This is a genomic window from Streptomyces justiciae (genome assembly GCF_015163075.1).
Taxonomy (GTDB): Bacteria; Actinomycetota; Actinomycetes; order Streptomycetales; family Streptomycetaceae; genus Streptomyces; species Streptomyces justiciae.
This window is the reverse complement of record NZ_JADDXU010000016.1, coordinates 170017-227216: the sequence shown is the minus strand read 5'-3', so window position 1 is coordinate 227216 and position 57200 is coordinate 170017. Positions and strand designations below refer to the sequence as shown.

Below are 57200 nucleotides of genomic sequence, written 5' to 3'. Positions count from 1 at the left end.
CAACGCGGCGGAGGGGACGGCCGCGCGGGTGTGGCCGGTCGTGGCCGCGGCGCCCAGGAGCAGGTCGAGGCCGCGGGCCGCGGCCATGGCGACGGGGCCCGCGGGGGTGTGCTTCAGGGCGAGGTCGTAGGCCCACACCGTGGCGGCCAGGGGGGCGGCCACCGTGAGGGCGGGGCGGCCGGCGCGGGCGGCGAGGGTCAGGCCGGCCGCCGTGAGCGCGCAGGCCGCTGTCAGGGCCTCGGCCGGTCGGATGCGGCCGGAGGGGATCGGACGGTGGGGGCGCTCGGCGGCGTCCTCCGTCCGGTCCGCCCAGTCGTTGAGGGCCATGCCGGCCTCGTACAGACAGAGGGAGGAGCCGATGGCCAGCAGGGTCCGGGAGTTGGCGCGGGCGGAGGCGGCTGCCGCCCCGGCGAGGACGTCGCCGGGGACGGTGAACAGGGCGGGCAGCCGCAGGAGTTCGGCCCAGGCACGGGCACGCCCCGGCTTCACCGCTCCTCCCCGTCGAGCCCGGCTCGGCCCGGATCGCCTTGCTCGCACGCATCACCGGACCCGCCGAGGCGGCCCGCACCGCCCGGCTCACCCTGACGGCGAGAACCGTCCAGCCCGCTCTGTGCGCCGGCGCCGTCGGCCCGCCCCAACCGCCCCGCGAACCCCACCAACGCCTCGTACTGCTCCCCCAGCGCCGCGGGCCCCTCCCCCACCGGGTCCTTGAAGTAGAAGCCGAGGTCGGTCAAGGGGCCCGACAGTCCCGCTTCGTGGGCGCGGGTCGTCAGGCGGGCCAGGTCCAGGACGAGGGGGGCCGCGAGGGCGGAGTCGCAGCCCTGCCAGATGGTCTGGAGGATCATGCGGGCGCCCAGGAAGCCGTCGAAGGCGATGTGGTCCCAGGCCGTCTTCCAGTCGCCGAGCGCCGGGACGTCGTCGATGTGGACCTCGCCCTCGGGGGTCGTGCCCAGGGTGTCGGCGAGGACGCGTTCCTTGCCGGCGTTCTTCGCCGCCGCGGCGGCCGGGTCGGCGAGGGCGGCGCCGTCCCCGCCGCCGAGCAGGTTCGTCCCGGACCAGGCCCGCACGTCCAGCGCCCGCTGGGTGAACATCGGCCCGAGGACGGCGCGCAGCAGCGTCTGCCCGGTCTTGCCGTCGCGGCCCGCGTACGGCAGTCCGCTCGCCGCCGCCAGGGGGGCAAGTTCTGGGTGGTGCAGGCCCGTTGAGGGGGTGAAGTTGACGTACGGGCAGCCCGCGCGGAGGGCGGCGGCCGCGTAGAGGGAGCTGGGCGGCAGTGCGCGGCCCGCCGGGGCCGGTTCCGTGGACGCCACGTTCACCACCACGGCGCGCGTCAGCCCACACCGTCGTACGAAGTCCTGGATGTCGGCGGCGAAGGCGGCGATCAGCTCGTCCTCGGTGCGATGGTCGCCCGGGGCCGGTCCGCCCGGCCTGATCTCCGCGTCGGCGGCGGCGAGTTCGGCGGCCACGGCGGCGGGGAGACCCGGCGGGAGGACCCCTCCGGCCGCCAATGCCTCGGCCCGCTTCGGGAGCGGGCAGTCCACCGTGTCGTGGCCGCCGAAGACGAGGGAGGTCAGCGGCGGCAGGCCGCTGTCGGCGAAGGGGGGTGTCTCGGTGACCAGCCCGGTCGGCGGGTGCAGGCCCGCGGTCACGGCGGCGGCCCCGGCGACGACGGTGGTGGCGACGGAGCCGCGCGCACCGATCAGCCAGACGCCGACACGGGATGAGGAAACGGGCGCGGACATGGGCAGCCTCCTTGTCGTACGCGTCACCGATGAACTCCCCGACAGGGAAACCCTGTTGGGGGATGGGAAGACGGCGGGCGGGGGTCCGGCGTCCCCCGCCCGCCGCCGCTCAGTCGCCCTGTGAGGTCTTCACGGGCAGCTCCTTGATCCGGACGTTCCGGAAGGACACCTGGTCGTCGGCTCCGTGGTTCTGGATGCCGATGTGTCCGTCACGCAGGCTCCGGGCCGGATCGGTGTTGGTGAAATCGTTGATCTTCACGCCGTTGAGCCAGACGCGGAGCCGTTCGCCCTCCACGCGGATCTCGTACGTGTTCCACTCCCCCGGCGGGTTCAGCGCGCGGTCGCGCTTCTTGAGGTCGGCGGACCGGAAGCCGTAGACGGAGCCCGTCGTCTTCTCGGGTACGTCGGTGGCGTCGATCTGGATCTCGTAGCCGTTGTTCACCGCGGACCACGGGTCGTCCGAGGGCGGGAAGCCCACGAACACACCGGAGTTGTCGTCGCCGGCCATCTTCCAGTCGAGCTTCAGGGAGTACGAGGTGAAGCCCGACGCGGCGTACCAGAGCATCCCCATCCCGCCCGACGACGTGAGCGTGCCGTCGTCGGAGAGGGTGAAGGAGCCGGGGCCCGCCTGCTGCCAGCCGTCCAGCGACGTGCCGTCGAAGAGCGGTCGGTAGCCGTTCTCCGGGCGGCAGTCGGCCTGGGCGTCGCCGATCGCGTACCGGATTCCGCCTGCCAGGTGCTGGCGGAACAGCGGGTCGGCGTACGACTCCTTGGTGTGCCCGCCGCCGGTGTAGAAGGCGCGGCCGCCCTGGTAGTTCTGGCACCAGGCGATCGGATGGTCGCCGTTCATGGTGCCGCCGGTGTACGAGGACTCGTCGAGGGAGGCGAGGACGTGGGCCTTCTCCCGGGGGTTGGAGCGGTAGTTGTACCACTCGTCGGTCCGGTTCCAGGTCCGTGCCAGGCCCGCGGTCGCCGGGTGGGCGCGGTCCTCGACGGTGACCGTCGCGGGCTGGATCGCCGGGTGCGACTGGAAGTAGGCGCCGGCGAGCCCGCCGTAGAACGCCCAGTCGTACTCGGTGTCGGCGGCGGCGTGGATGCCGACGTAGCCGCCGCCGTGCCGGATGTAGCCCTCGAAGGCGGTCTGCTGGGCGGCGTCGAGGACGTCGCCGGTGGTGGACAGGAAGACGACCGCGTCGTAGCGGCGCAGGTTGCCCGAGGTGAAGGCGCCGGCGTCCTCGGTGGCGTCGACGGTGAAGCCGTTGGTCTCGCCGAGCTGCCGTACCGCCGCTATGCCTTCGGGGATGGAGTCGTGGCGGAAGCCGGCCGTCTTGGAGAAGACCAGGACCCGCTTGCCGTCGTCGCCGCCCTGTGAGGCGGCCGGTCCCGAGACACAGCCCAGGAGGATTGCCGCTCCGGCAACCGCCGTTGCCGTACGGGTGGTTGGGCGCATCACACGTACCTCCTCTCAGCTGGTGGTGAAGGTGAAGTCGTCCACGTCGAACAGGGCGCCGTTGCCGGTGCCGCCCTTGAAGACGAGGTAGAGCGAGGTCGTTCCGCGGGGTGCGCGGGACAGGTCGGCGGTGACGTCCTGGAAGTTCTCCCAGCCGCCGGTCACGGGCACGGTCGCCGTGCCGAGCAGGGTGCCGGTCGAGGACCCCGCACGGACCTCGAGGGTGCCGCCGGCGCCGCCGGAAGAGATGCGGGCGCTGATGGACTTGGCGTTGCTCAGCACGTACGGCGTGAACGCGATCCAGTCGCCGTTGTCGATGTCGCCGACGGTGTTGCCGCCGTGGGCGGCGGACTTGGCGATGACCGAGATGCCGCTGCTGGTGCCGAAGTGCTCGGCCTGGCGGTGCCGGGGCTGGAGCACGCTCTGGTCGTGGGTGGTGAGGGCGGCCTGGCCGCCGCCTCCGCCGTCGGTGTACTCGGCGTCCATCACGCCGAAGATGTCGGCGTCCTCGTCATGGCCGCCGTCGGCGCTGGTCTGGATGGTGCCGGAGCAGCCGTTGGCGGAGGTGACGGGGTGACCGTGGCTGTCGTGGCCGAGGACGAAGGTGACCGTGACCTTGGAGCAGTCGATGGTCGTGTCCTCCGGGTCGGTGACCCTCACCTTGAACGGGATCGCGTCGCCGAAGCTGAACAGCTGCCCGTCACGCGGGAGTTCGAGGGTGACCTTGGGGGCGGTGTTGCCGACGACGATCTGCACGCTCGCGCTGCCGGTGCGCCCGGAGGCGTCCTTGGCGGTGAGGGTCGCGGTGTAGGTGCCGTTCTTCGTGTACTTGTGGGTCGGGTTCGCCGCCGTGGACGTGCCGCCGTCGCCGAAGTCCCAGCTGTACGTGAGGGCGTCGCCGTCCTGGTCGGAGGTGCCCTCGGAGGAGAACTGCACCTTCAGCGGCGCCTGCCCCGAGGTGCGGTTCGCGGCGGCCTGGGCGACGGGCGAGTGGCCGTCGGTGGCGTTCTCGATGCGGTACAGGGCGGAGTTCTCGTCGCCGCCGAACCAGGAGACGCCGTAGTCGAGGACGTACAGCGCGCCGTCCGGTCCGAAGGCCATGTCCATCACCTGGGTGCCGGTCCACGGCACGTCGTTGATCGACTGGACGGTGCCGGAGGCGTCGCTGGTGATGCGCTTGATCCAGCGGCGGCCGAACTCCCCGGCGAAGAAGTCGCCGTCGTAGGCCTCGGGGAACTTCACGGGCGAGTCGAGGGAGGCGTCGTAGTGGTAGACCGGGCCGCCCATCGGGGACTCGGAGCCGGTGCCGAACTCCGGTACGGAGCCGCCGTCGTAGGGGATCCAGGCGGCCTGCGCCGGGGGAAGGTCGGTGAGGCCGGTGTTGTGCGGGGAGGTGTTCTTCGGGGCGCCGCAGTCGAAGGACGCGCCGGAGGTGCCGGTGGCGAAGTCGTGGTCGACGTAGGCATCGTTGTCGCCGGTGCAGTACGGCCAGCCGAAGTTGCCCGGGCCGGTGACGCGCGCGAACTCGACCTGTCCCGCCGGTCCGCGGGCCGGGTCGGCGGCGCCCGCGTCGGGACCGTAGTCGCCGACGTAGAGGATGCCGGTCGCCTTGTCGACGCTGAAGCGGAAGGGGTTGCGGAAGCCCATGGCGTAGATCTCGGGCCGGGTCCTGTCCGTGCCGGGGGCGAAGAGGTTGCCCTCGGGGACGGTGTAGGAGCCGTCGGCGGCGACCTTGATGCGCAGGATCTTGCCGCGCAGGTCGTTGGTGTTGCCGGCCGAACGCTGGGCGTCGAAGCCGGGGTTGCGGTTCGCGCGCTCGTCGATCGGGGTGAAGCCGTCCGACTGGAACGGGTTGGTGTCGTCGCCCGTCGACAGATACAGGTTGCCGGCCGCGTCGAAGTCGATGTCGCCGCCGACGTGGCAGCACAGGCCGCGGGTGGCGGGGACGTCGAGGACCTTCTTCTCGCTGGCCTTGTCGAGGGTGCCGTCGGCGTTCAACGTGAACCGGGAGAGCCGGTTGACACCGTCGAAGGGTGCGAAGTCGGCGGCGGTACCGGTCTCGGGGGCGTCGCCCGCGGGGGTGGTCAACGGCGGTGCGTAGTACAGGTAGATGGCCCGGTTGGTGGCGAAGTCCGGGTCCACGCCCACGCCTTGGAGGCCCTCCTCGTCGTGGGAGTAGACGTCGAGCTTGCCGATCAGCCGCGTGGTGCCCGCGGCGTCCGTCATCCGCAGCTCACCGTCGCGCGAGGTGTGCAGGACCGAGCGGTCCGGGAGGACGGCGAGCGACATGGGCTCGCCGACCTCCGGTTCCCCCTTGGCGAGGGTGACCTGCTGGAAGTCCTCGGCGGCCGCCGAGGACCGCGCAGGCTCGGCGACGGCTGCGCCGGCCTGGGGAGCGGTGAGGGTGAGCGAGGCGCCCATCAGCAGCGCGCCGCTCAAGAACGCCATCGTCTTGCGGAACGTACGGGGTCCTCTGTGGCTCTCGGATCTGTCGGGGCTGGAGTTGCGGGATTTCCCGTGCACGAATGCCTCCGGAGTGGGGCCGGTTGTACGGGCGGGTGCGGTGCGGTACGCCGGGATGCGCCGTCATCCCGGAGGGCTCACGGAAGAGTCAGTTGCCGAACGCCGCGTCGAAGGAGGTGGTCGGGGGCTCGAAGTCGTACGCCTTGAGACTGCGCAGCGCCTCGGGGGCGCCCTGGAGGCGGTCCATGCCGGCGTCCTCCCACTCCACCGAGACCGGCCCGTCGTAGCCGATCGAGCGCAGCATGCGGAAGACGTCCTCCCAGGGGACGTCGCCGTGTCCGGCGGAGACGAAGTCCCAGCCGCGGCGCGGGTCGCCCCACGGCAGATGGGAGCCCAGGCGTCCGTTGCGGCCGTCCAGGCGCTTGCGGGCCTCCTTGCAGTCGACGTGGTAGATCCGGTCGCGGAAGTCGTACAGGAAGCCGACTGGGTCCAGGTCCTGCCACACGAAATGCGAGGGGTCGAAGTTCAGGCCGAACGCCGGCCGGTGATCGACGGCTTCCAGGGCGCGTTGGGTGGTCCAGTAGTCGTAGGCGATCTCGCTGGGATGCACCTCGTGCGCGAAGCGCACGCCCTCGGCGTCGAAGACGTCCAGGATCGGGTTCCAGCGGGCCGCGAAGTCCTCGTAGCCACGCTCGATCATCGCCTCCGGCGCGGGCGGGAACATCGCGACGAGATGCCAGATCGCCGAGCCGGTGAACCCGATCACCGTGTCGACGCCGAACGCGGCCGCAGCCCGCGCGGTGTCCGCGATACGGGCCGCCGCCCGCTGCCGCACCCCCTCCGCATCACCGTCACCCCAGATCTCCCCTGGCAGGATCGCCTGATGGCGTTCGTCGATGATCGCGTCGCAGACCGCCTGCCCGACGAGGTGGTTGGAGATCGCCCAGCACTTCAGGCCGTACTTGTCGAGGAGTTGGTGCCGGAACTTCACATAGCCGGGGTCGGCGAGGGCCTTGTCGACCTCGAAGTGGTCGCCCCAGCAGGCGAGTTCGAGGCCGTCGTAGCCGAAGTCCCGGGCCAGGCGGCACACCTCCTCCAGGGGGAGGTCCGCCCACTGACCGGTGAAGAGCGTGAACTGGCGCGGCATAGGGGAAAACCCTCCTCAGACAGCGACGGGCGTGTAGACGGAGTTCTTCTCGGCGCTCTCCTCCACCGCGGCGAGCACCCGCTGTACCTGGAGCCCGTCCGCGAAGGACGGGTCGGGGCGGCGGCCCTCGGCGACGGCGTGGACGAGGTCGCGGGCCTGGTGGACGAAGGAGTGCTCGTAGCCGAGGCCGTGGCCGGGCGGCCACCAGCCCTCCAGGTAGGGGTGGTCGGGCTCGGTGACGAGGATGCGGCGGAAGCCGGCGTGCGCGCCGGGCTCGGTGCCGTCGTGGTACGAGAGTTCGTTGAGGCGTTCCAGGTCGAACGCCAACGAGCCTTTGTCACCGTTGAGTTCGATGCGCAGGGCGTTCTTGCGGCCAGTGGCGTAGCGGGTGGCCTCGAAGGAGGCGAGGGCGCCGGAGGCGAAGCGGCCGGTGAAGAGTGCGGCGTCGTCGACGGTGACCGGGGCGGTGCCGCCGGCCGACACGGCAGACAGGCCCTTCACCCCGCCGGCCGGCAGGGGCCGTTCGTGGACGAAGGTCTCCGTCATCGCGGACACCCCGGCCAGCCGCTCCCCCGCCAGATGCTGGGCGAGGTCGATGATGTGGGCGCCGAGGTCGCCGAGCGCGCCCGAGCCGGCGTACTCCTTGCGCAGCCGCCAGGTGAGCGGGAACTCCGGGTCCACGAGCCAGTCCTGGAGGTACGCCACCCGCACGTGCCGCAGTTTTCCGATGCGGCCCTCGGCGATCATGTTCCGGGCGAGCGCGGTGGCGGGCACCCGGCGGTAGTTGAACCCGACCATCGCCAACTGGCCGCGCGCGTGGGCCTCTTCGGCCGCCCGCGTCATGTTCTCGGCCTCCTCGACGGAGTTCGCCAGGGGCTTCTCGCACAGCACGTGCTTGCCCGCCGCGAGGGCCGCGACGGCGATGTCGGCGTGGCTGTCGCCGGGGGTGCAGATGTCGACGAGGTCGACGTCGTCGCGGGCGATCAGCGCACGCCAGTCGGTCTCGGCCGCCGCCCAGCCGTGCTTGTCGGCCGCCGCCCGCACGGCGTCCGGGTCGCGCCCGCAGATCGCGGACAGGACCGGCTGCCGGGGCAGGTCGAAGACGCGTCCCACGGTGCGCCAGCCCTGGGAATGGGCGGCGCCCATGAAGGCGTAACCGACCATGCCGACCCGAAGCGGCGGCTTCTCGGGCCCTTCTGACTGCTGCGGCTGTGCCATGCGCAATGTCCTCCTCGTCGTCGTGGCGCGGTGGGGGGTGCGGTCCGCCCGGCGGAGTCGTCCGGTCCGCCGGGCGGAGCGGCTCACTTGAAGCCGGTGGACATGTACTGGTCGACGTTGGTCTTGTCGACGACGGCCGAGTAGAGCGTGATCGACGCCGGGATCTCGAACTCGGCGAGGCCGCCGACGCCCTTGCTCTGGCCGAGGGCGCGGGCAAGGTCGATCGCGGACGCGGCCATGGTCGGCGGGTACAGGACGGTCGCCTTGAGGACGCCGTCGTCCTTCTTGATGGCCTGGAAGGCGGACAGGGCGCCCGCGCCGCCGACCATCAGGAAGTCGTCGCGGCCGGCCTGCTCGATGGCCCTCAGCGCGCCCACGCCCTGGTCGTCGTCGTGGTTCCACAGCGCGTCGAACTTCGACTGGGCCTGGAGGAGTTGGGCCATCTTGGCCTGCCCGGACTCCACCGTGAACTCGGCGGCCTGCCGGGCCACCTTCTTGACGTTGGGATAGTTCTTCAGGGCGTCGTCGAAGCCCTTGGTGCGCTGCTGGGTGAGCTCCAGGTTGTCAAGGCCGGCCAGCTCGATCACCCGGGCGTCCGACTTCCCCTTGAGCTTCTCACCGATGTAGTGCCCGGCGTTGAGGCCCATGCCGTAGTTGTCGCCGCCGATCCAGCAGCGGTACGCCTGCGGGGAGTTGAAGATGCGGTCGAGGTTGATGACGGGTATCCCGGCGCGCATCGCCTTCAGACCGACCTGGGTGAGGGCCTTGCCGTCGGCGGGCAGGATCACCAGGACGTCGACCTTCTTGTTGATGAGGGTCTCGATCTGGCCGATCTGCTGGGCGGTGTCGTTGGAGCCCTCGGTGATCTCCAGGGTGACGTCGGAGTACTTCTTCGCCCGCGACTTGGCGTTGTCGTTGATGGCGTTGAGCCAGCCGTGGTCGGCCTGCGGGCCGGCGAAGCCGATGGTGACGGCCTTGCCGGGCTTGTCGTCGGCGGCCGGCTGGTCGTTGGCGGCCGGTTCGTCGTCGGAGTCGTTACTCGTGCAACCTGCGAGGACGGCACCCGCGGAAACGGCGGCGGCCCCGAAGAGCAGTCCTCTGCGTGTGGGGAGCTGTGTCATGGCGGTGAACCCTTTCCTCAGGTCGTGCTTGCGGTACGGCGCTGGACCAGCACGGCGGCGACGATGATCGCGCCCTTGGCGATCTGCTGGACGTCGCTCTGCAGGTTGTTCAGGGCGAAGATGTTGGTGATCGTGGTGAAGATCAGGACCCCGAGCACGGAGCCGGTGATGGTGCCGCGGCCGCCGCTGAGCAGCGTGCCGCCGATGATCGCGGCGGCGATCGCGTCGAGCTCGTAGAGGTTGCCGTTGGTGTTCTGGCCGGAGCCGGACAGGATGATCAGCAGGAAGGCGGCGATGCCGCAGCACAGCCCGGACAGCAGGTAGAGGTAGAGGCGCTGGCGGCGGACGTCGATGCCGGCGAGGCGGGCGGCCTCCGCGTTGCCGCCGACGGCGACCGTGCGGCGGCCGAAGGTGGTGCGGTTGAGGACCAGCCAGCCGATGACGGTGACGACGGCGAAGACCATGACGAGCGGCGGGATGCCGAGCACGTACGCGTCGCGCAGACCGAGGTCGAGGACGGAGTCGACGGTGACGATCTGCGTCTTGCCGTCGGTGATCTGGAGGGCGAGGCCGCGCGCCGAGGCGAGCATGGCGAGGGTGGCGATGAACGGGACCATCCCGCCGTACGCGATGAGCAGTCCGTTGACCAGGCCGCAGCCGAGGCCGACGAGCACCGCGGTGAGGAGGATGCCGCCGAAGCCGTACTCCTGGGTGGCGACCGTGGTGGCCCACACGGAGGCGAGGGCGACGATCGCGCCGACGGACAGGTCGATGCCGCCCGACATGATCACGAAGGTCATGCCGACGGTGACGACACCGATCACGGAGGCCTGGGTGAGGACGAGTTGGAGGTTGCGGGTGTCGAGGAACTCGTCCGGCTTGGTGATGCCGCCGACCAGGATCAGCGCGGCGAGCACCCCGAGGAGGGACAGGGTACGGACGTCGGCGTGGGCGAACAGACCGCGCCAGACGGGGGGTTGACCGGCCGACGGCACCTTGCCGGTGTCGTCCCGGGGCGGGGAGGCATGCTGCGTCATGACGCCGGACTTCCTTCCATGACGAGGTCGAGTACGCGGTGTTCGTCGAGCTCGCGGGCGGGGGCGGTGTGGACGACGCGCCCCTCGCGCAGCACCAGGACGCGGTCGGCGAGGCCGAGCACCTCGGGGACCTCGCTGGAGACCAGCAGCACGGCCAGACCCTCGTCGGCGAGGCGGCGGATCACCGCGTACAGCTCGGCGCGGGCGCCGACGTCGACGCCTCGGGTCGGCTCGTCGAGCAGCAGGACCCGGCAGCCGCGCAGCAGCCAGCGGGCCAGGACGGCCTTCTGCTGGTTGCCGCCGGACAGGGTACGGACCGGCACGGAGGGATTGTCGGGCCGCAGCGACAGTTCCCGGGTGGCGGCCCGGGCCGCGCCCCGCTCGGCGCCCCGGTCGAGCCAACCGCCGCGCGAGAAGCGGGACATGGAGGAGACCGAGACGTTGCGGGTGACGGACTCCAGCATCAGCAGCGCCTGCGCCTTGCGTTCCTCGGGGGCGAGCCCGAGTCCGGCGCGGACGGCGGCACGCACGCTGCCCGTCTTCAACGGCCGTCCGTCGACGCTCACTTGACCGGCCGAGGGCTTCCGCGCCCCGTAGATCGTCTCCAGGATCTCGGACCGCCCCGAGCCGACCAGTCCGGCGAGGCCGACGATCTCCCCGGGGTGCACGGTGAGGTCGAGCGGCTCGAACTCGCCCTCCCGGGCGAGCCCGCGCACCTCCAGGACCGGGGTGCCCTCGGGGGCGGCGGTGGGCCGGTCGGGGAAGACGTACTCGACGTTGCGGCCCGTCATCAGTGCCACGACCTCGCTGGTCGGCGTCGTCTTCGCGGGCAGTCCGCCCGCGACGGCCCGGCCGTCCTTCAGCACGGTCACCCGGTCGCCGATGCGCCGGATCTCCTCCAGCCGGTGGGAGATGTAGACGACGGCGACACCGTCGGCGGTGAGGTCGCCGACGATGCGGAAGAGGTTGTCCACCTCGTCCGGGTCGAGGGCGGCGGACGGCTCGTCCATGACGATGAGCCGTACGTCGTGGGAGAGGGCCCGCGCCATGGAGACGATCTGCTGCTGGGCCGCCGACAACTCGCCGACCAGGCGCCCCGGTTCGATCTCCGCGTGCCCGAGCCGCTTCAGGAGCTGGGCCGTCGAGGCCCGCGCGCTCCGCCTTCGTACGACGAAACCGGCGGTCGTCGGTTCATGGCCGAGGTGGACGTTCTCGGCCACCGACAGATGCTCCACCAGGTCGAGTTCCTGGTAGATGGTGGCGATGCCGAGGCGCATGGCGGCGATGGGCGAGCGCAGGGTGACCGGTTCGCCGCGCCAGCTGATCACGCCGTCGTCGGGCTGGTGGGCACCGGCCAGCACCTTGATGAGGGTGGACTTCCCGGCCCCGTTCTGACCGAGGAGGCAGTGCACTTCACCCGCCTGGACGTCGAGGTCGACGCCGTCGAGGGCCCGGACTCCGGGGAAGGACTTGGTGATGCCGGACATGGTGAGCAGCGGAGGTTCTGGTGCCATGCGGATTCCCCTTGGCGGGCGTGCGGGCCGGTTTCAGGGCAGGGCGAAGCAGGGGTGCGGTACCGAAGCTGTACGGAGGTCGGGCCTACGCGGGTGAGAACAGGTGGTCGCTGATCAGTCGGGCCGCGCCGATGACTCCGGCGGTGGGGCCCAACTCCCCCAGAACGATGGGCAGGTTGCCGGTCGCGAGCGGCAGGGACTGGCGGTAGACCTGGGTGCGGATCGCGGCCAGCAGGGTGTGGCCGAGGCCGGTCACGCCACCGCCGATCACCACCAGGCCGGGGTTGAAGAAGCTGACCAGGCCGGCGATGACCTGGCCGGTGTGGTTGCCGCCCTCGCGGATCAGGTCGAGGGCGGTGGCGTCGCCGGCGGCGGCCGCGGCGGCCACGTCGACGGCGGTCAGGGTGCCGTTGGTCTCCAGCCGGCCGGCGAGTTCCGCCGACAGTCCCTGCTGGGCCGCCTCCACGGCGTCCCGGGCGAGGGCCGCCCCGCTGAAGTGGGCTTCCAGGCAGCCCCGGTTGCCGCAGGCGCAGGGCCGTCCGTCGGGCACCGCCTGGATGTGTCCGATGTCGCCCGCGCTGCCGGTGACACCCCGGTGGACGTCCCCGCCGACGACGATCCCGCAGCCGATACCGGTACCGATCTTGACGCAGAGGAAGTCGCCCACGGAACGGGCAACGCCCGCGTGCTGCTCCCCCATCGCCATCAGGTTCACGTCGTTGTCGACCATCACCGGGCAGCCGAGCTCCTGGCTGAGCGCCTCCCGCACCGGGAAGCCGTCCCAGCCCGGCATGATCGGCGGCGCCACCGGCACACCCTCGGGAAACCGGACCGGCCCCGGGACACCGATACCGGCGCCGTCGAAGCCCTCCGCGAGCCCGGTGGCCTTCAACTTGGCGGCCATGGACAGGACTTGCTCGAAGACCGCGACCGGCCCTTCGCGGACGTCCATGGGCTGGTTGAGATGGCCGAGGATCTCCAGTTCGGCGTTGGTGACGGCGACGTCGACCGAGGTCGCGCCGATGTCGACGCCGAGGAAGCGCAGTCCCGGGTTGAGCCGGATGTTGTGGGAGCGGCGGCCACCGCGCGAGGCGGCGAGTCCGTCGGCCACGACCAGGCCCGTCTCCAGCAGCCGGTCCACCTCCACGGCCAGCTTGGACCGCGACAGGTCGACCTGATCGCCCAGCTGCGCCCGGGAGTTGGGACCCCCGTCGCGCAGCAGCTTGAGCAGCCGGGCCTGATGCGTGTTGGCGGGACGTGCCGTCATACGTCTCACATGCCCCTCCCCGCCTCGACCGGCCGACTGCCGTCGTGCTTTCGAGGGGAACGTAGCAGCGGCTGCCGTACCTGGGAAGAAGCTGTGCACGAATTGGTGTCGACTTCTTCCACTCACAGGACAAAGGCGGGTGCGCCGCCCCACCCACGCGGCCCGGCGCGGTGCCCCCCCATACGATCTGATCAACGTCGACACAGGGGGACCACATGAACTCCGCAGCGGAGGAACCGAACCGGGAACCGGACCGCAGGGTCACGACGCTCGAGCTCTTCTTCGACCTCGTCTTCGTCTTCACCCTCACCCAGCTCACCGTGCTGCTCGCCGGTGACCTGTCCTTCGCCACGGCCGCACGCGTCGCGCTCATCTTCCTCGTGCTGTTCTGGATGTACGGCGCCTACGCGTACCTCACCAACCAGGTCCCGCCGGACCGCCCGTCACGGCGGCTGGGGCTCATACTCGGCATGGGCGGATTCATGGTCTGCGCGCTGGCGGTCCCGCGCGTCTTCGACGACACCGGCGTGGTCTTCGGACTCGGTTTCCTGCTGGTCGTCGTCGTGCACACCGCGCTCTACACCCGCAGCCACGGCCGGGACTCGATCTGGTACGGCGTCCCGAACGCGCTGGCCGCCGTCTCGGTGACGGTGGCGGGCCTCTTCGACGGCCTCGCCGCGGACGGGCTGTGGCTGCTGGCGCTGGCCCTGCAGTTCGTGACGCCGTACATCGCCGAGCGCGGCCCGGGCCGGTCGGACGGCCGCACACCGGAGGCGCTGCGCGCCCAGCTCGGCAGCCTCAACCCCGCGCACTTCGTGGAGCGGCACGGACTGCTGCTCATCGTCGCGTTCGGCGAGTCCGTCATCGCGATCGGCATCGGCATCGGCGATCTGCCGCTCACGGCGGGCCTGTTCGGCGGCGCGTTCCTGGCGCTCGCGCTGGCGACGGCCCTGTGGTGGACGTACTTCGTCCGGGACGAGGAACTGGCCGAGGAGGTCTTCCGTGCCACGCCCGCGCCGGCCCGGTTCCGGCTGGCGATGAACGCCTACTACTACGCCTTCCTGCCGATGCTGCTCGGCATCGCCTTCCTCGCCGCGGGCGTGAAGAAGACCCTCGGCCACCTCACCGAACACCTCCACACCGGCCCGGCGTTGGCCCTCGCGGGCGGCGTCGCCCTCTTCCTCGCCGGCGACGTGGCCTTCCGCGCGGCCCTGCGCCTGCACCCCGTCCGCTTCCGCGCGACGGCCGCGCCGGTGGCTCTGGCGACGGCGCTGCTGGGCGCGCACAGCTCGGCGGTGGTCGAACTGCTCGCCCTGGTGGCGGTGTTGGTGACGATGCTGGCGGTGGAGGCGCGGTGGTGCGAGAAGGGTGCCGAGAACGGCGAGGCTCAGGACTTGGCGCGGGCGTGATACGAGCGGCGCGTGTGCTCCGTGTGCTCGCGCATGAGGCGGGTCGCCAGTGCCTCGTCCCGTGCCTCGATCGCGGCGATCAGGTCGCGGTGCTCGATCCAGGACTGCCGGCCGCGCTGCCGGGCGACCGGCGTGTAGTACCAGCGGACCCGCCGGTCGACCTGGGCGGCCAGCTCCGCGAGGACCGCGTTGCCCGCCAGCCGCATGACCGTGGCGTGGAAACGGGCGTTGAGGACGACGGCCGCGTCCACGTCGTCCGCGGCGACGGCCGCCAGGCCCTCCGCCAGGATGTCCCGCAGGGCCGCGATACCGGCACTGTCCGCGTTGACCGCGGCGAGCCGGGCCGCCTCGGCCTCCAACAGCGTGCGTACGGTGAGGAGTTGGTCGGCTTCCTCCTCGGTGGGCTCGTGCACGAACGCGCCCTGAGCGGGCCGCAGGTCTACCCACCCCTCGGTGTTCAGCCGCTGCAACGCCTCGCGCACCGGCTGCCGTGAGACCCCGAGATGCCCGGCGAGCTCGCTCTCGACCAGATGCTGGCCGGGTTGCAGGGCACGGGTGGTGATGAGTTCGAGGAGCGCCTCGTAGACACGGTCCCGCAGCGGGCCGGGACGTTCGAGCTTGGGCACCGCACCCTGCGGCAGGCCAGTCGTCGACAACATCGGTCGTCCCCCTCCGGGCAGCGCGGGCAGTTGCAGCCGAAAGCCAGTATGAATTGGCTTTCGTCTACAGTCTACGGCGCCTCCCTGTCATGGGCGCCTCACGGGCACCGCACGACCTGCCCCGCGTACGACAGGTTCCCCCCGAACCCGAACAGCAGCACCGGGTCCCCGGAGGACAGCGCCCCCTGCTCGACCAGCTTGGAGAAGGCGAGCGGAATGCTGGCCGCCGACGTGTTGCCCGACTCGGCGACATCGCGGGCCACGACCGCATTGACGGCGCCGATCTTCTGGGCGAGGGGCTCGATGATCCGCAGATTGGCCTGGTGCAGCACGACCCCGGCGAGGTCCTCGGGCGCGAGCCCCGCCTTCTCGCAGGCGTTGCGGGCGATCGGCGGCAGCTGGGTGGTCGCCCACCGGTACACGCTCTGCCCCTCCTGGGCGAACCGCGCGGGCTGGCCCTCGATGCGCACCGCGTGCCCCATCTCGGGCACCGACCCCCACAGCACCGGCCCGATGCCGGCCTCCTCGCCCGGCGCGCACGCCTCGACGACCGCGGCCCCCGCGCCGTCCCCGACGAGCACACAGGTGGTGCGGTCGGTCCAGTCGGTGACCTCGGACATCTTGTCGGCGCCGATGACGAGCGCCCGCGCCGCCGCCCCGGCCCGCACGGCGTGGTCGGCGGTGGCCAGCGCATGCGTGAAGCCCGCGCACACCACGTTGACATCCATCGCGGCCGGCGAGGGGATGCCGAGCCGGGCGGCGACCCGGGCGGCCATGTTCGGGGACCGGTCGACGGCGGTCGACGTGGCCACCAGGACCAGGTCGATGTCACCGGGGGCGAGCCCGGCCGCGGCGAGCGCCTTGGCGGCGGCGTGCGCGGCCAGCTCGTCGACGGGCTCGTCGGGCCCGGCGATGTGCCGCGTACGGATGCCCACCCGGCTCCTGATCCACTCGTCACTGGTGTCCACCATGCCCGCCAGGTCCTCGTTGGTGAGTACCTTGGCGGGCTGGTAGTGGCCGACGGCGGCGATACGCGAGCCGTTCATTGGGTGGTCCCCCTCAGTGCCTTGGGTGCCGGGATCCACCAGTCTGATCAGTGACTCACGGGTACGACGTCAGGTAAGGCGACAGGAATCGGGCGCCGGGGTTGTCGGCTTCTGTCAGGCCCTCGGACGCCCGACCACCTGACGGTCGGACGCCCGAACACCTACCGAACAGTCACCCGGTGAACAGCTGCGTCGCCTTCTGTACGAGCTCGTACACCCCGTAGGCGAGCGGCACCCCCACCCACACCCAGGCGAAGGCGATCAGCGGCCGCCGGTCAGGCGGACTCTGCGGACTGCTGTCGTTCTGCGACATCGGCGGCCTCCCTCGGTGCGGGGATGTGGTGGCGGGAGTGGACGGGCCGGACGAACTCGTTCGCGACGAACCCGATCGCCAGCAGCCCGATCATGATGAACAGGGACAGGGTGTAGAGGGAGGAACCGCTCTTGCCGGCCTCCTCCTGCCGGTCGGCGATCCAGTTCACGATCAGCGGCCCGAGCACACCGGCCGTGGACCAGGCGGTGAGCAGCCGCCCGTGGATGGCACCGACCTGGTACGTCCCGAAGAGGTCCTTCAGATAGGCGGGGATCGTCGCGAAACCACCGCCGTAGAAGGACAGGATCACCAGCGCGCAGAGCACGAACAGCGGCTTGGACGAGTCGCCGACCAGCGCGATGAGCAGGTACATCAGCGCGCCCGCGCCCAGATAGAGGCGGTAGATGTTCTTCCGGCCGATCAGGTCCGAGGTGGACGACCAGCCGATCCGGCCCGCCATGTTGGCCGCGGACAGCAGCGCGACGAAACCGGCCGCGGCGGACGCTGACACCGTTGTCGAACTGTCCTTGAAGAAGTCCGTGATCATCGGAGCGGCCTTCTCCAGGATGCCAATGCCCGCGGTCACGTTCATGCAGAGCACGACCCACAGACACCAGAACTGCGGGGTGCGCACGGCACTGCGCGCCGAGACCTGCGGCCCGGAGGTGATGCTCGGCGCCCCCTCCACCGGCTTCTCGGTGCGCGGCACCCGTACGAGCAGCACGCCGAGCGTCATGAAGACGGCGTACGACAGCCCGTGCACGAGGAACGCCAGCGCGATCCCGGAGCTGTCGGAGCCGAACGACTCCAGCATCTGCGCCGACCACGGCGAGGCGATCAGCGCGCCGCCGCCGAAGCCCATGATGGCGATGCCGGTGGCCATGCCGGGCCGGTCCGGGAACCACTTGATCAGGGTGGAGACGGGCGAGATGTAGCCGATGCCGAGGCCGATGCCGCCGACGAAGCCGTAGCCGAGGACGATCAGCCAGTACTGCTCGGTGACCGCGCCCAGCGCGGAGAGCAGGAACCCGGACGAGAAGCAGATCAACGCGACGGTCATCGCCCAGCGCGGCCCGTTGCGCTCCACGAGCGTGCCGCCGAAGGCGGCGGACAGGCCGAGCATGACGATGCCGAGCTGGAAGGGCAGCGCGCTCTGGGTGCCGCTCAGACCGAGCGCGGACTCCAGAGGCGGCTTGAACACGGACCAGGCGTAGGCCTGACCGATAGAGAGGTGGACCGAGAGGGCGGCGGGGGGAACGAGCCAGCGGCTCCAGCCGGCCGGTGCGACAGGGGGACTCATGATCCCGGACAGTAGGGAGATACACGGGAGTTGAGAAGGCGGCACGTCGACCGTATGCGATGAGCGGTATGCGGGGCGCGCCGAACGGTCGGACCACCCGGTTTCCGGACGCGGTCGGCCGCGGTCAACTGCCGCGCGAACCCTTGCCGCCCCGAGTTACATACTGTAGACAATATGGCGTCGACTCAGTTCGACGGTTCCGCGGTACACCCTCGACCGAACGGAGCTCCCCCAGCATGAAAGTCGCAGTCCTCGGCGCCGGAGCCATCGGCGCCTACGTCGGCGCCGCCCTGCACCGCGCAGGCGCCGACGTCCACCTCATCGCCCGTGGACCGCACCTCGCGGCCATGAGGCAACACGGCGTCCAAATCCACTCCCCCCGCGGCGACTTCACCGCGAAGGCGCACGCCACCGACGACCCGACGGAGATCGGCCCGGTCGATTATGTGTTCCTGGGGCTGAAGGCCACCTCGTACGCGGCGTGCGGGCCGCTCATCGAACCCCTCCTCCACTCCGATACGGCCGTCATCGCCGCCCAGAACGGCATCCCCTGGTGGTACTTCCACGCCCACGGCGGACCCCACGACGGGCGCCGGCTCGAAAGTGTCGATCCGGGCGGGGCGGTCAGTAAGGTCCTCGCCCCCGAACGGGCCATCGGCTGCGTCGTCTACGCGGCCACCGAACTCGAAGCCCCGGGTGTGGTGCGGCACCTGGAAGGCACCCGCTTCTCCATCGGCGAACCCGACCGCAGCCTCTCCCCCCGCTGCCTCGACTTCAGCCAGGCCATGCAGGCCGGCGGACTCAAATGCCCCGTCGAAACCGACCTCCGCAACGACATCTGGCTCAAACTGCTGGGCAACATCTCCTTCAACCCCATCAGCGCCCTCGCCCGCGCCACCATGCGACAAATGTGCCACCACCACGGCACCCGCCACGTCATCCACACCATGATGGAAGAAACCCTCGCCGTCGCAGCCGCCCTCGACTGCCACCCCGACATCACCATCGAACGCCGCCTCGCCGGCGCCGAAAAAGTCGGCGACCACCGCACCAGCACCCTCCAAGACCTCGAAGCGGGCAAACCCCTCGAACTCGACGTCCTCCTCACCGCCGTCCTCGAACTCGCCACCCTCACCCACACCCCCACCCCCACCCTCACCACCATCCACGCCCTCAGCGACCTCCTCGCCCACCAGGCCGCCGCATGAACGAACGCCGGCAGAAGGCGTATCCGCGGCTCACGCATCCGCTCGTGCGGGACACGCGTGACGAGGAGTTCCGGCGGGCGAGTTGGGACGAGGCGCTGGACCGGGTGGCGCGAGGGCTGCGGCGGCATCGCGGGGCGTTCGGGATGCTGTCGTGTGCCCGGGCGACCAACGAGGCGAACTATCTGGCGCAGAAGTTCGCCCGGGTCGTGATGGGCACCAACAACGTCGACTCCAGCGACCGCAGATGTCACGCCCCGAGCGTCGAGGGGCTGGCGGCCGCGTTCGGCGCGGGGGGCGGGACGTCGTCGTACGAGGAGATCGAGCGGACCGATGTCGTGGTGCTGTGGGGCTCCAACGCCCGGGTGGCGCACCCGGTCTTCTTCCAGCATGTGCTGAAGGGCGTACAGGCCGGTGCCCGCCTGTACGTGGTCGACCCGCGGCGGACGTCGACCGCGGAGTGGGCGGAGGGCTGGCTCGGGCTCAACGTCGGTACGGACATCGCGCTGGCGCAGGCCGTCGGGCGGGAGATCATCCAGGCGGGCCTGGTCGACGAGACGTTCGTCGGGCGGGCCACGAGCGGCTTCGAGGAGTACCGGGCGCTCGTGGAGCCGTGGACGCTGTCGCTCGCGCAGAAGGTGACCGGCGTACCGGCCCCGGCCATCAGGGAGTTGGCGCACGCGTACGGCCGGGCCGAGCGCGCCCAGCTCTGCTGGACCCTCGGGGTCACCGAGCACCGCAACGGCACGGACAACGTGCGGGCCCTGATCGACCTCGCGCTGCTGACCGGTCAAGTGGGCCGTGCCGGCGCGGGACTTCAGCCGTTGTGCGGCCGGAACAACGTCCAGGGTGCCATCGACATGGGAGCCGTGCCGCACCGGCTGCCCGGCTTCCAGGACGTCCTCGACCTCGACGCGCGGCTGCGGTGCGAGTCGGCGTGGGGCACCGCCTTGCCGCCGCACCACGGGCTGGACCTGGCGGAGATGTTCGAGGAGATGGAGACGGGCGGTGTGCGCGCGGTGTACTGCGTCGGCGAGGACCCGGCGCGGTCGTCCGAGGGCGACGGCGGTCAGGCGGTGCGGCGTCTGAAGGCGCTGGACTTCCTGGTGGTGCAGGACGTGTTCCGCACGAGCACCGCGGAGTTGGCGGACGTCGTGCTGCCCGCGGCCTCGGGCTGGGCGGAGTCCGAGGGCACGACCACCAACAGTGAGCGGCGAGTTCAGCGCGTGCGCAAGGCCGTCGATCCGCCCGGGGAGGCCCGCGGGGACGTCGACATCATCCGCGATCTGGCCGGGCGTCTCGGGCATGTGTGGGCGTACGCCGACGCCGAGGCCGTCTGGAACGAGCTGCGGTCGGTGTCGCCGGACCACTACGGGATGACGTACCGGCGCCTGGAGGAGCACGACGGCCTCCAGTGGCCCTGCCCGAGCACCCGCGATCTCGAACCGCCGTACCTGCACGGCAGGTTGTGGGAGGCCGACCCGGCGCGGCGCGGCAGGCGCGCGCCCTTCGGGCTGGTGCCGCATGTCCCGCCGACCGACCTCACCGACGAGCGGTTCCCGATCCGCCTCACCACGGGCCGCCGCCTCGACTCCGACAACCTCCTTGTCCCGGGAGGGAGTTCACCGTCCCCGTCGCGCCGCGGGGAGTGCGTCGAGCTGTGTCCGGAGGACGCCGAGCGGTACGGAGTCGTGGTCGGGGAGAAGGTGCAGATCACCTCGCGGCGTGGCTCGGTCGTCGCCTCCGTGTGGATCGACACCGCGCTGCGCCCGGGGCTCGCCTTCACGACCCTGCGCGTCCCCGACGACGAGGCGGACGCCGATCAGCAGGCACCGGCGGCCCGTTGCCCGATCGCGGGGACCGCCGAGTACAAGGCGACGGCGATCCGCGTCGACAAGCTCCCGCTCGTCACCTACGTGGGGTGACGGACCATGGACCTGCACTTCAGGGACGTCGAGCCGACGGACGACGAACGCGCCACCGTCGACGCGCTGTTGGGCCCGCCGGAGTCCTCGTGGGAGGGCGCGGAGCGGACCGAGGCGGACCTGAGGTGGTCCAGCGGCGGGCACGCTGCCCGCAGCCGCCGTGACCTGCTGCTGCCGGGGCTGCACGCGCTCGCCGACCGGGTCGGCTGGATCAGCGAGGGCGCCCTCGCCTATCTGTGCCGACGACTCACCGTGGCACCGGCCGAGGCGTACGGGGTCGCCACCAGCTACCCCCTGTTCTCGGTCACCCCACGCCCCGCGACCGTCCTCCACGTGTGCACGGACCTGGTCTGCACGGCCGCCGGAGCATCCGCGCTGTGCGCCGGGATCGAGTCGCGCCTGGGGGGTCTGAAAGCTCTGGAGGGTCTAGAGGGCGGCGACCGTGTCGCGGTCCGCCGCGCCTCGTGCCTTGGCCTGTGCGAGCGCGCCCCGGCGGCACTGGCGGTGAAGGCCGGCGATCCGGTGCGTACGGCGGTGGCGGCGCCGGCGACGGTCGAGACCGCCGTCCTCGCGGCGACCGCCCCCGACTCGGCCCCGCAGGAGCCACCGGCCGAGGCGGCGGTTCCCCGGACGGGGCAGCCGGCACCCGTGCTGCTGGGGCGAGTCGGCGTGGTCGACCCGTCGTCCGTCGACGACTACCGCGCCCACGGCGGCTGCACCGCACTGCGCCGGGCCTTCGCGCTCGGCCCCGCCGGAGTCCTCCGCGAGATCGTCGACTCCGGCCTGGTCGGTCGCGGCGACGCCGCCTTCCCCACCGGCCATGACGGGCGGGCCGTCCCGGTCGGCCGCGTATGGCAGGCCGCGGCGTCCCGGCCCGACCAGCCGCGCCACCTGGTGTGCAACGCCCACGAATCCGGACCCGGCGCCTTCAAGGACCGCGTCCTCATGGAGGGCGACCCGTACGCGCTGGTGGAGGCGATGACGATCGCGGCGTATGCGATCGGCGCACGCCGCGGGTATCTCTACCTCCGCGGCGAGCATCCGCGGGCGGCACGGCGGATGCGCCGGGCCGTCGACCGGGCGCGCGCCCGCGGGCTGCTCGGCGACGACGTCCTCGGCCGGGGGCACGCCTTCGACATCGAGATCCGGCGCGGGGCGGGCGCGTACGTCTGCGGTGAGGAGACCGCGGTGCTCCGCTCCATCGAGGGGTACCGCGCGGAGCCGTGCCCGACGCCTCCGTCGCCGCCGTCGCCGCCGTCGCCGTCGGAGAAGGGCCTGTTCGGCGGGCCGACGGTCGTGGTGGACGTCGAGACGCTGGTCAGCGTCCTGCCGATCCTGACCGAAGGGCCGGCGGCGAGCGCGTCGAGGCTCGTCTGTGTGTCCGGGAGCGTGGACCGGCCCGGTGTCCACGAGCTGCCGTACGGGGCGGCGCTCGGCGAGCTCCTCGCCCGGGCCGGTGTACGGCCGGATCTGCGCGCGGTCCTGGTCGGCGGGGCGGCCGGCGGCTTCGTACGCCCGGACCAGCTGGACGTCCCGGTGGGCTCCGGTGTCGTCATCGCCTTCGACGGCACCGTGCCGCTGCCCCGGCTGCTGTCGCGGGTCGCGGAGTTCTTCCGGGCCGAGTCGTGCGGACTGTGCGTGCCGTGCCGGATCGGGACCGTACGGCAGGAGGAGGCGCTGCACCGGCTCGTGGACCCGGCCGGACCGGCCGCGGCCGACGATCTCGCGCTGCTCAGGGAGGTCGGCCGCGCGATGCGGGACGCGTCGCTGTGCGGGCTCGGGCGGAGCGCCTGGAACGCCGTGGAGTCGGGTGTGGACCGGCTGGGGGTGTACGGGTGACCGTGACGTCCCTGGGGGTGCCGCGTCGGCTGCTGGAGTTCGCGCTCGACGGGGAGCCGGTGTGCGTCCCCGAGGGGACGACCCTTCTGGACGCCTGCCGGGCGTTCGGCAAGGAGATCCCGGCCCTCTGCCAGGTCGGGACGCTCGCTCCGGGCGGCGCCTGCCGGCTCTGTGTCGTCGAGGTCGAGGGCGCCGACGCCCTCGTGGCGTCCTGCTGTCGCGAGGCCGAGCCCGGCATGCGGGTGCGGTCCGGCAGCGAGCGCGTCCGGCACAGCCGCAGGACCGTCCTCGAACTGCTCGCCTCGTCGGTCGACTTGTCGACCACACCGCAGGCCATGGGTTGGATCGAGGAGTACGGCGCGCGGCCGGACCGGTTCGGCCCGGGCGCGGCCCGCTCCGAGGAGGCGCCGATCCTCGACAACGGCCTGGTCGTGCGCGACCCCGGCAAGTGCCTGCGCTGCGGCAACTGCGTGGCGGCCTGCGGCGGCCAGGGGCGGCACACGTTCGCCCTCGCGGTCTCCGGCCGCGGCGCCGAGACCCGCGTCGGCGTCGAGTACGACGCGCCGCTGACCGACTCCGCCTGCGTGTACTGCGGCGACTGCCTCGACGTGTGCCCGACGGGGGCGCTGTCGTCCAGGACGGAGTTCGACCTGCGCGTGGCGGGCACCTGGGACGAACCGGCACAGACCGCCACGACCACGGTGTGCGGCCACTGCGGAGTGGGCTGCCGGCTGACCCTGCACGTGCAGGACAATGAGATCGTGAAGGTCACTTCCCCGCACGACGGCCCGGTGACCCGCGGCCATCTCTGCATCAAGGGCCGCTTCGGCCACCAGTACATACAGAACCGGGACTGATCAGCCATGGGACGAGTCACGGAACGACGCAAGGTGATCCGCATCCGCGACGGGGCGGTCTCCACCCGGCCCGACACGCTCGTCGCCGAGGAGCCACTGGAGATCCGGCTCAACGGCAAGCCGCTCGCGATCACCATGCGCACCCCCGGCGACGACTTCGCGCTGGCCGCGGGGTTCCTCGTCAGCGAGGGGGTGCTGGCCGAGCAGGGCGACCTGCAGAACATCGTGTACTGCGCGGGCGCCACCGTCGACGGCTCCAACACCTACAACGTGGTCGACGTGCGGACCGCGCCGGGCGTCAAGATCCCGGACATCACCCTCGAACGGAACGTGTACACGACCTCGTCCTGCGGGCTGTGCGGCAAGGCTAGCCTGGACGCGGTGCGGACCACGGCGCGCTGGCCCATCTCCGACACTCCCCCGGTCCGGGTCGACCCCGAGCTGCTCGCGAGCCTCCCCGACCGGTTGCGCGCGGCACAGCGGGTGTTCGACCGGACCGGGGGTCTGCACGCCGCCGCACTGTTCAGCGGGGATGGGGAACTGCTGGACATACGGGAGGACGTCGGGCGGCACAACGCGGTCGACAAACTGGTGGGGCGGGCGTTGCAGAGCGGCGGGCTGCCGTTGTCGCAGGCGATCGTGCTGGTGTCCGGGCGGGCCTCCTTCGAGCTGGCGCAGAAGGCCGTGATGGCGGGCATCCCGGTGCTGGCGGCGGTCTCCGCCCCGTCCTCGCTGGCCGTGGACCTGGCCGCGGAGACGGGGCTGACGCTGGTGGGCTTCCTGCGGGGCCGGTCCATGAACGTGTACGCGGGCGAGGAGCGCATCGCCCTCCAGGCCGCGCCGGCCCGGGGGTGAACCGGGCAGCCGGTCAGGGCGCCGTGAAGTGCACCTCCGCCGAGTGCACCACCGTGCCCAGGCGGGGGAAGTCCAGCCGTACCGACGCGTCGTGCTCCGCCGCCGTGAGCGCCGCCATCGCGTCCTCGACGAAGACCAGGTCGTAGCCGAGGTCCCCGGCGGCCCGGGCCGTGGACTCCACGCCCAGGTTGGTGGCGATGCCGCCGAACACGAGGGTGGTGACACCCCGTTCGCGCAGCCGCTCGTCCAGGTCGGTGCCCTGGAAGCCGCCGATGGTGCGCTTCACGACCTCGATGTCGCCGTCCCCGGCCAGACCGGCCACCAGCGCGCTGCCGGGCGGCTGTTCGGGGACGCCGGGACGCTCGACGCGGACGAGGACGACATGGGCGCCCGCCGAACGGAAGGCGGTCGCCAACTCCTGGGCGGTGCCGAGGACTTCGGTGCCCTTGCGGGGCTCCAGGGGCAGCGCCACGATCCGGTCCATCAGATCGACGAGGACGAGGGCGCTGCGCGCGGGATCGAGCGCGAGGGGTGCGGTCATGACGGAACGTTATCCGCCGTCAGCCCTCCGTACCGGAAATCCGGATCAACAGGCCCATGAAATGGTCGCGTTCAGCCGGTGACAGCGGGGCCAGCAGCTCGTCGTTGGCCTTCCGGGCGGCCTTCTCGCAGCGCTTCAGCAGTCGCGCCCCCGCGTCGGTGAGCGAGACCGCGTTCTTGCGGCGGTCGCGCGGATCGAGGTCGCGTACGACGAGTTCCTCGGCCTGGAGGTCGTTGAGGACGCCCACCAGATCCTTGGGGTCGAGCCCGACGCTGCGCCCGATGTCGGCCTGGGCCACGGGGGCGAGGTCGCGGACGGCGGAGAGCACGACGTGGTGCCACATCTTGATGCCCTCGGCCGCCAGTTCGTCGGCGACCAGGGCACGGCCCCGGGCGGCCGCCCGGCCGAGCAGCCAGCTGGGGAGGGAGCGGATCTCGGCGAGGGGAGCTTCGGACATGGGCGCAGCCTAGCAAGAAATTCATGGGGAGCCCCAACGAAAAATCATTGGGCGTCCCCACGATTGTCCCTATACCGTTGGGACTCCCAACGATCCATGCCCGATCCCAGACCGCTCCCTGGAGGTGCGATGCGCCGCATCCGGTACGAGTCCACCGGTGGCCCCCTGTTCCTGGAGGAGGTCGCCGTCCCGGAGCCCGGCCCCGCCGAACTCCTGGTCCGCTGCGAGGCGATCGGCGTCACGCTCCCCGTCGTCCGCAAGGTCACCGAGGCCGCCGAGCCGATACCGCTGGGCGGCGAGATCGCCGGGGAGGTGGTGGCCGTCGGCGCCGAGGTCACCCGCTTCCGCGTCGGCGACCGGGTGACGGGACTGTGCTTCGGGCACGGCTACGCCGACTACGCGGTGCTGCACGAGGCCATGGCCTCGCCGATGCCCGACAGCGCCTCCAGCGTGGACGCCGTGGCGCTCGTGCGCAGCGGGCTGGTGGCGTCCGGCGCGCTGGACGCCGCGCGCCCCGCGAAGGGTGAGGCCGCGCTGGTCACCGCCGCGGCGAGCGGCGTCGGCCACCTGGCCGTGCAACTGGCCCGGGCGCGGGGTGCGGGCCGGGTGGTGGCGGCCGTGTCGAGCGCGGCGAAAGCGGACTTCGTACGCTCCCTGGGCGCCGACGAGATGGCCCTCTACACCGACGAGCACTGGGGCGAACCCGTCGACTACGCCCTCGACGCGGTCGGCGGCGATCTGCTCACCCCGGCCCTCGCCGCGCTCGCCCCCGGCGGACGGCTCGTCGCGTACAGCTCGGGCGGCGGCACGATCCAGGCGTACGACCTGCTCGTGGGCGCCAAGTCGGTGATCGGCTTCCAGATGGCGCGGATCGCGCGCGGGGAGCCGGAGCGGTACGAGCGGTGGCGTACGGAGCTGTGGCGGCTGTTCGAGGACGGGGCGCTGAAGCCGGCGGTGCACGCGGAGTTCGCGCTCACGGACGCGGCCGCGGCGCACAGCGTGATCGAGTCGCGGAGCAACCTCGGGAAGGTGGTGCTGCGCCCCTGACGATCGGGCGCGGTCACACGCATGCGACGTCCGACCGCCCATGGACCATGTGAGCGCCGGCCACTAACGTCCCGTGGGTGCCCGACGACGTACGAGCACGACAGCGGACGGGAACGGGGCTCGGCCTGGTGCTGGCCCTGGTTCTCGGGGCCGTGCTGCTCACGGCCCTGCCCGAGGACGAGGACCGGCCGGACGCGGGCGGCTGCGTGCCGCGTACGGTCGGGTCGTGGTCGGCGGACGAGGGGCTCAACTCCGAGTTCGCCCGGTACGGCGACGACGCGACCCGCGCCGACGACTGGACCGGCGGTGACGGTACGCACTCGGTGCGGCTGCCGGACGGGCGGGTGCTGTGGCTGTTCTCGGACACCTATCTCGGGCAGGTGTACGCCCCGCCCAACCCGGTCGGCGAGTCGTACGCCTGGCGGGACACCGCGGCGCCGCTGGTGCGCAACTCGGCGGTGCTGATGCGGGACGGACGGCTGGAGAGCACGCTCCCGGCGCCGCTGTTCCCCGATCCGGGCCCGAATCAGTGGCGTTGGCCGGTGGCGGCCCGGGTCGAGCCCCGGTCGCCGGGGTCGTCGGAGCAGGTCCTGCGTGTGGTGCTGTGGGTGCGGACGGCGGCGGCGGCGCCGTGGATCTACGGCACGCCCACGGCCACCGAGGTGGCCACGCTGTCACTGCCCGACCTGCGGGTCGAGTCGATCGTCAAGGTGCTCGACCAGCAGTTGGTCCCCGATCCGTCCCGGCGGGTGCTGTTCGGTACGACGCTCGTGGAGGAGGGCGGGTGGACCTACGTCTTCGGCGGCGACGACGGCCAGGCGGCCTCCCGGCCGGTGTCGTCGGCGTACGCGGCGCGGGTCCGGGACGGCAGGCTCGGCGAGCCCGGTGCGTGGCAGTACTGGGACGGCTCCGACTGGCGGGCCGGGGCGAAGCCCGCCGCGGTGCTCGGCGACGAGCGCAGACGCACGGGCGTGGGCAGCGCGTTCTCGGTGGTGCGGGCGGACGGCACGTATGTGCTGTTCACGATGGCGGCCGGGACTGCGGGGCTGACGACCGTCACCTCGTACTGGGCGTGTTCACCGAGCGGGCCCTGGCACGGGCCGACGAAGGACTTCACTCCCGCGCTGCCGGAGGGGCAGGTGGCGGCCTACAACCCGCAGGTGCACCTGGCGCTGGGCGGCGGCGGGCGGCTGGTGCTCAGTTACGACGTGAACTGGCTGGAGCCGTCCGCCGCGGCGGCGCAGCTCAACCGGAACGTGTCCCTGTACCGACCGCGGTTCGTGACGCTGCGGTTGAAACCGGCGCCGTGATGCCGGGCTCGGGGTCGTGGGCGCGGCGCTTGGCGATGACCGCGCAGACCATCAGCTGCATCTGGTGGAAGAGCATCAGCGGCAGCACGGCGAGCGAGGCGTGCGCCCCGAACAGGACGCTCGCCATGGGCAGTCCGGAGGCGAGGGACTTCTTGGAGCCGGCGAACTGGATGGCGATGCGGTCCTCGCGGCCGAAGCGCAGCGCCTTGGAGCCGTACCAGGTCAGCGCGAGCATCACGGCGAGCAGCACCGCCTCGACGGCGAGCAGTCCGGTCAGCCGGAGCGGGCTGACCTGGTGCCAGATGCCCTGGACCATGCCCTCGCTGAACGCGGTGTAGACGACGAGGAGGATCGAGCCGCGGTCGACGAGGCCGAGGACCTTCTTGTGCCGGGCTACGAAGCCGCCGATCCAGCGGCGCAGCAGCTGCCCCGCGACGAACGGCACCAGCAGCTGGAGCACGATCTGCACCAGCGAGTCGGCGGAGAAGCCGCCCGCGCTGCTGCCGAGCAGGGCGGCGGCGAGCAGCGGGGTGATGACGATGCCGACGAGGGAGGAGAAGGACCCGGCACAGATCGCCGCGGGCACGTTGCCGCGGGCCATGGAGGTGAAGGCGATCGAGGACTGGATCGTCGACGGGACGAGGGTGAGGAAGAGCAGTCCCTGGTAGAGGGGCTGGGTCAGCAGCACCGGGACGAGTCCGCGGGCGGCCATGCCGAGCAGCGGGAAGACCACGAACGTACAGGCGAGGACCGTGACGTGCAGGCGCCAGTGCTTGAGGCCGTCCAGGGCCTCCCGGGTGGACAGGCGGGCGCCGTACAGCAAGAAGAGGAAGGCGATGGCGGCCGTGGAGGCGCCGGAGGCCACGTCCGCACCCGTGCCGCGGGCCGGGAGGAGGGCGGCGAGGCCCACCGTCCCGAGGAGCAGCAGGATGTACGGGTCGATCGGCATCCAACTCGGCCAGCGCAGGCGTTTCACGGTGCTCCACATACTCGTCGTGCTCTCGGCGGTACCGGGGCCGTGGGGTCCCCCCTCCATCGTCCTCCTCCCTCCCTCGATCGGGAATCCGGCATACCGCTCTGACTGTCATCACGTTCCGCGATAACGTGGGGTGCATGTACGACCCGTCCCAGTTGCGTACGTTCCTGGCGGTGGCGCAGACCCTGAGCTTCACCCAGGCCGCCCGGCGGCTCGGGCTGCGCCAGTCAACCGTCAGTCAGCACGTACGGCGTCTTGAGGAGGCGGCCGGGCGGCAGTTGTTCACCCGGGACACCCACTCGGTGGAGCTGACGGAGGACGGCGAGGCGATGCTCGGCTTCGCGCGCCGCATCCTGGACGTGCACGAGCAGGCGTCGGCGTTCTTCACGGGTACCCGGCTGCGCGGCCGGCTGCGCTTCGGGGCGTCGGAGGACTTCGTGCTGACCCGGCTGCCGGAGATCCTGGAGCGCTTCCGGTACGACCATCCCGAGGTCGACCTGGAGCTGACCGTGGAGCTCTCGGGCACGCTGCACGAGCGGTTGGCGGCCGGGAAGCTGGACCTGGTCCTCGCCAAACGCCGGCCGGAGGACCCGCGCGGCGAACTGGTGTGGCACGACCGGCTGGTGTGGATCGGCGCGGAGCGGCTCCGCCTCGACCCGGACCGTCCGGTGCCGCTGATCGCCTATCCGCCGCCGGGCATCACCCGGGCGCTCGCGCTGGAGGCGCTGGAGCGGCAGGGCCGCGAGTGGCGGATCGCGTGCACGAGCGGCAGCCTCAACGGCCTGATCGCGGCGGCCCGCGCCGGGCTCGGCGTGATGGCCCACTCGCGGGGCCTGATCCCGCCGGGACTGGTCCGCATGCCGGACCGCTCGGGCCTGCCGGAACTGGGCCGCGTCGACTTCGTCCTGGTCCACGGCCACCGCCGCACGACGTCCCAGGGCGCGGCGGACGCCCTGGCGGCGGCGATCCTGACGGGCGGCGACCGCCTCCATCGCACCTAGGGCGTGCCAGACCCCGCGTCCGGGGCCTGATCCATCGGACCGGCCCTAGGGCCGGGCGTACGTCAGTTGCTTCACCCTGCGCAGGAACGGTGTCGCCTCCACGTGCTGCACCCCGGCCAGGCTCCCGAGCGGGCCGCTGAGGTAGGCGTACAGGGCCGCCGTGTCGCGGACGACGACGGTGGTGACGAGGTTGGAGGGGCCGGCCGTGGCGCTGGCGAACGCGACCTCGTCGTGGGCGGCGAGGGCCTGGCCGACGGAGTGCAGGGCGCCGGGGGCGGTGGTGATCCACAGGGCGGCCGCGCGGGGGAAGCCGAAGGCCTCGGAGTGGTACTCGATGTCGATGTAGACGGCCCCGGAGGCGAGCAGCGCGGCGAGCCGGCGTTTGACGGCGGACTCGGAGCGGCCGGTGGCGCGCTGGAGTTCGGGGTAGCCGGCCCGTCCGTCGTGTTCGAGGACGGCGAGCAGGGGTTCGTCGTCCGGGTCGATACGGGCCGGTCCCGGTCCGGGCTCGGGGTGCGGGCGCAGGGCGGCGATCTGGTCGTCCGTGAGCACGCCGAACTTCTTGGACCAGCCGGTGGGGCCGCCGTAGAAGCGGTGGAGCAGCTGGTGGGCGCGGATGTCGACGACGCTCGGGGTGCGGGGCAGCTTGCCGAGCAGGAGTTCGTCGTGGTCGCCGGGGCTGCGGGGCCGGGTCATGCAGACGATCTCGGTGCCGCCGGAGGCGAGGCCGATCCAGCCCGTGTCGGGCCGTTTGGCGAGGGCGTCCGAGATGGCCGGGGCGCTGTCGGGCGCGCAACGGAAGCGCAGCATCCACTGGTCCTGCCCGAGCCGGTAGCCGTCCCGCAGCGCGACGACCCGCAGCCCCGCCTCGGCACTCAGTCTGCGGAAGCGGCGCGCGATCGTCTGGTCGGAGACACCGAGCACGGTCCCGAGCCGGCTGAACGAGGCCCGGCCGTTGACCTCCAGCGCCGCCAGCAGCTGGAGGTCCAGGGCATCGAGCGTGGCGGATTCCATCGTCAGCATGCCCACTCCTGTCGGATTCCGGCGCTTCAACGCCCGTTACCGCCGTGATCGGCCGTGTCGAGCCCATCGTACGGAGTCATACGCATCCCACGGACGAGGAGTTGAGGACATGCGTACTTGGGGGCCGCTGACAGCGGTGTGTCTCGGCACGTTCATGTTGTTGCTGGACGTGACGATCGCGATCGTCGCGCTGCCGGACATGGCGGCGGCGCTGCACGCGTCGCTGAGCGATCTGCAGTGGGTGATGGACGCCTACGCGCTGGCGCTGGCCGCGCTGCTGCTGGGAGTGGGCGCCGCGGCCGACGTGCTGGGGCGGCGGCGGGTGCATGTGACGGGGGTCGTGGTGTTCGCGGGGGCCTCGCTGCTGTGCGGGGTGGCGTCCGGGCCGGCGACGCTGGTCGCGGCGCGGGCGTTGCAGGGCGCGGGCGCGGCGGCGACGCTCGCCACGACGCTGCCGCTGCTGGCGTCGGTCTACCAGGGGCGGCGGATGTCGATGGCGCTCGGGGTGTGGGGCGCGGTGGGCGGCGCGGCGTCCGCGGTGGGCCCGGTGCTGGGCGGACTGCTGACGGACGGTCCCGGCTGGCGGTGGATCTTCTACGTCAACCTGCCGGTGAGCGTGGTCGCGGTGTGGCTGACGCTGCGAGCGGTGCCGGAGTCGCGCGGGCGGGCCGGGCGGCGGGTCGACTGGGCGGGGACGGTGACGTTCGCGGCGTTCGCGGGCGGGGTGACGTACGGGGCGGTGCGGGCCGGGTCGCACGGCTGGGGCTCGACGGGCACCCTCGTCTCCTTCGCGGGCGCGGCGCTCGCGCTGGTCTCCTTCCTGGTCGTGGAGCGGCGGGTCGCCGACCCGCTGATCGATCCGCGGCTGTTCCTGAAGCCGGCGTTCTCCGGGGTGATGGCGGGCGCGTTCGCCTTCAACGCGGCGGCGTTCGGCGTGATGGCGTACACCTCGATCTGGTTGCAGACCGTGCTGGGGATGAGTCCGGTGCGTGGCGGGCTGGTGTTCCTGTGGCTGTCGCTGGCCGCGTTCGTGGTGGCGGCGGCCGGTGGGCGGCTGCTGCACGGGGTGCCGGCCCGGTTCACCGTCGGGGGCGGGCTGCTGCTGATCGGCGCCGGTCAGTTCTGCATGGCGTTCCTGGACGCCGGTTCGACGTCGACGGCGCTGATACCGGGACTGCTCCTGGTGGGTGTGGGTACGGGCCTGGTGGCGCCCTCGGTCGCGGGGGCCGCGCTGGCGACGGTGGAGCGGGAGCGGTCGGGCATGGCGAGCGGTGCGGTCAACACCTTCCGGCAGTTCGGGTACGCGCTCGGCCTCGCCTTCTTCGGCACGGTGCTGACCTCCCGGATGGCGGACTCGCTGCCGCACGGCGCGGCCCACGCGCTCGCGGGCGGCGGAGCGCAGGCGCTGCGCGGCGCTTTCCCCGAGCACGCGCTGCGGGCCGCGTTCGCCTCGGGGCTGAACACGGCGGCGGTGACGGCGGGGACGGTGGCGGTGGTCGGCGGGGTGCTGGTCCTGGCCCTGCTCAGGACGCCGGGCGCGGTGCGGACGGGTGTGACGAAACCGGCCGCGACGACGCTGACAGAGGAGACGACGACACAGCGGAACTGATCATTCCGACAGGCTGGGAGCGGGGTAATCGGGTCGTACAGATTCGGTGGAGATTACGGGTCCGAAACTTACTCAACCGTCAGTTTTCTGTCCGACCCTTCCCCATGTGAGCGCATTTTCCGGCGCTGACCAGCCGCTACCTGAACACCGCTCGATTCCGCACCCCCTCCCGCCCCGTCGGCGGGTGGGGTAGCTTTCACGGCGCTGTGCGGAGCGTCGAACCAATGTCGAGGGAGCGGGGTTTGCGCGAGTTCACCAACCCTCCGTTGGCGTTGGCACCGCCGGTGGGCGGACTGGCCGACGTGGTGTTCGAGTATGCCCAGGAGGACCCGCTGTGCGTGGCGCTGGGCCGCAAGGACGAGTCCGGCCGGTGGCGGGACGTGACCTCGGCCGAGTTCCGCGACGAGGTGCTCGCCCTCGCCAAGGGACTGCTCGCCCGTGGCATCCGGTTCGGTGACCGGGTCGCGATCGTCTCCCGCACCCGCTACGAGTGGACCCTCTTCGACTTCGCCCTGTGGACGATCGGCGCCCAGGTGGTGCCGGTCTACCCCACGTCGTCGGCGGAGCAGTGTTTCTGGATGCTGTACGACGCCGAGTGCACGGCCGCGATCGTGGAGCACGAGGACCACGCGATGACCATCGCCACCGTCATCGACCGGCTGCCGCAGCTGCGCGAGCTGTGGCAGCTGGACGCGGGCTGTGTGCAGGAGCTGTACGACGCCGGCGCCCACCTCGACGACGACGTTGTCCACCGGCACCGGCAGGCGGTCACCCCCGACTCGGTCGCCACCATCATCTACACCTCCGGCACCACCGGCCGCCCCAAGGGCTGTGTCATCTCGCACGGCAACTTCATGTACGAGGCGGACACCGTCATCGCGCGCTGGGAGCCGGTGTTCCACTCCAAGAAGGGCGACGAGGCCGCGACCCTTCTCTTCCTGCCGCTCGCCCATGTCTTCGGGCGGATGGTGCAGGTCGCCGCGATCCGCGGCCGGGTCCGCTTCGGCCACCAGCCGCAGATGAACGCCGCCGCCCTGATGCCCGACCTCGCCGCGTTCAAGCCGACGTTCTTCCTCGGGGTGCCGTACATCTTCGAGAAGGTGTTCAACGCCTCGCGCCGCAAGGCGGAGAAGGAGGGCAAGGCGGGCGCCTTCGAGAAGGCCGTCGACATCGCGGTGAAGTACGCGGACGCCATGGAGGCGAAGGCCTGGGGCATCGGGCCCGGTCCTTCGGCGGGTCTACGCGTGCAGCACCAGCTCTTCGACAAGCTCGTCTACTCCAAGATGCGGGCCGCGATGGGCGGCCGCATCAAGCAGGCGATGACCGGCGGTTCGGCCATGGACCGCCGGCTCGGCCTGTTCTTCGCGGGCGCGGGCGTGCACATCTACGAGGGCTACGGCCTCACCGAGTCGACGGCCGCCGCCACCGCCAACCCGCCCGAGCGCACCCGCTACGGCACCGTCGGACAGCCCATCCCCGGCATGACCGTGCACATCGCGGACGACGGCGAGATCTGGCTGCACGGTGACAACGTCTTCCAGGGCTACCTCAACAACCAGAAGGCCACCGACGCGACCCTGCACGACGGCTGGCTCGCCACCGGGGACCTGGGCTCCCTCGACGAGGACGGCTACCTGACCATCACCGGCCGCAAGAAGGAGATCCTGGTCACCTCGGGCGGCAAGAGCGTCTCCCCGGGCCAGTTGGAGGAGCGCGTCCGGGACCATCCGCTGGTCTCCCAGTGCATCGTCGTCGGCAACGACCGCCCGTACGTCGCCGCCCTGGTCACCCTCGACCAGGAGGCCGTCGAGCACTGGCTCGCGATGCGCGGCAAACCGCAGATGCCGGCGGCCGAACTGGTGCGGGACGCCGACCTGGAGACGGAGGTGCGGCGGGCCGTGGTCGCCGCCAACACCCTGGTCTCGCAGGCCGAGTCGATCCGCACCTTCCGCATCCTGGCCCAGCCGTTCACCGAGGAGCACGGCCTGCTGACGCCGTCGCTGAAGCTGAAGCGCAAGGCCATCGAGAACGCGTACGTCAACGAGGTCGAGGCCTTGTACAGGGCCTGAGGCCGTTTCCGGGAGATTCCGTCGTCTTCCGCTCCATTCCGCCGTCAGGAATGCATCACGGCCCGTGATCGTTGACGATGGGAGTACCACCTGACGACAACCGTAAGGATCAAGAGCTCGTGAGCAGCAAGGTCCCCCCGATCATCCTGAACAACGGCGTCGAGATGCCCCAGCTGGGCTTCGGCGTCTGGCAGGTGCCGGACGACGAGGCGCAGCAGGCGGTCGCGACCGCTCTGGAGGCCGGGTACCGCAGCATCGACACAGCGGCGATCTACGGCAACGAAGAGGGCACCGGCAAGGCCATCACCTCCTCCGGCATCCCCCGCGAGGACGTGTTCGTCACCACCAAGCTCTGGAACGGCGATCAGGGGTACGACGCCACCCTGCGCGCCTTCGACACCTCCCTGGAGAAGCTCGGCCTGGACTACGTGGACCTGTACCTGATCCACTGGCCGCTGCCGGCCCGGGACAAGTACGTCGACACGTACAAGGCGTTCGAGAAGCTGCACGCCGACGGCCGTGTCCGCGCGATCGGCGTCTCCAACTTCTACCCGGAGCACCTGGAGCGGCTCATCGCCGAGACCTCGGTCATCCCGGCGGTCAACCAGATCGAGCTGCACCCGCACCTCCAGCAGCACGCCTCCCGCGAGTTCCACGCGGAGCAGGGCATCGCCACCGAGGCCTGGTCCCCGCTCGGCCAGGGCAAGGGCCTCCTGGAGGTCCCGGCGATCGTCGCCATCGCCCAGAAGCACGGCCGCACCCCGGCCCAGGTCGTCCTGCGCTGGCACCTCCAGCTCGGCAACGTGGTGATCCCCAAGTCCGTGACCCCGTCCCGGATCAAGGAGAACATCCAGGTCTTCGACTTCAGCCTGGACACCGAGGACCTGGCCGCGATCAGCGCCCTCAACGAGGACCGCCGCATCGGCCCGGACCCGGCGACGTTCGACATCGGCTGAGACCGTGCACCGGGGAAGGCCCGGACGGGACCGCCGTCCGGGCCTTCGTCATGTCCGCCTGCGACTCGTCACCGTGGCGTAGGCGCTGACCAGGATCAGCGCGCAGCCGCCCCACTGCGCGACCGTGGGCCGCTCCCCCAGTACCGCCGCGCCCAGCACCAGCGCGCCGACCGGCGTGAGCAGCAGCAGGACCGCGCCGACGTGGCTCGGCAGATGAGGGGAGTTGAGGGCGACGAGGAGCCAGCCGATCATGCCGCTGCTGACCGCGGCCACCGCCAGCCAGCCCAGGGCGGCGGCGGGCGGGGTGAGGTCGAGGGCGCCCCAGGCCCAGCCGCCGAGGGCGGAGAAGACGGTGGCGGACACCACGACCACGGTGTACGTCGTCACCACGTGGCCCTCGAAGCCGCCGCGGCGCAGCAGGAAGAGAAAGCCGGAGTAGCTCAGCGCCGCCAGCACCGCGTGGACGGTGCCCGCCGTCGGGTCGCTGCCGCTCGCACCCTGCTCGAACAGCCCGCCGGTGAGCACCACCCCCGCGCACAGCGGCGGCAGCCACAGCAGGAAGCGGCGCGGCACGTGCTCCCGGTCCACCGCCCACGCCAGCAGCGGCACCAGCACGACCTGCACGTTCACCAGCACGGTCGACAGTCCCGCGCCCACCTCGGTGATGGCCTTGGACCACAGCAGCATGTCCCCCGCGAACAGCGCCCCGCCCGCGACGCCGTACAGCAGCTGGCGCCGGGGCGGCGGGCCCTCGCGGCGGTGCTCCGGCAGGGACAGCAGCACCAGCACGGGCACACAGAGCAGACAGCGGTAGACCGAGGCGGTTCCGGCCGCCGCGCCGGACAGTTCGATGCAGACCGGCGACAGCGACAGCACCACGGCCCCGACGGTCTGCCCGGCGCGCGGACCGCCGGGCAGCCGGGTCGTGAGCGACTGATCCTGAGCGGTCCTGGTGTCGGTGCCGGTGCGTGCCATGGTGCGGGGTCCCTCCGACGGACGCGGGACCGCCCGTCTACCCGTTCACCCGCGACGCATGCATCACGCACCGACCCGCGCGCACCTCAGTTGGGCTGCCCGATCGGCCGTACGACGACCGTGTTGACGTCGACTCCCTCGGGCTGCCGGATGGCCCACACGATCGAGTCGGCGAGCTGGTCGGCGGTGAGGAGATGGCCCGGCGGGAGGCTGCCGTAGCCGTCCCAGAACGGGGTCTCCACCCGGCCGGGCGCGATCAGGGTGACGCCGATGCCCCACTCGGTGACCTGGCGCCGGGTGTTCTCGGCGAGCCCGGTGACCGCCCACTTCGTGGCCCCGTAGATGTTGCCGGGCGTGGGCACGAACCCGGCGACGCTGCCGACAAGGACGATCCGCCCCCGGGTCTCCTTGAGCGCCTCGACGGAGGCGCGGATCAGCAGCGCTGGGCCGAGGACGTTGGTCAGCACCATCTCGGTCCAGCCGGCCGGGTCCCCGTCGGCGACCGAGTCGTGGGTGGCGAATCCGGCGTTGGACACCACGGTGTCCAGCCGGCCGAACTCCTTGAGCGTACGGTCGACCGCCGACCGCACGCTGTCGTAGTCCGCGGCGTCGCCGACGAGCGTCAACAGCCCCTCGGGATCGCCGAGTTCCCCGGCGAAGCCGCGCAGCCGCTCCGCGCCGCGGCCGGTGACGGTCACCCGCTGCCCGGCGTCGAGCAGTTGCCGCGCGACCGCGGCGCCGATGCCGCTGCCGCCACCGGTGATGAGCGCGACCGGTGCATCACTCATGACTACCCCCTGTTTTCGGTGAACGCCGGGCAGTAGATCACTTGGAGCGTTCTCGAAGTCAAGGGCCGTCGGGCGTCGGTCAGACCGGGCGGACCGCCGTGTGCACCGTGCGGGCCGTCAGGACGAACACGTCCGGGCGGTGGTGCAGGCTCGCCTTGTCGTCGGGGTCGACGAGCCGGTCGAGGGTGGCGCGGTCGTCGGCGTCGAGGCGCTCGCCGAGCACGTCCCGCATCCGGGTGAAGGCGGTGACGGCGCACCGGCGGGCCCGGTCGGTGGTGGGGGCGGGCAGGTCAAGGAGGAAGCTGCGGGTACCGGTGGGCTTCAGCCCCACGGACGTCATCAGCGCCGCCCAGTCCTCGACCACGTCGACCGAGCCGGGCAGCGCGGCCCGCATCTCGGTGAACCACTCCTCGTGCACCGCGTCGAGCCGGGCCTGGAGCCCCGGGCGGCCGATGCCGATGTCGCGCGGCAGATACCGGGTGGGCAGGCTGCCCTCCAGCAGGGCGAGGGTGCCGCCGGGCGCGAGCCGCGCGGCGAACGCGGCCAGGGCCGCCTTCTGGTCGCCGAGGTGGTGCAGGCTCCAGCTGGCCCAGAGCAGATCGGCCGGGTAGTCCAAGTCGTCGAGCACGTCGGGCAGTTCACCGGCGAGCGTGCCGAACCGGTCCGCGACGCCGAGCCGCCCGGCCCGCTCCCGGGCCCGCTCGAGAAGCGGCTCCGACCCGTCCACGGCGACGACCCGGGCGCCGGGAAAGGTGTCGGCGAGCAGACACGACACGACCCCCGGCCCACTGCCCGCGTCGACGACCAGCCCTGGCTCGGTCTGCCGCTTGGCCAGCCAGGCCATGGCGTGCTCGTACAGGGGCGTGTACAGCTCGGCCTGGTCCTCCAGCATCGGGGCCATCTCGGCCCAGTCGATGTCGGTGTGGTCGTGATGAGCGTGCTTGTGCGCCATGGTGGTCAGCCTCTCGTCCGTGTGCGGCCAGCGTGCGCCGACGCACCGGGAGGAGGCCAGTGTCGTTGCCGGGACGGCAAAAAACGGGACGCGAATGATGCGTGCTCGCGTTGAGTACAGCCGGGGCTTGTCAGCACAGAACTGACAAACCCCGGCGGCCTGAGCGCCCTGAAGGGGCGCGGGGAACTGCACGATCAACCACACTCAACCCGCAGCCCCCGACCCACCGTTACGACAACGGCGGGTAGGCGTTCTGCATCAGCTGCTGGAACTGCGCGGAGAACCAGTGGCCGGACAGCGGCGCGTTCGGCAGGGCCCCGGACATGTGGTTGTTGTTGCGCGGGTTGCCGGTGTAGGTCGGGTCGCACATCTGGTCGAAGCCCTTGCCCTCGTCGTTCGGGATGGCGCTGCTGGCGCCGTCGGACTCACCCGGGGGCTTGACCCAGACGTAGGCGTCGATCCCGGCCGCCGGGCTGGCCTGCGGACGCTCGCCGAGGCCGGCGCCGGACTGATTGCACCAGTTGCCGGTGTTGAGGCGCCGGTCGATACGGCCGCCGTCGACGTAGGTGTCCACATCGGTCTTGGCGCCGGGACCGGTCGGCCGGGCGCTGCCGCCCCAGCCGTTGCGGGAGGTGTCGATGAGCATGCCGACGCCTGAGGCGAAGCCCTGGCTCACGGCCTCCTGGCGGAAGGCCTGGGCGTAGGAGAGCTCGTCGACGTACCGGTTCCAGTCGACCCACTTCGACTCGCGCACGGACTTGCCGTTCACGGAGTCGTTGATGGTGAAGTACGGCTCCTTCAACGCGCTGTAGTTGGCGGTGTTGGTGATGAAGCCGTGGACGTCGCTCACCGTGGCGCCCTCGGCGGTCGCCGCCTGCTTGATCGTCTGGACGGTCGCCGAGAAGTTGTCGTCCCAGCCGAGCCAGCCGTGGTGCCCGGCGTCCACGTAGTTGTAGACGTTGGCGACGTCACCGAGCTTGTTCAGCGCGTAGCCGACGCCCTTGATGTAGTTGCCGTTGGCCTTCATCGTGTCGCAGTTGGGGGTGGCGGTGTTGCGGGGCGAGACGTTGGTGACGAGGTTCGGCAGGGAGTCGAGCTCGACCGTGGTGACGATCCGCAGCGAGGCGTACTTGGAATCGGCGAGGATCGCGGCGATCGGGTCGATGTACTGCGTCTTGTACTTGTCGATGTCCGTCGGACCGAACTCACCGTTGGAGGCGAGCGCTGCGCAGTCGCGGCCCGGCAGGTCGTAGATCACCAGCTGGACGACGAGCTCGCCGCTGCCCTTCTGCTTCAGGGCCTCGTCGAGGTGTGCCCGCAGGCCCATCTTCCCGCCGGCGCCGTTGATCGCGGCGACCCGGTCCAGCCACACACCGGTGGGCTGGTTGGCGACGCGGCTGCCGCCCGGCTCGGCGGCGGCGTTGGCGGCCCACTCCGGGTTCACGTACACCTTGGCGCCGCTGTACGGGTTGTCGACCCGGCTGCCGGTGCCGGGGTCGGTCGGGTCGGTCGGGTCCGTGGGGTCGGTGCCGCCGTCGACGTTGCAGGTCACGCCGTCGAGGGTGAACGTGGTGGGGATCGCGTTGGTGCCGCTGTAGGTGCCCTGGAAGCCGAAGCTGGTCGAACCGCCGGTGGCGAGCGTGCCGTTGTAGCTCTCGTTGAGCGCGGTGACGGCCGTGCCGCTCTGGCTGACCTTGGCGTTCCAGCCGTTGGTGACCTTCTGGTTCCCGGCGTACGACCACTTCAGCGACCAACTCGACTTGGCGGCGCTGTTGTTGGTGATCGTCACGTTGGCGGTGAAGCCGGTGCCCCAGTCGTTCTGCACCTTGTAGTCCACGGTGCAGGGGACCGCCGAGATGCCGACGTCCCCGGGATAGGCGGCGACCGCGGTGCCGGAGGCCCCGGCGACCAGGGCCATCGCTGCGAGGAGCGCAGTTCTGGTACGACTCATGAGTGCGGGTTTCCTTCTCCGTTGCGGGTGTTAGCCGTTCAGGGCGCGCAGATGGTCGCGCAGCCCGATACCGAAAGCGGTGGGCGTACCGTCGTAACCGGAGATCAGCGACGGGCCCGAGCTGCAGTCCCAGGTGTTCCAGGTCCAGCCCAGATAGGACAGGCCACGGTCGTCGAACCACTTCATGACCTGGTCGACGAAGGAGTGACCGCAGGTGTTCTCGCCGATCTCCCCGGCGACCAGCGGCACCTGGGCCGCCACCGGGGCGAGCGTGGAGTTCCAGCAGCTCTCGTTGGAGCAGGTGTTGAAGTTGTACACGTGCCAGGCGGCGGCGAGATTGCCCGCCGGGTCGGTCGGCTGGTACGTGAGCCACTGGCTGAGGTCGTTCGAGTACGCGATCCCGCCGGCCAGGATCAGGTTTTTTGCGCCGGTGCCGCGGACGGCGTCGACGAGGTCCTGCATGCCGGCGACCTCGTAGCCGATGCCGGGGCAGGTGCCGCCGTCCCGCCAGCACTGCCACGCCTGGGTGGTCGTGGAGGTGGCGCGGTCCGGGTAGGGCTCGTTGAACAGGTCGAGGACGACGGTCGGATCGTCCTTGAAGGTGTTGGCCACCGACGTCCAGAAGGACGGGGTGTACTGCATGTCGGGCATCGGCTTCTGGCAGCTGGCGTGCACGTCGGAGCAGCCGGCCGAGTTCCCGGTGTACTGCCCGTAGGTCCAGTGCAGTTCGACCAGCGGGGTCATGCCGTGCGCCTTCACCTTCGCCACCAGGTCCTTGACGGCGTTGATGTAATTGGCGCCGGAGTACGCCGGGTTGATGTTGGACAGGCCGAGCCAGCACTCCTCGTTCAGTGGAATGCGGACCGTGTTGGCCTTCCAGTCGGCGATCGCCTTGACCGAGGCGTCGTCGACCGGTCCGTCCCAGATGCCGCGGCCCTGGACGCACATGAACTCGCCGCCGGAACGGTTGACGCCGAGCAGGCGACGGGTGGTGCCGCCGGCGTCCACGAGTTTGTTCCCGGAGACCTTCAGGACCGGTGGCGCGTCGGGGTCACCGGGGTCCGTCGGGTCGGTCGGCGTGGGTGTCGGCGTGGGTGAAGGGTCCGCGTCGACATTGCAGTTGGTGCCGTTGAGCTTGAACGTCGTCGGTACGGGATTGCTCCCCGACAGGGTGCCGAGGAACCCGGCGCTGACGCTCGCGCCGGTGGCCAGCGAGCCGTTGTAGCTCTCGTTGGCCGCCGTGACCGTCGTACCGGACTGGGACCACTTGGCGTTCCAGCCCTGACTGACTTTCTGGCCGCCCGCGAAGTCGAAGCTCAGGCTCCAACCGCTCACGGCTGCCGTGTTGTTGGTGATCGTCACGGCGCCCTGGAAACCGGAATCCCATTGGCTGGTGACGGAGTACTCCACCGTGCACGCGGGACCGGCTCCCGACGCCGTGACCACCGGCGCGACCGCGGTGCCCACAAGGGCGATCGCGGCCGCGCCGGCAAGTAAAAGACCTGAACGCGGGGGGTGTCGCATGAGCGACTCCTTGCAGATCGGGCGCGTCGTGACGGACGCGTCGACTGATGGAATCGCTCCCACTGGTGCCAGAGAAGCTAGCGCCAAGTGACGTTAAAGAACAGAGCGTTCACTTGACTTTTCCTCAACCACATCCATCGAATCTTTTCGACTCTTCAAGCACCTTGACCCTTCACACCACCGTCCCCACTATGGGAGCGCTCCCACTGGTTCAAGCCTTGACTTCTCCGCCGCAAGGAGGAACCAGCACATGCACCCCAGAAGGAGACGCCGGGCAGCCCGGCGCTTCTGGACCGCCGTCGTGGCGGCCCTGGCCCTTCCGCTCGCCATGCTCAGTACGGCTTCAACTCCCGCTTCCGCGGCGGCACTTGCGTGCAGTGTCGACTACAAGACCAATGACTGGGGCTCCGGCTTCACCACGGACGTGACGATCACCAACCGTGGTACGGACACCATCAGCGGCTGGACACTGACGTACGCCTACGCGGGCAACCAGAAGCTCTCCAACGGCTGGAACGGAACCTGGTCCCAGTCCGGTCAGAACATCACGGTGAAGGACGCCGGGTACAACGGGACCATCGCGGCCGGCGCCGCGGTCTCCACCGGCGCGCAGTTCACCTACAGCGGCAGCAACGCCGCGCCCACGTCGTTCGCGATCAACGGCACCACGTGCGTCGGCGCCCACCAGCCGCCGATCACGGTGCTGACCAGCCCGGCCGCGGGCGCCGTCTACACCCAGGGCGACGCCGTCCCGCTCGCGGCGACCGCCGCGGCCGCGGACAACGCGACCATCAGCAAGGTGGAGTTCTACGACAACACCACGCTGCTGGGCACCGACACGACGGCTCCGTACTCGCTTTCCGCTTCAAGTTTGACCGTGGGCAGTCATTCTCTGCTGGCCAAGGCGTACGACAGCCTGGGCGCGTCGGCGGAGTCGACACCGGTCGGCATCACGGTCGCCTCGGGTCCCGCCGTGGTGGCCTCGACCACTCAACTCGCCGTCCAGCAAGGCAAGACGGCGACCTACGACGTCAAGCTGTCGACCCAGCCGTCCGCCAACGTGACCGTCACGACGGCACGGGCGAGCGGCAACTCGGGCCTGTCCGTGACCGGCGGGGCTTCCCTGACCTTCACCCCGTCGAACTGGAACACGGCCCAGAAGGTGACCATCACCGCCGACTCCTCCGGCACCGGCGCGGCGACCTTCGAGTCGACGGCCACGGGCCATGCGAAGGCGGCGGTGACGGTCACCCAGATCGCGGCGTCGAAGGAGTACGACGCCCGCTTCCTGGAGCTGTACGGGAAGATCACCAACCCGGCGAACGGCTACTTCTCGCCCGAGGGCATCCCCTACCACTCGGTGGAGACGCTGATCGTCGAGGCGCCCGACCACGGCCATGAGACGACGTCGGAGGCGTACAGCTACCTTCTCTGGCTGCAGGCCATGTACGGCAAGGTGACGGGCGACTGGAGCAAGTTCAACGGCGCCTGGGACATCATGGAGAAGTACATGATCCCCACCCACGCCGACCAGCCGACCAACTCCTTCTACAACGCCTCCAAGCCGGCGACCTACGCGCCCGAGCTGGACACCCCGAACGAGTATCCGGCGAAGCTCGACTCGTCGGTCTCGGTCGGCTCCGACCCGATCGCGGCCGAGCTGAAGTCGACGTACGGCACGGACGACGTCTACGGCATGCACTGGCTCCAGGACGTCGACAACGTCTACGGCTACGGCAACGCGCCCGGCAAGTGCGAGGCGGGGCCGACCGACACCGGTCCTTCGTACATCAACACCTTCCAGCGCGGTGCGCAGGAGTCGGTGTGGGAGACGGTGCCGCAGCCGACCTGTGACCAGTTCAAGTACGGCGGTACGAACGGCTACTTGGACCTGTTCACCGGTGACGCCTCCTACGCCAAGCAGTGGAAGTTCACCAACGCCCCGGACGCCGACGCACGGGCCGTGCAGGCCGCGTACTGGGCGGACGTCTGGGCGAAGCAGCAGGGCAAGGGCAGTGACGTCTCCGCGACCGTGGGCAAGGCCGCGAAGATGGGCGACTACCTGCGCTACGCGATGTACGACAAGTACTTCAAGAAGATAGGGAATTGTGTCGGACCGTCGGCCTGCGCCGCCGGCACCGGCAAGAACTCCTCGATGTACCTGCTGTCCTGGTACTACGCGTGGGGCGGAGCGACGGACACCAGCGCCGGCTGGGCCTGGCGCATCGGTTCCAGCCACGCGCACGGCGGCTACCAGAACCCCCTGGCCGCCTACGCGCTCAGCTCGTACGCCGATCTGAAGCCCAAGTCCTCGACCGGGGCTGCGGACTGGGGCACCTCGCTCACCCGGCAGCTGGAGTTCTACCGCTGGCTGCAGTCGAACGAGGGCGCCATCGCGGGCGGTGCGACGAACAGCTGGGCGGGCCGCTACGCGACCCCGCCGGCCGGTACGTCGACCTTCTACGGCATGTACTACGACCAGCAGCCCGTCTACCACGACCCGCCGTCCAACCAGTGGTTCGGCTTCCAGGCGTGGTCGATGGAGCGGGTGGCCGAGTACTACCAGCAGACGGGGAACGCGCAGGCCAAGGCGGTCCTCGACAAGTGGGTCGACTGGGCGCTGTCCAAGACCACGATCAACCCGGACGGCACCTACCAGATCCCCTCCACCCTCCAGTGGTCGGGCCAGCCCGACACCTGGAACGCCTCCAACCCCGGCTCCAACAGCGGGCTGCACGTCACCGTCGCCGACTACACCAACGACGTGGGCGTGGCCGCCGCGTACGCCAAGACCCTGACGTACTACGCGGACCGCTCGGGTGACACCGAGGCCGCGACGACGGCGAAGAAGCTCCTGGACGGCATGTGGGGCAACTACCAGGACAGCCTGGGCGTCGCGGTGCCGGAGAACCGGGCGGACTACAACCGGTTCGACGACACGGTGTACATCCCGTCCGGCTGGACCGGCAAGATGCCGAACGGCGACGCGATCAACTCCTCGTCCACCTTCGAGTCCATCAGGTCCTTCTACAAGAACGACCCGGCCTGGTCGAAGATCGAGGCGTATCTCGCGGGCGGCGCGGTGCCGTCGTTCACGTACCACCGTTTCTGGGCCCAGGCGGACATCGCCCTGGCCATGGGTTCGTACGCGGAGCTGCTCGAATAGCCCCCGCCAGGCGCTCCGCCTGAGGAGCACCGCGTACCTGGCCCCGTCACCTGACGACGGGGCCGACCGGCCGGGTGGCCCCCTCCCGCACTGGGGGCCGCCCGGCAACTCTCGCACCGAATGGAAAGCGCTTACTCCGCACGTTCCTCCCTCCCCGATCCCCTCACCCCGGAAAGGACACCCCGTGCGAAGAACCCGCATCCTCACGGCCGTCCTCGCTCTCGCGGCCGGCCTGCTCGCGGGCACCCCGCCCGCGCTGGCGGCCGACAGCGCGTCGAAGGTGACGCTCGCCGCGGACACGTACACCTGGAAGAACGCCCGTATCGACGGCGGCGGTTTCGTCCCCGGCATCGTCTTCAACCGCTCCGAGAAGAACCTCGCCTACGCCCGCACCGACATCGGCGGCGCCTACCGCTGGCAGGAGTCGAGCAAGACCTGGACACCGCTGCTGGACTCGGTCGGCTGGGACGACTGGGGGCACACGGGCGTGGTCAGCCTGGCCTCCGACGCCGTCGACCCGGACAAGGTATACGCCGCGGTCGGCACGTACACCAACAGCTGGGACCCGGAGAACGGGGCGGTCCTGCGCTCCTCCGACCGCGGCGCGAGCTGGCAGAAGGCGGACCTCCCCTTCAAGCTGGGCGGCAACATGCCCGGCCGCGGCATGGGCGAGCGACTCGCCATCGACCCGAACAAGAACAGCGTGCTGTATCTGGGCGCGCCAAGCGGCAAGGGCCTGTGGCGGTCCACGGACTCCGGCGCGAGCTGGTCGCAGGTGACCAACTTCCCGAACGTCGGCAACTATGTGCAGGACGCCGGCGACACGTCCGGCTACGCCAGCGACAACCAGGGCGTCGTCTGGGTCACCTTCGACGAGAAGACGGGTACGTCGGGCAGCGCGACGCAGACGATCTACGTCGGGGTCGCGGACTTGCAGAACTCGGTGTACCGCTCGACGGACGGGGGCGCGACCTGGTCGCGGCTGGCCGGTCAGCCGACGGGATACCTCGCCCACAAGGGCGTGCTGGACGCGACGAACGGCTACCTCTACCTCGCCTACAGCGACAAGGGCGGCCCGTACGACGGTGGCAAGGGCCAGTTGTGGCGGTACGCGACGGCGACGGGCACCTGGACGAACATCAGCCCGGTGGCGGAGGCGGACACGTACTACGGCTTCAGCGGCGTGACGGTCGACCGCCAGCACCCGGGAACGCTGATGGCGACGGCGTACAGCTCGTGGTGGCCCGACACGCAGATCTTCCGCTCGACGGACAGCGGCGCGACCTGGACCCGTGCCTGGGACTACACCTCCTACCCCAACCGCTCGAACCGCTACACGATGGACGTCTCCTCGTCCCCCTGGCTGACCTGGGGCGCGAACCCGTCCCCGCCCGAACAGACGCCGAAACTGGGGTGGATGACGGAGTCGCTGGAGATCGACCCGTTCAACTCGAACCGGATGATGTACGGGACGGGTGCGACGATCTACGGCACGGAGAACCTCACCAACTGGGACTCCGGGAGCCAGTTCACCATCAAGCCGATGGTGCAGGGCCTGGAGGAGACGGCGGTCAACGACATCGCCGCTCCCCCGTCGGGCGGGGCGCAGCTGTTCAGCGCGCTGGGTGACATAGGCGGCTTCCGCCACACGGACCTGACCAAGGTCCCGTCGATGATGTACACCCAGCCGAACTTCACCACCACGACCAGCCTGGACTTCGCGGAGACGAACCCGAACACGGTCGTCCGGGTCGGCAACCTCGACTCGGGCCCGCACATCGCGTTCTCGACGGACAACGGCGCCAACTGGTTCGGCGGGACCGACCCTTCGGGCGTGAGCGGCGGCGGCACGGTCGCGGCGGCGTCGGACGGCAGCCGCTTCGTGTGGAGCCCCACGGGTACGGGCGTCCAGTACACGACGGGCTTCGGTACGTCGTGGTCGGCATCGTCGGGCATCCCGGCGGGAGCACTGATCGAATCGGACAGGGTGGACCCGAAAACTTTCTACGGTTTCAAGTCGGGCAAGTTCTACGTGAGTTCGGACGGCGGCGCCACCTTCACGGCGTCCTCCGCAACGGGCCTCCCTTCCGGCGACAGCGTCCGCTTCAAGGCGCTGCCCGGCACGAAGGGGGACGTGTGGCTGGCGGGCGGAGCGAGTGACGGCGCGTACGGCCTGTGGCACTCGACGAACGGCGGCACCACGTTCACGAAGCTCTCCAACGTCGAACAGGCCGACACGATCGGCTTCGGCAAGGCGGCAACGGGTTCGTCGTACCAAACCCTGTACACCAGCGCGAAGATCGCGGGCGTCCGCGGCATCTTCCGCTCCACGGACCAGGGTGCGACCTGGACCCGCATCAACGACGACACGCACCAGTGGGGTTGGACAGGCGCGGCGATAACGGGCGACCCAAGAATCTACGGCCGGGTCTACATCTCAACAAACGGCCGAGGCGTCATCTACGGCGACACGACCGCCGGAGACACCGGCGGCGGCACAGACCCGACCCCGACCCCCACAGGCGCCTGCACGGCGACGTACAAGATCACCAACCAGTGGTCAGGCGGCTTCCAGGCAGACATCCAACTCACCAACACTGGCACAACCCCCTGGACCGGCTGGACCCTCACCTGGACCTTCCCCAACGCCCAAACCATCACCCAACTCTGGAACGCCGACTACACCCAGTCGGGCTCGACGGTGACAGCAAAAAACGTCACGTGGAACGCCAACGTGGCGGCCGGTTCATCGGTGAGCTTCGGCTTCACGGGGAACTGGTCGGGGACGAACGGCAAGCCATCGGCCTTCACGCTCGGCGGCCAGTCCTGCACCGTGGTGTGAGGAACGCCTGACGGGCGTCAGCGACCGAGCACGGACGCGGTGGACGGGTGTGCTCAGACACTCGCCCACCGCGTCACGGGTACAGGGGGACAGTCATGCGGAATCGGCACGAGAAGTGGCTCTGGTGGACAGCCGTCCTCTCACTGCTGTCAGGGGTGGCGCTGACCCCCACTCTCCTGGAGCTGGTGGCCCCCCTGAGCGGACAGTGGGAGCGGCTGAGCGCCGTGAGCCAGACCTACGGCGCGTTGTCCACCCTGTTCTCCGCAGTCGCGTTGATAGGCGTCGGTGCCTCGCTCGCCTACCAGGCCCGCCAAGCGCGAGTCACCAACGACGACACCCAACGCTCCGCCTTCCGTGAACTCCTCCTCGTGGCCGTGGCCGACCCTGAACTCCTCGTGTGTGTCGATCCGCCTCGCCCTGACGTACCCGCCGACGTCGCACGGCAGCTGATATTCACACACGTCCTGGTGATGCAGTGGCACACCGAGTACGGGTTGGGACGCATCAACGACGACGGGTTGGTGGCCACTCTTCGGGTTCATTTCAGGGGCCAGCGAGCCCGTGAGCACTGGGCCACCCGCGCGGTGGACTGGCGGGACTACGCGACGGCCGTGGGCGAACCTCGCGGACTTCGATTCACGGATCTCATGGACGCCGCCCATGCCGAGGCCGCGGCAGCAGGCCCGCCCGTGCCCGTGGCCTCCCACTACGCAGCCGACTCAGGTACTTGAGACTCAACGGCGAGCGCGTGCCGCGGACCGGCGCGCGCTCGCCGTGCCGTTCTAGGGCGTGTACACCGCCGGCCGAGGTGCCGTAGCCATCCCGTTGCCGATGAAGAAGCTCGGGTGGGGAGGCTGGTTGTAGGCCGTGTTTTGCCAGGCCAAGCCCGTGCGGTACATCGTGTCGTGGAGCAAGGTCGTGATCTTTGTCGTTGTTTCGTACGGCGTTGAGTAGATCCGCAGCGCCGTGTTGTCCGTCGTCGGCCAGATGACCTCCTCGCGCCAGTCGCCGAAGATGTCGCCGGAGAGGGACGGGGTCGCCTTCGTGCTGTTGTTGGAGTGGACCGACGCGCCGGTCAGGAGGCGGGTGTCGGAGGAGGTGCCGTACTTGTCGATGTGGGTGCCGTCGAGGAGTTCGCGGGTGGTGTCGCCGTCCCACCAGGAGAGGAAGTTGACGGAGGACGGCTCACGGCCCTTCGTCGCGCCCGCCTCGTCGCGGATGGAGGAGTCCGACGCCGACCAGACCTCCGCGCCGTCGTTGCCCGCCCAGATGTCGCCCGCCACACCCCGGCCGTTGTCGCAGCAGGCGGCCAGCTTCCAGTTGACCGTGCCGTTCGCCGGGTTGATGTACAGCTCGGCCGGCTGCGACGACGACTCCGAGACCTTGAAGTACTCCAGGCCCGCGTGCGAGGGGTCCAGATCGCCCAGGTGCTGCGCGTCGCCATGGCCCGTCTTCGTCGTCCACAGCCCGTTGCCGTTGTCGTCCACCGCCATCGCGCCGTAGACGATCTCGTCCTTGCCGTCGTTGTCGACGTCCCCGACGGACAGACTGTGCGAGCCCTGACCGTCGTATCCCTTGCCGGAGTTGGTGGAGGAGTTGGTGTCGAAGGTCCAGCGGCGGGTGAAGGCGCCGCCTCGCCAGTCCCAGGCCGCGATGACCGTACGGGTGTAGTAGCCGCGGGCCATGATGAGGGACGGTCGGGCGCCGTCCAGGTAGGCCGTGCCCGCGAGGAAGCGGTCGACCCGGTTGCCGTACGAGTCGCCCCACGACGACACCGTGCCGCGCGCCGGGACGTAGTCCACCGTCCCCATCGCCTTGCCGGTCTGACCGTTGAACATGGTCAGGTACTCGGGGCCGGACAGGACATAGCCGCTGGAGTTGCGGTAGTCGGCGGAGGAGCTGCCGATGACCGCGCCCGTGCCGTCGACCGTGCCGTCCGCCGTCTTCATGGCGACCTCGGCCTTGCCGTCGCCGTCGTAGTCGTACGCCTGGAACTGCGTGTAGTGCGCGCCGGAACGGATGTTGCGGCCCAGGTCGATCCGCCACAGCCGGGTGCCGTCGAGCTTGATGCCGTCGACGATCGTGTTGCCGGTGTAGCCGGACTGGGAGTTGTCCTTGGCGTTGGTCGGCTGCCACTTCAGTACGAAGTCCAGCGCGCCGTCGCCGTCGAGGTCGGCGACGGACGCGTCGTTGGCCTCGTAGGTGTAGGCGACGCCGTCAGGCGTGGTGCCCCCTGCCGGTGGGCTGATCGGGACGTCCTTGTAGCCGCTGCGGAACTGGATCGCGTGGACCGAGTCGGCCTGCTCGACGCCGCCGACGATCGCGCGGACCGTGTAGTCGGCCTGCGAGGGCGCACCGGCGTGGAAGTAGTTCGTCGAGCCGGTGATCGGCGTGGAGTTGACCTTCGTACCGGCCCGATAGACGTTGAAGGAGACGTCGTTGGGGTCGGTGCCGAGCCAGCGCCAGCTGACCAGGTTGCCGGCGTCGGTGTGGACGCTGACGACACCCCGGTCGAGCTTCTCGACCTGCCGGGCGGTCGCCGCCTCCGCCGTGCCGGGGGTGGCGAGTTGGGTGAGCCCGGCGGCGACGAGCGCCGCGGCGGCGCCGAGCGCGGAGAGAACGGCCCTTCGTCTGCGGTGCTTGTGGGGGTGCGCATGCGGGTGCGGGTGCTGCACGAGACGTACCTCCTGGGAGGACGGACGGATTCCACTCCTCCGTCGCCGCCGCACACCGGAAGGTTGCCGCTCATCCGGCGTAGCGCGCCGCCAACTCCCGTACCGTCTCGGCAAGTCGCTCGCGCAGCTCCGGTGGCTCCAGCACCTCTACGCCCGCACCCATCGACAGGAACTCACCGAGCGCGCGGTCGACCGACTCGATCGGCACCCTGGCCTGCCTCCAGCCGTCGCCCTCCACCGGCCCGTACGACGCCGTCCTCCCGTGCGTCACCCCTGGCGCCAGCCGGACCAATGCCTCCTCCCGGTACAGGCGTTCATGGAAGTCGCGCTGGTACGCCGTCCAGTAGGCCGTCAGATCGAAGTCGTCCGGGCGGCTGAACTCCTCGTCGGACGTGGCGAGTTCGAGGATCTGGTCGACACGGAAGGTACGCGGTCCCGGTCCCGCGACCACGTACCAGCGGCCCGCCTTCAGGACCAGTCCGTACGGTTCGAGGCGCCTCTCCACATCCGTCGGCCGGGCCCAGCGGCGGTACCGCACATGCAGCACCCGCCCGTTCCAGACCGCGTCCGCGACCGCCGGCAGATACGGGGTGGCATCGGCCTCCGCGTACCAGCCGGGCGCGTCCAGATGGAACCGACCGCTGATTCGGTCGGCATGCGCCCGCAGCTCCGCCGGCAGCGCGGCCCGCACCTTCAGCTGGGCAGCCGCCAGCACCGACCCCAGCCCCAGCTCGGCGGCCGGACCGGGGGCGCCCGCCAGGAAGAGGGCCTCCGCCTCGTCGGCGGTCAGGCCGGTCAGCCGGGTGCGGTAGCCGTCGAGGAGGCGGTAGCCGCCGGCGTGGCCCGCGTCGCCGTACAGCGGGACGCCGGCCGCGCCCAGCGCCTCCACGTCCCGGTACACCGTGCGCACCGAGACCTCCAGCTCCTCGGCGAGCTGGGCGGCGGTCATCCGGCCCCGGGTCTGGAGCAGCAGCAGGATCGAGACGAGTCGGCTGGACTTCACGGACCCAGAATCCCAGAGGTCCGCAGACTTCACTGACAGAAGGTGTCAGGGAAGTCGCCCTACCGTCCCTCCATGAGCTTCACCGAGAAACTGCTGACCGTGCCGCCACCGATCGAGATCGCAGGCCGGCACATCAAGCGCTACCACGTCACCACCGACCCGGCCGGCATCGCGCCCGAGGTCGAGAAGGCGGCGTACGAGATCCTCCCGGAGCTGCTGCCGGAGCCGGACGGCACTCCGCCCGCGACCTTCGTCGTGCTGCACCGGGGCGGCGACACCGGCGCCTACCTCAACGCCTACAGCTGGGTCTGGGACAACGTGCTCCACTTCCGGGGCGCCGCGGCCGGGCAGCCGGCGCTGCGATGCCCGGACATCGACCCGACCCACTTCGTCAAGCCCGACCTTCCCTGGATCGGCTGTGTCTGGGAGCTGCCGCCGATCCTCCACGAACGGGACGCCTGGGTACGGCACCTGCTCGCACCCGAAGTCCCAGACCTCGCCGCCTACTTGGCCGACTCGCTGCCCGCAGGAACCACAGGAGACCGCTCATGAGCAGCCCGCACGACTTCGACTTCTTCCACGGCGACTGGCAAGTGCTCAACCGCCGCCGCACCGACTTCCTCGACCCGGACAGCGACTGGGAGGAGTTCCCCGCCACCAACCGCTGTTGGCCGCTCTTCGACGGCGCCGCGAACGTCGACGAGATCGACATGCCGCACCTGTCGGCGAAAGGCGCGACCCTGCGGCTCTTCGACCGCGAGAGCGGGCAGTGGTCGCTCAACTGGGCCTCCAGCCGCACCGGGACGCTGTTCCCGCCGGTCGTCGGTCAATTCACCGACGGACGCGGGGTTTTCTACGGCGACGACACCCACGCCGGCAAGGACGTGCGCGTGCGGTTCGTGTGGTCCGACGTCTCCGCGGCCGGCGCCCGCTGGGAGCAGGCGTTCTCGCTCGACGGCGGGGACACCTGGCTGACCAACTGGGTCATGGAGTTCACGCGGGCTTCCTGAACGCCCGCAGCGAGAAGACGGGGTCGGCGCGCGGCCGGTCCTGGTCGGGCAGGGCCTCCATCCGTACGGCGAGTTCCTCGGTGCGCGGGTCGCCGGGCGGCAGCATGGTGAACCAGCCGCGCCGCAGGTCGGCGGCGGTGCGCCGGGGGCTGCGGCCCTGCCCGAGGCCGGTGAAACGGGCCCGCCCGGCGGCGACCAGACCCTGCGCGGCGGCGTACGACTCCACCCGGCGCGCCGCGTCCGGGGCGGCCCTGCGCGGGCGCGGGGCGAGGACCGCGTCGACGTCGCTGCCGACGTCGTGCGCGGCGGCCTTGTCGACGGTGGTGACGTACACACCGCCGGGCCGCAGCACCCGGGCGCACTCGGCGACGATGCTGCGGGCGTCGTCGGGGTCATGGACGAGGTGCAGCAGCCACACGCTCGTCACCGCGTCGAACACCCCGTCGGGGAACGGCAGTCGGCGACTGTCGCCGAGCACGATCGCGCCGGGCAGCCGCACCGCGGCCATCCGGGCCATGCCGTACGCCAGGTCGGCGCCCGTCACCCGCAGCGCGGGCCGCGCGGTCGCGAACCGGCGGGTGACGATGCCGGTGCCGCAGGCCACGTCGAGGAGGCGGCGGGCGTCCGGCGGGACCAGGCCGAGCACCGCGTCGGCGGCCGCGGCGGCGCGGGGTTCGCCGCCGCGGGTGGCGTCGTAGGCGTCGGCTTCCTTGTCGTAGTCCAGCACGCCGTCACTGGGCTCCGTGACCGGGGGCGAGCGCCGCCACCCGCTGGGCCAGCTCGAAGTCCTTCTCGGTGACCGCGCCGCCGACACTGTGGGTGTTCACGCTCAGGGCGACCGTGTTGTAACCGAGGGTGAGGTCGGAGTGGTGGTCGAGCTCCTCCTGGACCTGGGCGATGTGCACGACCATCGCGGTGGCCGCGAAGTGCGAGGACAGCCGGTAGGAGCAGGTGAGGCGGTCACCGTCGACCGACCAGCCCGGCAGTTCCGCGAGCCGGTCCTCGATCTCCTTCTGCGACAGCGGTTCCACGGCCATGACGCCGCTCCTTCCTGGGACTGCGGGTGCGCTGGGGGTGTTCTCTCAGCGTGCCACAGGCGGACCGCCGAAGCCCTGGTCAGACGGCGCCCGCGAAGCGAGAACCCAGGCCGTCCGGCCGTCACGATTCCGATCGGCTTCGTCTACGGTCGTCGTATGACCACCACCACTGCCGACGACCGGGGCGTGGGCCCGCTGCTGCGGGCCTGGCGGGAGCAGCGTCGGGTCAGTCAGCTGGAGCTGGCGCTGCGGGCCGACTCCTCCGCGCGGCACATCAGCTTCATCGAGACGGGACGTTCGCGGCCGAGCGAGGAGATGGTGCTGCGGCTGGCGGAGCATCTGGACGTCCCGGTCCGGGAGCGCAACGCGCTGCTGCTGGCGGCCGGTTACGCCCCGCACTACCCGGAGACCCCGCTGGCCGCCCCCGAGCTCGACGCCCTGCGGGACGGCATCGAGCGGCTCATCCAGGGTTACGAGCCCTACCCGGCACTGGTGTTGGATGCCATGTACAACGTGGTCGCCGCCAACCGCGGCATCCTGATGCTGCTCGACGGCGTCCCGGAATCGTTGCTCGCACCCCCGCTCAACGCCATGCGGCTGACCCTGCACCCGGAGGGCATGGCACCCCGTATCCGCAACCTGCGGGCGTGGCGCGGGCATCTGCTGGAGCAGATGGAGCGGCAGATCGCCCTGCGCCGCTCGGAACCGCTGCGGGCGCTGTACGAGGAGGTGGCGGCGTATCCGCTCGCCCACGAGGACGGTGACGACGAGGAGTTGGAGGCGCCGGCGTACTTCGCGCTGCCGATGCGGATCGAGCACGAGGGCCGGGTGCTGTCGTTCATCTCGTCCATCTCCACCTTCAACACCCCCATGGACGTGACCGTCGCCGAGCTGGCCATCGAGACGTTCCTCCCGGCCGACCCGGCGACGGTCAAGTACCTTCAGGGGTTCGTCTCCTGACGCGCCTTCAGGGCGACGTGCTGGAGGGCGGCGAACCCGGCGACGGTGAGGGCCTGGAGGACGGTCCACACGCCACCCGCGGTGCTCGGCGAGAGCCACAGCGCGAGGGCCACACAACTCAGCAGCGCCCAGGCGAGGTTGGCCTCGACGACGGCGCGGACCGGCAGCGCGGCGGGACGCGGGCGTGAGGCGAGCCATCCGACGCCGGCCGCGTACACGACCAGGAACGCGCCGAGTTCGAGCAACAGCGTGGAACCGACGCCGAGGAACCGGCCGAGAGGTCCGGACGCGGTGAGGTAGGCGAGGCCGTTCGCGCCGGTCACCACCGCGTCGAGCGCGAGGAAGCGCCGCAGCGCGGTCTGCGGGTCGGACGTGCGGGCGAGGGCGGACAACTGGGCTGCGGACATGGCGAATCAGCCTCCGTCGAGGTGGGTGCGCGACACGGGAAAGGGGAACCCGGGTTCCGGACCGGAGTGCGCCGCCCCGGAACCCGGTGACTCCACCATCCCGCGCCCGCCCGGAACGGTCGATTACACGCGGGGTAATTGCACCGCCCGCACTCGGACCAGCCCCCCCCCACCGCCCCGCGCGGACCAACGCCCCCACCACGCCGCGTGCCGAGCGCCCACCGCCCCGCGCCGCGAGCCCCCCACCACCCCGCGCGGACCAACACCCCCACCACCCGCGTGCCGAGCGCCCATCGCCCCGCGCCACGAGCGCCCCACCACCCCGCGTGGCGAGCGCCTCACCACCGATCACGTGAGACTGACAGCGGAACATGACACACTGCCTCGGATACTTCGGCGCGTAGGGGAGGCGTGGCGTGAGTGAGCGGCGGCCTGCGCCCACGGTGGGCCAGGTGGTGCTCGGCAAGCGGCTCCAGGAGCTGCGGGAGGCGGCCGGGCTGAAGCGCGAGGAGGCCGCGAAGGTCCTGCGCGTGGCTCCGGCGACCGTGCGGCGCATGGAAATGGCCGAGGTCGCCCTGAAGATCCCGTACGTGCAGATGCTGCTGTCGACGTACGGCGTCTCCGAGGAGGAGGCGGACGCGTTCGTCGCGCTGGCCGAGGAGGCGAACCAGCCGGGCTGGTGGCAGCGGTTCCACGACGTGCTGCCGGACTGGTTCAGCCTGTACGTGAGCCTGGAGGGCGCGGCCCGCATCATCCGCTCCTATGAGCCGCACTTCGTGCCGGGCCTGCTCCAGACCGAGGCGTACGCGCGTGCCGTGATGGAGGCGGGGACGATCGCGCAGGCAGGCCCGGACACCGTCGAGCGGCATGTGTCCCTGCGGATGACCCGCCAGCAGCTCCTGGAACGCCCGGACCCGCCCCACCTGTGGGTGATCATGGACGAGACGGTGCTGGCCCGGCCGGTCGGCCAGGGCGGCGAGGTCATGCGGGAGCAGCTGGACAAGCTGCTGGAGTTCGCCGAGCGCGACCGGATCACGCTGCAGATCGCCGAGTTCGCCGCGGGCCCGCACCCGGGGACGTACGCCCCCTTCTCCCTCTTCCGCTTCGCCGAGCCCGAACTGCCCGACATGGCCTTCACCGAGTACCTGACCGGCGCCCTGTACCTGGACTCCCGCAAGGAGGTCTCCCTGCATCTGGAGGTCCTGGACCACATGACGGCGCGCGCCGCGTCGGCCGAACGCACCAAGAAGATCCTCAGGGAACGCCGCGCCACCTATTGAGCCCTTCGAGAGCCCGAGCCCTTCGAGCACCGAGGAGAAACCGCCGCATGACCGGACCGGAAACCGCGCCCACCATCCTCGACACCACCAGGCCGCATCCGGCCCGTGTGTACGACTGGTGGCTCGGCGGCAAGGACAACTACCCGGTGGACGAGGAGCTCGCCCGCAGGATCCTCGCCTCGGACGGCGCGGTGGTCCGCGGGGCGCGCGCCAACCGCCGGTTCATGCACCGGGCGGTCCGGACGGCCGCCGATGCGGGCATCCGCCAGTTCCTCGACATCGGCACCGGCATCCCCACCGAGCCCAACCTGCACCAGGTCGCCCAGGAAGTCGCCCCGGACGCGCGGGTGGTGTACGTCGACAACGACCCGATCGTCCTGCGCCACGCCCAGGCCCTGCTGCACAGCACCGCCGAGGGCGCCACGAACTACGTGCACGCCGACGTCCGCGACCCGGACACCATCCTGCGCCTGGCCGCGGAGACCCTGGACTTCTCCCGGCCCGTCGCGCTGTCGCTGGTGGCGCTCACCCACTACCTCGGCGAGGACCCGGACGGCGACGACGTGTACGGCCTACTGGAGCGGTACGTCGCCGAGCTCGCCCCCGGCAGCTATGTGATCCTCTCCCAGGTGACCCCCGACCTCAGCCCGGAGGCCATCGGGAAGGCCGCGGAGGCTTTCCGGGCGAGCGGTACGCCGTTCCACCCGCGCTCGCTGCCCGAGTTCTCGCGCTTCTTCGCCGGCCTGGAGCTGCTCGGCCCGGGCGTGATCCCGGTGACCGGCTGGCGGCCGGAGCCCATCGACGTCGAGGCCCAGACCGAGGGCGTCGTGCCGGTGTACGCGGGAGTCGCCCGCAAGCCCTGACCCGTACGACCCTCGGACGAGTACCCGTACGGGTGCCGTGAACAGGTGCGTTCCCGCCCTCGCCCCTAGCTTCGGAAGCACGGGCAAGCAAGGGAGCGCATGTGACCGACACCCAGACCCCGCCCACCGAGCCGGGCGCGGCGCTGCTGAAGGCCGGGCGTTTCTTCCGGCCCGGCACGCCCGCACCCGACCTGCACCGCATCGAGCTGACCGGCGGGCGCGAGGCGGACGCCTTCTACCGGGACCGGTGGAGCCACGACAAGGTCGTGAACTCCACCCACGGGGTGAACTGCACGGGTTCCTGCCGGTGGAAGGTGTACGTCAAGGACGGCATCATCACCTGGGAGACCCAGCAGACCGACTACCCGAGCGTCGGCCCGGACCGCCCCGAGTACGAGCCGCGCGGCTGCC

At 71.0% G+C, this 57200-nt stretch carries 49 protein-coding genes (2 of these 49 only partly in view); 21 read left to right on the top strand and 28 right to left on the bottom strand.

Annotation, left to right across the window (positions count from 1 at the left end; genetic code table 11):
• The 10 genes from IQ210_RS35865 to IQ210_RS35820 all read right to left on the bottom strand — a co-directional run.
• On the bottom strand, positions 1-489 hold the beginning of the coding sequence (locus IQ210_RS35865) for an SCO3242 family prenyltransferase (protein ID WP_322657482.1). The gene continues 492 nt to the left of window position 1, outside the view; only the first 489 of its 981 coding nucleotides appear in the window; it begins with the start codon at positions 487-489; the stop codon falls past the left edge of the window.
• The gene (locus IQ210_RS35860; RefSeq protein ID WP_194083388.1) at positions 486-1742 is read right to left on the bottom strand and encodes an inositol-3-phosphate synthase; all 1257 of its coding nucleotides are present in this window, start codon (positions 1740-1742) and stop codon (positions 486-488) included. Before IQ210_RS35860 ends, IQ210_RS35865 begins: the two co-directional genes overlap by 4 nt.
• 109 nt (positions 1743-1851) lie before the next feature.
• Complete coding sequence (locus IQ210_RS35855; protein WP_194083387.1) at positions 1852-3192, bottom strand: ThuA domain-containing protein; 1341 nt, start codon at positions 3190-3192, stop codon at positions 1852-1854.
• A gap of 15 nt (positions 3193-3207) precedes the next feature.
• Positions 3208-5640, bottom strand: a complete 2433-nt coding sequence (locus IQ210_RS35850) for a PQQ-dependent sugar dehydrogenase (protein WP_194083386.1) — start codon at positions 5638-5640, stop codon at positions 3208-3210.
• A gap of 163 nt (positions 5641-5803) precedes the next feature.
• Positions 5804-6802 carry a sugar phosphate isomerase/epimerase family protein gene (locus IQ210_RS35845; RefSeq protein ID WP_194083385.1) on the bottom strand — a complete coding sequence of 333 codons (999 nt, stop codon included), beginning with the start codon at positions 6800-6802 and terminating at the stop codon, positions 5804-5806.
• 15 nt (positions 6803-6817) lie between these two features.
• The gene (locus IQ210_RS35840) at positions 6818-8020 is read right to left on the bottom strand and encodes a Gfo/Idh/MocA family protein (RefSeq protein ID WP_194083384.1); all 1203 of its coding nucleotides are present in this window, start codon (positions 8018-8020) and stop codon (positions 6818-6820) included.
• Positions 8021-8103: 83 nt separating this feature from the next.
• Entirely contained in the window at positions 8104-9141 is a 1038-nt protein-coding gene (locus IQ210_RS35835) for a substrate-binding domain-containing protein (RefSeq protein ID WP_194083383.1), read from the bottom strand.
• A 17-nt stretch (positions 9142-9158) separates the two neighbouring features.
• The gene (locus tag IQ210_RS35830) at positions 9159-10178 is read right to left on the bottom strand and encodes an ABC transporter permease (protein ID WP_079309428.1); all 1020 of its coding nucleotides are present in this window, start codon (positions 10176-10178) and stop codon (positions 9159-9161) included.
• Positions 10175-11692, bottom strand: coding sequence for a sugar ABC transporter ATP-binding protein (locus IQ210_RS35825; RefSeq protein ID WP_194083382.1), 1518 nt, complete (start codon positions 11690-11692; stop codon positions 10175-10177). The genes IQ210_RS35830 and IQ210_RS35825 overlap by 4 nt, the downstream gene beginning before the upstream one ends.
• A gap of 85 nt (positions 11693-11777) precedes the next feature.
• Complete coding sequence (locus IQ210_RS35820; RefSeq protein WP_194083381.1) at positions 11778-12959, bottom strand: ROK family transcriptional regulator; 1182 nt, start codon at positions 12957-12959, stop codon at positions 11778-11780.
• 215 nt (positions 12960-13174) lie between these two features.
• Here IQ210_RS35820 and IQ210_RS35815 point away from each other — a divergent pair, with 215 nt between their 5' ends.
• On the top strand, positions 13175-14368 hold the full coding sequence (locus tag IQ210_RS35815; RefSeq protein WP_194083380.1) for a low temperature requirement protein A: 1194 nt from the start codon (positions 13175-13177) through the stop codon (positions 14366-14368).
• Here the strand turns inward: IQ210_RS35815 and IQ210_RS35810 are convergent.
• The 4 genes from IQ210_RS35810 to IQ210_RS35795 form a co-directional block, all read right to left on the bottom strand.
• Positions 14347-15024 (bottom strand): GntR family transcriptional regulator, encoded by a 678-nt coding sequence (locus IQ210_RS35810; protein WP_407699735.1) that lies wholly within the window; start codon positions 15022-15024, stop codon positions 14347-14349. The genes IQ210_RS35815 and IQ210_RS35810 overlap by 22 nt on opposite strands.
• Before the next feature lie 101 nt (positions 15025-15125).
• On the bottom strand, positions 15126-16073 hold the full coding sequence (locus IQ210_RS35805; protein ID WP_194083378.1) for a beta-ketoacyl-ACP synthase III: 948 nt from the start codon (positions 16071-16073) through the stop codon (positions 15126-15128).
• 172 nt (positions 16074-16245) lie between these two features.
• A complete protein-coding gene (locus IQ210_RS35800; RefSeq protein WP_194083377.1) occupies positions 16246-16386 on the bottom strand; it encodes an MFS transporter small subunit in 141 nt (46 codons plus the stop codon).
• On the bottom strand, positions 16349-17686 hold the full coding sequence (locus IQ210_RS35795) for an OFA family MFS transporter (RefSeq protein WP_194083376.1): 1338 nt from the start codon (positions 17684-17686) through the stop codon (positions 16349-16351). The genes IQ210_RS35800 and IQ210_RS35795 overlap by 38 nt, the downstream gene beginning before the upstream one ends.
• Before the next feature lie 236 nt (positions 17687-17922).
• Between IQ210_RS35795 and IQ210_RS35790 the strand changes: the two genes are divergently transcribed.
• From IQ210_RS35790 to fdhD, 5 genes are read left to right on the top strand one after another with little or no spacing between them, the layout of a single operon-like run.
• Entirely contained in the window at positions 17923-18894 is a 972-nt protein-coding gene (locus tag IQ210_RS35790) for a 2-dehydropantoate 2-reductase (protein WP_194083375.1), read from the top strand.
• Positions 18891-20816, top strand: coding sequence for a molybdopterin oxidoreductase family protein (locus IQ210_RS35785; RefSeq protein ID WP_194083374.1), 1926 nt, complete (start codon positions 18891-18893; stop codon positions 20814-20816). Before IQ210_RS35790 ends, IQ210_RS35785 begins: the two co-directional genes overlap by 4 nt.
• Before the next feature lie 6 nt (positions 20817-20822).
• Positions 20823-22655 carry an NAD(P)H-dependent oxidoreductase subunit E gene (locus IQ210_RS35780; RefSeq protein ID WP_194083373.1) on the top strand — a complete coding sequence of 611 codons (1833 nt, stop codon included), beginning with the start codon at positions 20823-20825 and terminating at the stop codon, positions 22653-22655.
• A complete protein-coding gene (locus IQ210_RS35775) occupies positions 22652-23512 on the top strand; it encodes a 2Fe-2S iron-sulfur cluster-binding protein (RefSeq protein WP_194083372.1) in 861 nt (286 codons plus the stop codon). Before IQ210_RS35780 ends, IQ210_RS35775 begins: the two co-directional genes overlap by 4 nt.
• Before the next feature lie 6 nt (positions 23513-23518).
• Complete coding sequence (fdhD, locus tag IQ210_RS35770; RefSeq protein ID WP_194083371.1) at positions 23519-24367, top strand: formate dehydrogenase accessory sulfurtransferase FdhD; 849 nt, start codon at positions 23519-23521, stop codon at positions 24365-24367.
• A 13-nt stretch (positions 24368-24380) separates the two neighbouring features.
• Here fdhD and IQ210_RS35765 read toward each other — a convergent pair whose 3' ends face one another.
• Together IQ210_RS35765 and IQ210_RS35760 are read right to left on the bottom strand one after the other, a co-directional pair.
• Entirely contained in the window at positions 24381-24908 is a 528-nt protein-coding gene (locus tag IQ210_RS35765) for an isochorismatase family protein (RefSeq protein WP_194083370.1), read from the bottom strand.
• A 19-nt stretch (positions 24909-24927) separates the two neighbouring features.
• Entirely contained in the window at positions 24928-25365 is a 438-nt protein-coding gene (locus tag IQ210_RS35760; protein WP_194083369.1) for a MarR family winged helix-turn-helix transcriptional regulator, read from the bottom strand.
• A gap of 129 nt (positions 25366-25494) precedes the next feature.
• Between IQ210_RS35760 and IQ210_RS35755 the strand changes: the two genes are divergently transcribed.
• Complete coding sequence (locus IQ210_RS35755; RefSeq protein WP_194083368.1) at positions 25495-26412, top strand: quinone oxidoreductase family protein; 918 nt, start codon at positions 25495-25497, stop codon at positions 26410-26412.
• Between the two features lie 77 nt (positions 26413-26489).
• Positions 26490-27722 carry a hypothetical protein gene (locus IQ210_RS35750; protein WP_194083367.1) on the top strand — a complete coding sequence of 411 codons (1233 nt, stop codon included), beginning with the start codon at positions 26490-26492 and terminating at the stop codon, positions 27720-27722.
• On the opposite strand, the gene IQ210_RS35745 is transcribed toward IQ210_RS35750, so the two are convergent.
• Positions 27658-28671: a bile acid:sodium symporter family protein gene (locus IQ210_RS35745; RefSeq protein WP_194083409.1), complete on the bottom strand. Its 1014-nt coding sequence runs from the start codon at positions 28669-28671 to the stop codon at positions 27658-27660. The two genes, IQ210_RS35750 and IQ210_RS35745, sit on opposite strands and share 65 nt — an antisense overlap.
• A 164-nt stretch (positions 28672-28835) precedes the next feature.
• On the opposite strand from IQ210_RS35745, the gene IQ210_RS35740 reads away from it, so the two are divergent.
• Positions 28836-29699, top strand: a complete 864-nt coding sequence (locus IQ210_RS35740) for a LysR substrate-binding domain-containing protein (protein ID WP_194083366.1) — start codon at positions 28836-28838, stop codon at positions 29697-29699.
• Between the two features lie 45 nt (positions 29700-29744).
• Here the strand turns inward: IQ210_RS35740 and IQ210_RS35735 are convergent, their stop codons facing one another.
• Positions 29745-30722, bottom strand: a complete 978-nt coding sequence (locus IQ210_RS35735; RefSeq protein WP_194083365.1) for an Lrp/AsnC family transcriptional regulator — start codon at positions 30720-30722, stop codon at positions 29745-29747.
• Between the two features lie 109 nt (positions 30723-30831).
• Between IQ210_RS35735 and IQ210_RS35730 the strand changes: the two genes are divergently transcribed.
• The 3 genes from IQ210_RS35730 to IQ210_RS35720 all read left to right on the top strand — a co-directional run bounded on the left by IQ210_RS35730 (position 30832) and on the right by IQ210_RS35720 (position 35356).
• The gene (locus IQ210_RS35730; protein WP_194083364.1) at positions 30832-32331 is read left to right on the top strand and encodes an MFS transporter; all 1500 of its coding nucleotides are present in this window, start codon (positions 30832-30834) and stop codon (positions 32329-32331) included.
• Positions 32332-32573: 242 nt separating this feature from the next.
• Positions 32574-34400 carry an AMP-dependent synthetase/ligase gene (locus IQ210_RS35725; protein ID WP_194083363.1) on the top strand — a complete coding sequence of 609 codons (1827 nt, stop codon included), beginning with the start codon at positions 32574-32576 and terminating at the stop codon, positions 34398-34400.
• 119 nt (positions 34401-34519) lie between these two features.
• A complete protein-coding gene (locus IQ210_RS35720) occupies positions 34520-35356 on the top strand; it encodes an aldo/keto reductase (protein WP_194083362.1) in 837 nt (278 codons plus the stop codon).
• A 48-nt stretch (positions 35357-35404) separates the two neighbouring features.
• Here the strand turns inward: IQ210_RS35720 and IQ210_RS35715 are convergent, their stop codons facing one another.
• From IQ210_RS35715 to IQ210_RS35695, 5 genes are all read right to left on the bottom strand, one after another.
• The gene (locus tag IQ210_RS35715; RefSeq protein WP_194083361.1) at positions 35405-36331 is read right to left on the bottom strand and encodes a DMT family transporter; all 927 of its coding nucleotides are present in this window, start codon (positions 36329-36331) and stop codon (positions 35405-35407) included.
• 86 nt (positions 36332-36417) lie between these two features.
• Positions 36418-37119: an SDR family oxidoreductase gene (locus IQ210_RS35710; protein ID WP_194083360.1), complete on the bottom strand. Its 702-nt coding sequence runs from the start codon at positions 37117-37119 to the stop codon at positions 36418-36420.
• 79 nt (positions 37120-37198) lie between these two features.
• Positions 37199-38071, bottom strand: coding sequence for a class I SAM-dependent methyltransferase (locus IQ210_RS35705; protein ID WP_194083359.1), 873 nt, complete (start codon positions 38069-38071; stop codon positions 37199-37201).
• Positions 38072-38300: 229 nt separating this feature from the next.
• The gene (locus tag IQ210_RS35700) at positions 38301-40022 is read right to left on the bottom strand and encodes a glycoside hydrolase family 6 protein (RefSeq protein ID WP_194083358.1); all 1722 of its coding nucleotides are present in this window, start codon (positions 40020-40022) and stop codon (positions 38301-38303) included.
• Positions 40023-40052: 30 nt separating this feature from the next.
• A complete protein-coding gene (locus IQ210_RS35695; RefSeq protein ID WP_194083357.1) occupies positions 40053-41546 on the bottom strand; it encodes a cellulase family glycosylhydrolase in 1494 nt (497 codons plus the stop codon).
• 250 nt (positions 41547-41796) lie between these two features.
• Between IQ210_RS35695 and IQ210_RS35690 the strand changes: the two genes are divergently transcribed.
• From IQ210_RS35690 to IQ210_RS35680, 3 genes are all read left to right on the top strand, one after another.
• Entirely contained in the window at positions 41797-44712 is a 2916-nt protein-coding gene (locus IQ210_RS35690) for a glycoside hydrolase family 48 protein (RefSeq protein ID WP_194083356.1), read from the top strand.
• Positions 44713-44896: 184 nt separating this feature from the next.
• Entirely contained in the window at positions 44897-47554 is a 2658-nt protein-coding gene (locus IQ210_RS35685; RefSeq protein ID WP_194083355.1) for a cellulose binding domain-containing protein, read from the top strand.
• Between the two features lie 95 nt (positions 47555-47649).
• Positions 47650-48285, top strand: a complete 636-nt coding sequence (locus IQ210_RS35680; RefSeq protein WP_194083354.1) for a DUF6082 family protein — start codon at positions 47650-47652, stop codon at positions 48283-48285.
• Between the two features lie 51 nt (positions 48286-48336).
• On the opposite strand, the gene IQ210_RS35675 is transcribed toward IQ210_RS35680, so the two are convergent.
• Positions 48337-50229 (bottom strand): rhamnogalacturonan lyase, encoded by a 1893-nt coding sequence (locus tag IQ210_RS35675; RefSeq protein WP_194083353.1) that lies wholly within the window; start codon positions 50227-50229, stop codon positions 48337-48339.
• Positions 50230-50299: 70 nt separating this feature from the next.
• On the bottom strand, positions 50300-51232 hold the full coding sequence (locus tag IQ210_RS35670; RefSeq protein ID WP_194083352.1) for a helix-turn-helix transcriptional regulator: 933 nt from the start codon (positions 51230-51232) through the stop codon (positions 50300-50302).
• A 72-nt stretch (positions 51233-51304) separates the two neighbouring features.
• On the opposite strand from IQ210_RS35670, the gene IQ210_RS35665 reads away from it, so the two are divergent.
• A complete protein-coding gene (locus IQ210_RS35665) occupies positions 51305-51784 on the top strand; it encodes a hypothetical protein (protein WP_194083351.1) in 480 nt (159 codons plus the stop codon).
• Positions 51781-52242 carry a hypothetical protein gene (locus IQ210_RS35660; protein WP_194083350.1) on the top strand — a complete coding sequence of 154 codons (462 nt, stop codon included), beginning with the start codon at positions 51781-51783 and terminating at the stop codon, positions 52240-52242. The genes IQ210_RS35665 and IQ210_RS35660 overlap by 4 nt, the downstream gene beginning before the upstream one ends.
• Here IQ210_RS35660 and IQ210_RS35655 read toward each other — a convergent pair.
• Both IQ210_RS35655 and IQ210_RS35650 read right to left on the bottom strand, forming a co-directional pair.
• Positions 52226-52969, bottom strand: coding sequence for a class I SAM-dependent methyltransferase (locus IQ210_RS35655; protein WP_194083349.1), 744 nt, complete (start codon positions 52967-52969; stop codon positions 52226-52228). The genes IQ210_RS35660 and IQ210_RS35655 overlap by 17 nt on opposite strands.
• Before the next feature lie 4 nt (positions 52970-52973).
• Positions 52974-53279 carry a 4a-hydroxytetrahydrobiopterin dehydratase gene (locus tag IQ210_RS35650; protein ID WP_079308547.1) on the bottom strand — a complete coding sequence of 102 codons (306 nt, stop codon included), beginning with the start codon at positions 53277-53279 and terminating at the stop codon, positions 52974-52976.
• Between the two features lie 156 nt (positions 53280-53435).
• On the opposite strand from IQ210_RS35650, the gene IQ210_RS35645 reads away from it, so the two are divergent.
• Complete coding sequence (locus IQ210_RS35645) at positions 53436-54239, top strand: helix-turn-helix domain-containing protein (protein WP_194083348.1); 804 nt, start codon at positions 53436-53438, stop codon at positions 54237-54239.
• Here IQ210_RS35645 and IQ210_RS35640 read toward each other — a convergent pair.
• Positions 54221-54646, bottom strand: a complete 426-nt coding sequence (locus IQ210_RS35640) for a hypothetical protein (RefSeq protein ID WP_194083347.1) — start codon at positions 54644-54646, stop codon at positions 54221-54223. The genes IQ210_RS35645 and IQ210_RS35640 overlap by 19 nt on opposite strands.
• A gap of 416 nt (positions 54647-55062) precedes the next feature.
• Here IQ210_RS35640 and IQ210_RS35635 point away from each other — a divergent pair, with 416 nt between their 5' ends.
• From IQ210_RS35635 to IQ210_RS35625, 3 genes are all read left to right on the top strand, one after another.
• Positions 55063-55926 carry a helix-turn-helix domain-containing protein gene (locus IQ210_RS35635; RefSeq protein WP_194083346.1) on the top strand — a complete coding sequence of 288 codons (864 nt, stop codon included), beginning with the start codon at positions 55063-55065 and terminating at the stop codon, positions 55924-55926.
• Between the two features lie 47 nt (positions 55927-55973).
• Positions 55974-56789 (top strand): SAM-dependent methyltransferase, encoded by an 816-nt coding sequence (locus tag IQ210_RS35630; protein WP_194083345.1) that lies wholly within the window; start codon positions 55974-55976, stop codon positions 56787-56789.
• 101 nt (positions 56790-56890) lie between these two features.
• Positions 56891-57200 carry the beginning of a nitrate reductase subunit alpha gene (locus IQ210_RS35625; RefSeq protein ID WP_194083344.1) on the top strand. It continues 3374 nt past the right edge of the window, so the window shows 310 of its 3684 coding nt (coding positions 1-310); it begins with the start codon at positions 56891-56893; the stop codon falls past the right edge of the window.

Excerpts from the sequence above, each read along its gene's own strand:
- IQ210_RS35860 (WP_194083388.1), bottom strand. The coding sequence starts at position 1,742 with ATGTCCGCGCCCGTTTCCTCATCCCGTGTCGGCGTCTGGCTGATCGGT.
- IQ210_RS35855 (WP_194083387.1), bottom strand. The coding sequence starts at position 3,192 with ATGCGCCCAACCACCCGTACGGCAACGGCGGTTGCCGGAGCGGCAATC.
- IQ210_RS35850 (WP_194083386.1), bottom strand. The coding sequence starts at position 5,640 with ATGGCGTTCTTGAGCGGCGCGCTGCTGATGGGCGCCTCGCTCACCCTC.
- IQ210_RS35845 (WP_194083385.1), bottom strand. The coding sequence starts at position 6,802 with ATGCCGCGCCAGTTCACGCTCTTCACCGGTCAGTGGGCGGACCTCCCC.
- IQ210_RS35840 (WP_194083384.1), bottom strand. The coding sequence starts at position 8,020 with ATGGCACAGCCGCAGCAGTCAGAAGGGCCCGAGAAGCCGCCGCTTCGG.
- IQ210_RS35835 (WP_194083383.1), bottom strand. The coding sequence starts at position 9,141 with ATGACACAGCTCCCCACACGCAGAGGACTGCTCTTCGGGGCCGCCGCC.
- IQ210_RS35830 (WP_079309428.1), bottom strand. The coding sequence starts at position 10,178 with ATGACGCAGCATGCCTCCCCGCCCCGGGACGACACCGGCAAGGTGCCG.
- IQ210_RS35825 (WP_194083382.1), bottom strand. The coding sequence starts at position 11,692 with ATGGCACCAGAACCTCCGCTGCTCACCATGTCCGGCATCACCAAGTCC.
- IQ210_RS35820 (WP_194083381.1), bottom strand. The coding sequence starts at position 12,959 with ATGACGGCACGTCCCGCCAACACGCATCAGGCCCGGCTGCTCAAGCTG.
- IQ210_RS35815 (WP_194083380.1), top strand. The coding sequence starts at position 13,175 with ATGAACTCCGCAGCGGAGGAACCGAACCGGGAACCGGACCGCAGGGTC.
- IQ210_RS35805 (WP_194083378.1), bottom strand. The coding sequence starts at position 16,073 with ATGAACGGCTCGCGTATCGCCGCCGTCGGCCACTACCAGCCCGCCAAG.
- IQ210_RS35800 (WP_194083377.1), bottom strand. The coding sequence starts at position 16,386 with ATGTCGCAGAACGACAGCAGTCCGCAGAGTCCGCCTGACCGGCGGCCG.
- IQ210_RS35795 (WP_194083376.1), bottom strand. The coding sequence starts at position 17,686 with ATGAGTCCCCCTGTCGCACCGGCCGGCTGGAGCCGCTGGCTCGTTCCC.
- IQ210_RS35790 (WP_194083375.1), top strand. The coding sequence starts at position 17,923 with ATGAAAGTCGCAGTCCTCGGCGCCGGAGCCATCGGCGCCTACGTCGGC.
- IQ210_RS35785 (WP_194083374.1), top strand. The coding sequence starts at position 18,891 with ATGAACGAACGCCGGCAGAAGGCGTATCCGCGGCTCACGCATCCGCTC.
- IQ210_RS35780 (WP_194083373.1), top strand. The coding sequence starts at position 20,823 with ATGGACCTGCACTTCAGGGACGTCGAGCCGACGGACGACGAACGCGCC.
- fdhD (WP_194083371.1), top strand. The coding sequence starts at position 23,519 with ATGGGACGAGTCACGGAACGACGCAAGGTGATCCGCATCCGCGACGGG.
- IQ210_RS35765 (WP_194083370.1), bottom strand. The coding sequence starts at position 24,908 with ATGACCGCACCCCTCGCGCTCGATCCCGCGCGCAGCGCCCTCGTCCTC.
- IQ210_RS35760 (WP_194083369.1), bottom strand. The coding sequence starts at position 25,365 with ATGTCCGAAGCTCCCCTCGCCGAGATCCGCTCCCTCCCCAGCTGGCTG.
- IQ210_RS35755 (WP_194083368.1), top strand. The coding sequence starts at position 25,495 with ATGCGCCGCATCCGGTACGAGTCCACCGGTGGCCCCCTGTTCCTGGAG.
- IQ210_RS35745 (WP_194083409.1), bottom strand. The coding sequence starts at position 28,671 with ATGCCGATCGACCCGTACATCCTGCTGCTCCTCGGGACGGTGGGCCTC.
- IQ210_RS35740 (WP_194083366.1), top strand. The coding sequence starts at position 28,836 with ATGTACGACCCGTCCCAGTTGCGTACGTTCCTGGCGGTGGCGCAGACC.
- IQ210_RS35735 (WP_194083365.1), bottom strand. The coding sequence starts at position 30,722 with ATGCTGACGATGGAATCCGCCACGCTCGATGCCCTGGACCTCCAGCTG.
- IQ210_RS35730 (WP_194083364.1), top strand. The coding sequence starts at position 30,832 with ATGCGTACTTGGGGGCCGCTGACAGCGGTGTGTCTCGGCACGTTCATG.
- IQ210_RS35715 (WP_194083361.1), bottom strand. The coding sequence starts at position 36,331 with ATGGCACGCACCGGCACCGACACCAGGACCGCTCAGGATCAGTCGCTC.
- IQ210_RS35710 (WP_194083360.1), bottom strand. The coding sequence starts at position 37,119 with ATGAGTGATGCACCGGTCGCGCTCATCACCGGTGGCGGCAGCGGCATC.
- IQ210_RS35705 (WP_194083359.1), bottom strand. The coding sequence starts at position 38,071 with ATGGCGCACAAGCACGCTCATCACGACCACACCGACATCGACTGGGCC.
- IQ210_RS35700 (WP_194083358.1), bottom strand. The coding sequence starts at position 40,022 with ATGAGTCGTACCAGAACTGCGCTCCTCGCAGCGATGGCCCTGGTCGCC.
- IQ210_RS35695 (WP_194083357.1), bottom strand. The coding sequence starts at position 41,546 with ATGCGACACCCCCCGCGTTCAGGTCTTTTACTTGCCGGCGCGGCCGCG.
- IQ210_RS35690 (WP_194083356.1), top strand. The coding sequence starts at position 41,797 with ATGCACCCCAGAAGGAGACGCCGGGCAGCCCGGCGCTTCTGGACCGCC.
- IQ210_RS35680 (WP_194083354.1), top strand. The coding sequence starts at position 47,650 with ATGCGGAATCGGCACGAGAAGTGGCTCTGGTGGACAGCCGTCCTCTCA.
- IQ210_RS35665 (WP_194083351.1), top strand. The coding sequence starts at position 51,305 with ATGAGCTTCACCGAGAAACTGCTGACCGTGCCGCCACCGATCGAGATC.
- IQ210_RS35660 (WP_194083350.1), top strand. The coding sequence starts at position 51,781 with ATGAGCAGCCCGCACGACTTCGACTTCTTCCACGGCGACTGGCAAGTG.
- IQ210_RS35650 (WP_079308547.1), bottom strand. The coding sequence starts at position 53,279 with ATGGCCGTGGAACCGCTGTCGCAGAAGGAGATCGAGGACCGGCTCGCG.
- IQ210_RS35645 (WP_194083348.1), top strand. The coding sequence starts at position 53,436 with ATGACCACCACCACTGCCGACGACCGGGGCGTGGGCCCGCTGCTGCGG.
- IQ210_RS35640 (WP_194083347.1), bottom strand. The coding sequence starts at position 54,646 with ATGTCCGCAGCCCAGTTGTCCGCCCTCGCCCGCACGTCCGACCCGCAG.
- IQ210_RS35630 (WP_194083345.1), top strand. The coding sequence starts at position 55,974 with ATGACCGGACCGGAAACCGCGCCCACCATCCTCGACACCACCAGGCCG.